Below are 57,671 nucleotides of genomic sequence, written 5' to 3' on the forward strand. Positions count from 1 at the left end.
AATTAAAAGGACTGAGTCCGGTACAATATCGAAAACAATCCTTTAAATAACAGTCTAACTTTTTGGGGTCAGATCAATTTTAACCGCACTTTTACTTTACATTATCTTAGCGCCACGCTTTAAATTGATTAATCAATCCATTGGTTGAGCTATCATGGCTTGAAACATTCTCTTTGTCTGCCAATTCAGGAAGAATTCGGTTCGCTAATTGTTTACCTAATTCCACGCCCCATTGGTCGAAACTGAAGATATTGAAAATCATACCTTGTGTAAAAATTTTGTGTTCATACATCGCAATTAATGCGCCAAGAACAAATGGTGTAATTTTTTGCACTAAAATAGAGTTGGTCGGTTTGTTACCCGTAAAGACTTTGAATGGCACAATGTCTTTTACCTCATCCAACGATTTACCCGCTTTCACAAATTCTGCTTCGACTTCTTCTTTGGTTTTACCAAAAGCAAGTGCCTCAGTTTGCGCAAAGAAGTTTGATAATAATTTGCTGTGGTGATCACCTAATGGATTATGACTTTGTGCTGGCGCGATAAAGTCACAAGGGATTAACATCGTACCTTGGTGAATCAATTGATAGAATGCATGCTGACCGTTTGTACCTGGTTCTCCCCAAATAATTGGGCCGGTTTGATAATCATGGATAACATCGCCATTACGATCGACATATTTACCGTTTGATTCCATATTGCCTTGTTGGAAATAAGCGGCAAAACGGTGTAAATATTGGTCATAAGGTAAAATCGCTTCGGTTTGTGCACCAAGGAAGTTGGTATTCCATAAACCGACTAATGCTAATGTTGCAGGGATATTTTTTTCTAATGGCGCGGTACGGAAATGTTTATCCATTTCATGCGCACCACTTAATAACGCTTCAAAATTATCAAAGCCGATTGAAAGTGCGATAGAAAGACCGATTGCAGACCATAAAGAATAACGGCCACCAACCCAATCCCAGAACTCAAACATATTATTAGTATCAATACCGAATTCTGCTACCGCTTTACCATTGGTAGAAAGTGCGGCGAAGTGTTTTGCCACCGCGCTGTTATCTTTCGCTGCCGCTAATAACCAATCGCGTGCAGAATTCGCATTGGTCATAGTTTCTTGGGTGGTGAAGGTTTTAGAAGCCACTAAGAAAAGTGTCGTTTCAGGATTCACTTTTTTCAACGTTTCAGCGATATGGGTTCCATCCACGTTTGAAACGAAGTGCATATTCAAGTGATTTTTATAAGGACGAAGTGCTTCAGTCACCATGTAAGGACCTAAGTCCGAACCACCGATACCAATATTCACCACATCAGTAATCGCTTTTCCCGTATAACCTTTCCATTCACCTGAAATCACACGAGCACAGAACGCGCTCATTTTCGCTAATACGGCATTCACTTCCGGCATCACATCTTTGCCATCTACATAGACAGGTGTATTTGAACGGTTACGAAGTGCGGTATGTAATACTGCTCGATTTTCTGTACGATTAATTTTCTCGCCTGTAAACATGGCATTGATCGCTTCATCTAATGCAGACTCTTTGGCTAATTGACGAAGTAATTTGAGGGTTTCTTGATTAATTTTATTTTTTGAAAAATCTACTAAGATTTGATTTTCAAAAGTGAAAGAATAATCATTAAAACGATTTTCTTCTTGCTTAAACAAATCAGCAATCGTGGTATGAGCCAGTTGAGATTGGTGAGCCTCAAGCGCTTTCCACGCTTGTGTATTGGTTGGATTGATGTTTTTCATGAATATTTCCTTTTAAAAATTGAATTCTTTACATTTTTGCTTTCTTACAAAAACAATTAATCGACATATTCTGTTATAACACGCGGGGTTAATTTTGTAATCAATTCATAGCTTAAAATACCACTGTATTTAGCTACTGTTTCAATTGGTAATTCCTTACCCCATAAAATCACTTCATCACCTACTTTATCTTGGCTATCTGCGCCTAAGTCTACCGTTAGCATATCCATTGAGACGCGACCGACAATAGGAACAATTCGACCATTTAGATAAACTGGCGTGCCTTCTGGCACATCACGCGGATATCCATCACCGTATCCAATAGCGACAACACCAATTTTGGTATCTTTAGGACTGGTCCAAATGCCACCATAGCCAACAGGTTCACCTTTTTTATGTTCTCGCACCGCAAGTAATGAAGAAGTTAAGTTCATCACGGGGATTAAACCAAATTCAGCCCCAACAGTATCCGTTGGTGAAATGCCATACATAATAATCCCTGGACGAATACAATCTAAATGAGCCTCAGGCCAGAATAAAATCCCGCCAGATGCCGCAATGGTTCTTTCTCCACCTTTATCTTTTGTCGCGTGAAGGAAACGATCAAGCTGAACTTGAGTATAATCAGAATCTAGTTCATCAGCACGGCTAAAATGGCTGACAAAACCTAAGTGCGGTTGAATTTGAGGGAGTTTTTTCAGCTCTTGATAAAAATAATCCACTTCATCAAGTGACACACCTAAACGGTGCATACCGGTATCAATCTTCAACCAGACTTTGATTGGACTTGGTACCACAGCTCGTTTTAATGCTTCAAGCTGTTCACGGTTATGTACCACCGTTTCGATGTTATTTACCGCAATAATGGGTAAATCTTTTTCATCAAAAAAACCTTCTAGCAATAAGATCGGTTTAATAATACCGTTAGAGCGTAACGATAACGCCTCTTCTAAACGTGCCACTGCAAAGCAATCTACCATGCTTTCTAAAGCAGAGGAAACAAATACCACACCATGACCATATGCATTTGCTTTTACTACCGCAATAATTTTGCTATGTGGCGCTTTTTCTTTAATAACTTGTAAATTATGTTTTAAGGCAAGCGAACTGATTTTCGCTGTTGCCGGTTTTACGTTCATTTTTCTAATCCGTTCTATCTTGCCTAATAATCATCTCTGTATTCACGCTGTTCGGCAAGGTTATCAAAGCGTGAGAATTGACCGTTAAATGCTAAACGTACACGACCAATCGGACCGTTACGTTGTTTACCAATAATGATTTCAGCAACACCTTTATCTTCAGAATTATCGTTATACACTTCGTCACGATAAATAAACATAATCAGGTCAGCATCCTGCTCGATAGAGCCTGATTCACGCAAGTCTGAGTTTACTGGACGTTTATCTGCACGTTGTTCTAAAGTACGGTTAAGCTGGGAAAGTGCAATAACAGGGACTTCTAATTCTTTCGCTAATGCTTTTAAAGAACGAGAAATCTCGGCGATCTCTAAGGTACGGTTATCTGAAAATGCGGGCGCGCGCATTAATTGAAGATAATCCACCATAATCATACTCAAGCCACCATTTTCTCGATACACACGACGTGCGCGAGAACGCAATTCTGTTGGAGTTAAACCCGATGAATCATCGATATAAAGATTATTTTTTTGCTTAAACATCCCAAACACGCTGGCAATTTTGCTCCATTCCGCTTCTTCCAAGTTTTGGCCAGTACGAATTTTGGTTTGGTCCACGCGAGCGAGAGAGGCAATCATACGCATCATAATTTGCTCAGCAGGCATCTCTAAACTGAATACCAATACAGGCTTATCACTTGCCATGGCCGCATTTTCACAAAGGTTCATTGCAAACGTGGTTTTACCCATGGAAGGACGTGCAGCCACAATGATGAGATCGGAAGGCTGTAAACCAGCTGTTTTCTTATCTAACTCAACAAAGCCTGTTGTGACCCCTGTCACACCGTTATGATTTTCAAGCTTACCTAAGGTTTCAATTCGAGCAATGGTGCTTTCCAATACGCTAAGCACATTTTGAGGTCCTTCTGTTGAAGAACTTCGTTTTTCAGCGATCGCAAACACTTCTCTTTCGGCTTCATCCAACACCATCTTGATGTCTTTGCCTTTGGGCGAATAACTGTTTTCTGCAATACGATTCCCTACGGCAATAAGCTCACGCAAAATCGCTTTTTCACGTACGATCTCTGCATAAGCCAAAATATTAATGGCATTTGGGGTGTTATTAGAAAGATCCGCTAAATAAGCAAAACCGCCTACGGAATCACTGATACCTTTGGCTTTAAGGGCTTGATCGAGGGTAATCAAATCAATTGGCGTTTGGTTACGCATTAATTCTTCCATAGTTTGGAAGATTGCTTTATGTGCAAAAGTATAAAAATCCTCAGCAATAACTCTTTCCGCAATGCCATCCCAATGCTGATTACTCAACATAATACCGCCTAGAACGGCTTGTTCAGCTTCAGTGGAATGAGGCGGGATACTAACTTGTTCAGTTTTCTGATCGGAAGATTGGATTTGTCGTTGTGATGCCATAAGGATTTCAATTTAAACTAAAAAACTGTGCTTATGATACCGCAAATACGAGGTGGTTTTAAGAAAAAAGTGCGGTCAATATTTTCAATATTTTAGACATAAAAAAACGGTGGAAAAATCCACCGCTCTTTTTCATTCAGGCATGTTGATTATTCAACAGTTAAAGTACGACAAACGTTAGTTGTACCTTCTGATTCATCACCTTGTGTTAATAAAACAAGATCACCTGAAACTAAATAACCTTTTTCTTTTAATAGGTTAATCGCTGCTTTTGCACCTGCAGCGCTACGAGATTCACCATCAAAATGAACTGGTGTTACACCACGGTATAATGCGCAACGGTTTAAGGTTTCTTGAACACGAGAAAGTGCAAAGATTGGTAAACCTGAGCTAATACGTGACATTAATAATGGTGTACGACCAGAGTGGCTTAATGTAATGATTGCTGCAATACCGCTTAAGTGGTTTGCTGCGTACATTGCTGACATCGCTACAGATTCTTCAATATCTCTGAATTCACGATCTAAACGGTGTTTAGAAATATTGATGCTTGGCATTTTTTCTGCACCTAAACATACGCGAGCCATTGTCGCCACAGTTTCAGCTGGATATTGACCTGCAGCAGTTTCTGCTGAAAGCATTACCGCGTCAGTACCATCTAATACCGCATTTGCCACGTCCATCACTTCTGCACGAGTTGGCATTGGGTTGCTGATCATTGACTCCATCATTTGAGTTGCAGTAATAACCGCACGATTTAATTGACGTGAACGACGAATTAATTTTTTCTGTACGCCAACCAATTCTGGGTCACCAATTTCAACACCTAAGTCACCACGCGCAACCATAATTACATCAGAAGCGAGGATGATATCATCCATTGCTGCTTCATCAACGACTGTTTCAGCACGTTCAACTTTAGCAACGATTTTCGCGTCTAAACCTGCTTGTTTTGCTAATTCACGCGCATAGTTTAAATCTGCACTTGAACGAGGGAAAGATACCGCTAAGTAATCTACACCAATACGTGCAGCTGTGATGATATCTGCTTTATCTTTTTCAGTTAATGCGTCTGCAGATAAACCACCACCTAATTTGTTGATCCCTTTATTGTTTGATAACGGACCACCAACTGTCACTTCAGTAAATACTTTTGCACCGTCAGTAGAAAGGACTTTTAATTGAACACGGCCGTCATCTAATAAAAGAATATCGCCAGGTACAACATCTTGTGGAAGTGTTTTATAGTCTAAACCAACGGCTTCTTGATTACCTTCACCTTTTGGTAATTCCGCATCAAGAATAAATTTATCACCAACATTTAAGAAAATTTTGCCGTCTTTAAAAGTAGAAACACGAATTTTAGGACCTTGTAAGTCACCTAAAATTGCCACGGTTTTACCTAATTTTTTCGCGATCGCACGAACACGCTCAGCACGCTCAATATGATCATCTGGTGTACCGTGAGAAAAGTTCATACGTACAACATTAGCGCCTGCTGCGATAATTTTTTCAAGATTGTTATCGCGGTCTGTAGCTGGACCCATTGTACATACAATCTTCGTTCTTCTTAATTTTCTAGACATTATCTAAACTCCACAAATAGTTACAATTTAAAAAAGCTTTTTTAATTTCGGCCCATCCGAGATAAAAACCGTCGCGCATTATACGCTTAAACCAGCGCAAAATCAAAACAAGCACTGAGAGTTTTTGCAACAAATTTTGGTTATTTTTTTAGCAGCTAAATTTAACTTAAAACAAATCCCCTTGTTTTCATCCTTAAAACTGTTTATCATCTGCTACATCTTTTACGCGACTATAGCTCAGTTGGTTAGAGCACCACCTTGACATGGTGGGGGTCACTGGTTCGAGTCCAGCTAGTCGCACCATTTACCCTAAACACAGCCCCGCGAAGTTACTCGCGGGGTTTTGTTTTTCCTAGTGTTTTCAAGGCTTTTCAGCCCTTTTACTTATCGCCACTAATCAGACTTAATTGTCTTTAACCGCATTTTTTAGTAACAAGTTTAGTAACAAGGTGATAAACTTCGAAAAATCTTGTTACTAAAACTAAGGAAAAATGATGCCTCGTGTTACTAAACCGCTCACAAATACAGAAGTAGATAAGGCGAAAACAAAGGATAAAGAATACAATCTAAGTGATGGTAACGGTCTTTTTTTACGCATTAAGCCTACCGGTGCTAAGGCTTGGATTTTCAATTATTATCACCCAGTAACAAATAAACGCACATCTTTTACTATTGGAACTTATCCAGCTATAACACTTGCGCAAGCTCGCCAAAAACGCGAAGAATATCGCGCCCTACTCGCTCAAAGTATCGATCCGCAAGAATACATAAAAGAACAAGAACTAATTAAAAACGGTCAGAACGAAAATACTTTCTATAAAGTCGCTTTACTTTGGAAAGAAAAAAGAAGTAAAGAAATTGAGCCTATGACAATGGAAAAAAATTGGGCAAGATTAGAAAATTATCTATTCCCTACTCTTGGGAATTACCCTATCGATCAGATTACTTCCCCTTTATTGATTAAAACTGTTCGGCCATTAAATGAAAAAGGTTTCAATGATACGCTGCACCGTTTATTAAACCTCGCTAATCAGATTTTAAATTATGCGGTAACAATAGGATTGATTTCGTTTAATTCTTGCTTGAAAGCATCTGATGCTTACCATAAAGAGCCTCAAAAACATCACCCAGCAATCAAACCGGAAGAACTACCGAAACTATTACAAGACTTCAAAAATTCAAACAGGGATTATCTGACAAAGGTTTTATTCCGCTGGCAATTACTTTCTATGGTTCGTCCGGCTGAGGCGGTTTCTATTGAATGGTCTGAAATTGATTTTGATAAAAAGTTATGGACTATCCCAGCAGAAAAAATGAAAAAAACAAGACAAGGGCAATTTCCTCACATTGTTCCTCTCTCGTCTTTAATGATGGATATTTTAGAAGAATTGAAACCTATAACAGGTGATGACAAATTCGTATTTTCTCACTACCACAAACCTAACCAATCAGCTAGTAAAGAACTAATAGCTAACGCATTGAGAAAAATAGGTTACAAAGGGATTCAAGATGCTCACGGATTGAGATCGATAGCTAGAACGTTTTTAGAAGATCAGCAAGTTGATTTCCGTATTGCTGAAAGTTGTCTTGCTCATAGCATTGGGAATAAAACAAGTCAGGCGTATAACCGTTACGATTATGTAGAACTCCGCCGCCCTGTGATGCAATTATGGAGTGATTTTGTGGAGCAATGCGAAAAAGAAAGCGTGTGAATGAGCGGCGTGTAAAAAATATTACAAAAATTGGTTCACCTGTTCACCTTGTCAATTTAACCTTTTATTTCATATAGTTACGGGTGAATAGGTGAACATTATTGTTCACCCTAATTGTTCACCTTTAAGAGAAAAGCATAAAAAAAGGGGCTTTTGCCCCTCTTTCCTAGTTTATGAATCGAACTCACTTTGGAACTCATCATAGTTTTTGAAGTGAACATTGGAGCGATATCCAAATTTTCCTTTAACTTTGAAGAACTCAAATTTATTTTTATGCTGCGCAAATCCTTGCTTTAATGAATTTGAGAAGTTTCTCAAAGTAAGAGTATTTGAGATTCCACTTGCAGCCGTAAATGCTAAGTATGCCGGATAGAGGTGCGTTCTTGCCTTACCACCTAGATTAGCATTTCCTATAGGCATAGATAGGATTTAAAGCAATGGCAACTTCATGGAGTTTCGGTGTGGTGGTGCCATTGCGGGCTTGACCTTCCTCACCATGGGCCACTACTGCACCACCGGCGGAAACAAGTTTTTTGTATTCTTTCGCACCAACCGGCAAGCGGACCACGTTACAAATTTGACGCATCACGCTATCATCGGTTAAGCGTTTCATTACGTCTTTATCCAATTGTGGGATCACGGTATAACCGCCATCTTCTTGACCGGTGGTGGAAAGATTTCGTAATTCACCCGTTTTAATGTAGTGGCGTAGTTCGTCATTGCTAAAGGTTTTACCGCGTGTTTCTACCGGCTTGCCTTTGTCGGTAATGTTACGTTCTTCGTCGGCCACCGTTTCATAACGGGCGATTTCATCACTTAATTGTTTCACTGAATCTTTCAATTTATCAAAGTCAACGTTTTCAGCATCATTTAATGAGCGATTTTCTTGTTCTGCTTTGTCTAACATAGCGCGCATTGCTGTGACTTTTTCCGCTTTTTGTTGGCGTAGTTCTAACAGTTTTTTAAACATAATTAATCCTTATTCTCCGTAGTGAATGGCAAATCGAACAACTGACGCAATCCACGCCGCTTGATCTTCATCATATTCATAACGGTAGTGCTTTAATGAAACGGTAATGAGTGAGTTAAATTCAGCGGTACAAATAGCATTTCGTACTAATTCCGCAATTTCATCCAATTCATCTTCGCCGGAACGGGGTTTTAAGTAGATAGCTACATTAAGCATCGCATCAAATTCACTATCGCAAACGGTAATTTCTTCCGCATCAATATCCTCTAAATAAACCGCAATAGCAGGACATTGTTCAGAAGGATTTAACCCTAACAAGCGCCCGTTATAGAAACGCTTAATATGGTTTGATAGAAGGGGTTTTAATCTTTCTATCGCTTCACTTCTAATTTGTTCATGAATAAGCATTTAAGCTCCTTTTGTTCATCTTAATTAAGACGGCTTATAAAAAGCCCATAGAACAATATATATACAAAAAATATAAAGTAAATGCCTTAAATTTCAATAGTTTATATACGGTTAGATACGATGAGTTAAGATTATTTTATTGATTAAATTTTGAACAACCAGGAATTAAATATTCTGTATTGAGATATCTTTTTTTGATTGGTGAACAAAGGTGAACAATGGTGAACAGTTGGTGAACAATAAAAAAGAATATAACTATATAATAAATAAAGAGTTTTAAGGGTTGGTGAACAAGGTGAACAGTTTTTCTATAAAATTTTTAACACACGGCTTATTAGTGGTATTATGGCATCAGAAACTATTATTGATTTGTGGTGAATTTGAATTTTAGTAACAAGCTTAGTAACAAGATTTTAGACTTTAAAAAATAAACATTAAAAATCAATATACTACAAGTGAATTCGGGTTCAGCTAGTGCACCATCTTGCAATCCCAAGCTTTTTAGCTTGGGATTTTTTCTTTTTATCCCCTACTTAATTTGAATGGATACTTTCTAAATGAATCACTCATACAAATGAAAATAATTTTCATTGATTAACGAAAACGTTTTCGCTATACTTGCGCCTCTTTTATTATCTATCGGGATAGCGATTATGAATTTTAAATTAAGCCTCATTTCAACCGCACTTTTAACCAGTTTTTCAGTTTCAGCATTTGCGGAAACTGAACAACCAGTAAAAGCAAACACTGAAACGCTTGAACAAATTAATGTTCAAGATACAGGTATTAAACAAAATGGTTATCAAACGACAGGGACATCCGTCGTATCAAAAGCTGAAGTGCCTGTATTCGATACGCCAAATACTGTCAATATCCTTTCGACTAAATTATTAGAAGATCGTAAACCTGAATCACTCATTGATGCGCTTTATAACGTCAGTGGTGTAAGCCAAGCCAATACGCTAGGAGGTATGTTTGATGCCATCCAAAAACGTGGTTTTGGTGGAAACCGTGACAACTCAATTATGCGTAACGGTTTACAAGCTGGCCCAGCAAAAAACTTTAGTGCGACAACTGAAACCGTTGAAGTGTTAAAAGGGCCTGCATCTGTACTTTATGGTATTCAAGATCCAGGTGGTGTGGTTAATATCATTACTAAAAAACCACAACAAACACCACGCCATGTTATCGGAGGAACTTTAGGTAATCATAGCCTGTGGGGAACACAATTAGATTTCACTGGCGGTTTAGGAAATGGTTTTGCTTACCGCTTTATCTATGACAAACAAGAAAAAAACTACTGGCGTAATTTTGGCAAATTAAAAAATACGACTTATGCGCCATCACTTTCTTGGGAAAATGATAAAACTAAAGTGCTTCTTTCTTATGAACATAAAGATATTCTTGAGCCATTTGATCGTGGCACAAACCTTTTAACGGCGACGAATGCCTTACCGGACATTCCTGTATCGCGTCGTTTAGATGAGCCGAATAATGAAACAACCGCAAAAACCGATAATATCGATTTCAAAATTGAACACAAATTAAGTGACGGTTGGAAATTAAATGCGGGTTACAGCTATGCTCGTTATAAATATTTCTATAACCAAGCACGTATTACAAATATCAATGTTAAAGATGTTGCGATCCCTGCTATTAAAAATAAAAAGGGCGAGATTACCTCTCCAGAATTAAGCGCTCGTCATGTACGCCGAGCTATTGAGCAACAACAAGGCGATCAACGTGTTCATAGTGGCACATTAAATATCGTCGGTGAATTTGGTATTGGTGATATTGCTAACCGTTTTGTAGCCGGTGTGGATGTTATGCGTAATATCCGCGATATTGGACCTATTTATAACCAAGGTATCATGAGTTCTGATATCAATATCGATCATCCAAATTATACCAATCCGGTTGCTAAACATAAAAACGGTAACGGCAACGCTTACCAATATAACCATCTCAAAACTGTTGGTGTTTATATTCAAGATACCGCTTACTTTACAGATAACTTTATCATGACAGGTGGTTTACGTTATGAGTACTTTGATCAATTTGCGGGACGTCATTGTTTAAATGCTGCAAACTGTAAAAAAGGCCAAAATCTAACAAGAACAGGAAATACTGATCAGCACGATGGTAAATTATTGTATCAATTAGGTGCCGTATATAAATTTACGCCACATATTGCGACATTTGCTAACTACGCTGAGTCTTTCCGTCCACAAATGAGTGTTGCAACACCTGTTAGCGGCGATTTAAAACCAGAACAAGGTAAATCTTTTGAAATTGGTGCAAAATACGAAAACTCTGGCTTCAATGCGACACTTGCATTATTCAATATCACCAAACGTAATGTGGCTGAAGCCGTTGGTTCGGGTTCAAGTGCGCAACTAAATATTGTGGGCAAACAACGTTCTCGCGGTGTAGAATTCGATCTTAATGGTCAAGTTACTGATAACCTAAGTGTAGCGGCTAACTATACATACACTAAAGTAAAATCACTTGAAAATGAGCTTTATCCTGATGCGGTAAATCAACAACTTTCAGGTGTACCAAAACATCAAGCTTCTCTATTCTTAGCTTATAACGTAGGTGAATTTGATTTTGGTAACATCCGTGTTGGTGGTGGTGCTCGTTATTTAGGTTCTTGGCATGCTTATAACAGTGATTACACCAAAGCATACAAATTACCTCATGCCGTGGTATATGATGCCTTTATTGCTTACGATACCAAAATCTCTGGCAAAAAAGTGTCTTTCCAACTTAACGGTAAAAACTTAACAGATAAAACTTACTATCCATCTACCTCTGGTAACGCAACAAACACGTTAATCCCTGTTGCATTAGGTTATGGACGTGAATTTATCTTCAACACGAAAGTTGAGTTTTAATTGAGCGCACAATACGAGGGCGAATCATTTCGCCCTTTTTTCGTTTTTTACTTTATGGATAATCAATGAATTGGCAAACTGAACTTAACTCAAGTTTAAGCTGGATTTTGACTGCACTTTTCTGGGTGGTTTTATGCTTTAGTGTAGTGATGACAGCACTAAAACAAACCACATTTGGTCAAAAGTTTTGGCATATTGCATCCCCTTCGATTAATCGTCGTAACAGCATCAAAATCATCCTTATGCTACTGGTATTGTTTACGATGATTTTGCTAGAAGTGCGCTTCAGCGTGCTCAACTCTTTTTTCTATAATGGGCTTTATAGCTCCATGCAGGAATTAGATGCGGATAAGTTTTGGTTCTTTGCAAAACTAAATGCCCTCTTAGTATTGGTACAAGTTATCCACTCTATCGCCGATTATTTCTTGCAACAAGTATTTGAAATTCGTTGGTTGGAAAGCCTAAATAAAGTCCTGGTTAAACGATGGTTAGAAAATAAAAAATACTATCGTCTTAAATACGAAAAAGAGCTACCCGATAATATTGACCAACGTATTGAACAAGATGCTCGTGAATTCATCAGTAGCACTGTCACTATTGTACGTGGCATGATTAATTCTGTTCTGACCACCATTGAATTTACTATCATCCTTTGGTCTCTCTCAGGCGTATTAAGTCTTTTTGGATTAAATATCGAAAAAGGTGTTGTCTTCTTTATTTACGCCTTTATTATCCTGGCAACATTAATGTCTGTATGGATTGGTCACCCTTTGATCAAGTTGAACTTTAACAAAGAAAAACTCAATGGTGACTACCGTTATTCTTTGATTCGAGTGCGGGATAATGCGGAAAGTATCGCTTTCTATCAAGGCGAACTGCAAGAACAACACTTATTGAAAAACAAATTTGCTCAAATCATTCATAACCGTTGGGCAATTGTATTGAGAATGTTGGGATTAGACGGCTTTAATGGAAGTGTCACGCGCGTTGCAAAACTCTTACCGTTAATGCTGCAAGCACCTCGTTTTTTCACTGGACAAATCAAACTGGGCGATATGCACCAAACTGTGCAAGCATTTAACCGATTAATGACCGCACTTTCTTTCTTCCGTTTGTTCTATGAAGAATTTACGCTCTATCAAGCGCGTTTAAATCGTCTTTATGGTTTTATGACAAAGTTGGATGAATTAGATCATTTAGAGGTTCATCAACCCATGAAATGTTCTAACCGTGTTGCATTATCAAATTTTGGTATTAAAGATGACCAAGGCAGATTGTTGCTTAATAACTTAAATATTGAATTAAAAAATGGGGATGCTTTATTAATTCAAGGTCCATCTGGCACAGGGAAAACATCGCTATTAAAAGCGATGGCGGGAATTTATCCTTTTGAGACTGTTGGTTTGGTGGAACATCCTTGTGTGACCAGTTTATTCTTACCGCAGCGTCCTTATATGCCACAAGGTACGTTACGTGAAGCGATTTGCTATCCGGATATTGATCCTTATCATCCTGAATTGGAAAAAACACTGGCTGACTGTTGTTTGGATAAATATCTTCATAGCTTAGATGTAGATAACGATTGGCAGGCAATTTTGTCGCCAGGTGAATTACAGCGCGTGGCATTTATTCGGATTTTACTGACGAAACCTGAAGTGGTCTTTTTAGATGAAACCACATCAGCACTTGATGAGCCAACCGAGTACCTCCTTTATAAAACAATTAAAGAGCGGTTACCCAATATGATCATTATGAGTGTGGGTCATCGTGGCACATTGCATCAGTTCCATAATAAGCAACTAGATTTGGCAGTCTGCATCGTCTAAATAATAAAAGGCTAAATTTATATTTAGCCTTTTCTTTTTTTTACTAAATACGATTGAACTTAGAAGAAGTCTCTCAAGGCTTGCTACACATCCCAATCCCCCCTATAATTCCCCCAATTTTTCTAATTTCATTCTCACAATGTCAAATAAAACCATTGCCAAAAATACGCTATTTCTTTACATCCGAATGCTCTTCAACATGGGGGCGATGCTGTATATCTCTCGTGTGGTATTGCAGGTATTGGGTGTGGAAGATTTTGGTATCTACAACATTGTGATGGGTGTGGTGGTCTTATTTTCCTTTTTTAATGGCACAATGACGGCCACCACTCAGCGTTTTATTAACGTAGAAAAAGCCTCGAATGACATTCAACGTGTCAATAAAGTCTTTAATATTAGCATCTTAAATCACCTACTCATTATTTTTATCGTATTCGTGTTAGCCGAAACCGTCGGTTTATGGTTTTTAAATCACAAATTGGTGATCCCCGCTGAACGCTTGCAAGCCGCAAATATCGTTTACCAATTAGCATTAATTATTGCTCTTGTTGAAATCATCAAAGTGCCATTCAATGCCATGATTGTTGCCCATGAGAAAATGGGATTCTATGCTTGGTTGGGATTAGGTGAAACCATCTTAAAACTGACTTCTGTCTTTATCTTAAGTCATATCACACATTACGATAAGTTGGTTACTTATAGCTGCTTATTGCTTTCAGTCAGCTTAATTGTGCTCTCTCTTTATGTGTTATTCACTAAATATTATTTCAAAGAGGCTGCTCGTTTCCGCTTATATAAAGATTTAAGCAAAACTAAAGAAATGGTGAGTTTTTCCGGTTGGATGCTCATGGGACAAGTTGCCTATGTGGGTTCGACCCAAGGCTTGAATATGGTGTCTAACTTATTCTTTGGCGTAGCAGTCAATGCAGCTGTCGCTATTGCGACTCAGGTAGAAGGTGCTGTTTATAGCTTTGTGAATAATTTCCAAATGGCAGCTAATCCGCAGTTGGTTCAATCTTATGCGGCAAAAGATTACGATCGCAATCGTCAATTAATTCTTGGCATTTCAAAATATTCACTTTATTTAATGGCAATTCTCTCTGCGCCTGTATTGTATTTCACCCATACCTTACTGACATTTTGGCTAGGCGATCATCTTCCGCAATATACTGAACAACTTGTACAAGCTATTATTGCTTGCTTATTAATCAGTGCAATGGCAGGTGCATTTTGGATGAGTGCATTAGCCATTGGCACATCCACCGTAAAACAATACAATATCATCGTGGCATTAATTGATCTTTGTACGGTACCATTGGCTTATTATTTGTTCACACTAGGTTATAATCCAGTATTTGCCTTTGTGGGTAAATTTAGTACGATGGTCATCTCACAAATCTATCGATTATATTTTATTAATAAAAAAATTAAATTTAACCAAAAAGAATTTGTCTCATATTTAGTGAATGTCGGCGTGGTGTTTGGTCTGCTATTAGGTATCATCTATATATCCGATACCACCCGCAGTTATTCTTTATTGGAATTTATTGGACAATCCATCATCTTAGAAATGGTATTAATCTGTGTCATCTTAATCTTCGGATTAAACACAGCAGAAAAAAATTTCTTGTTTAGCTATTTAAAGAAAATAGTAAAAAAATGAATCAACTCCTTATTGATTTAAAAAACAAACTGAATCCTATTGTTGAACTGATCAAAGATAAAAACGACGTATTTTATTTTGACTACCCGCTTCATTTGAATGTGGGCGATTTATTGATTTATCACGGAACCGAGCAATTTTTTAAAGATCACCACATTAATGTGACCTTAAAACGCTGTGAATACGATTTAGATCTTGAAGAAGTCAAAGCAAAAATCACACCGAACACCACCATCCTTTTACATGGTGGCGGCAACTTTGGCGATCTTTATCCACAGCATCAAAAGATCCGTGAAGAAATGGTAACGCATTTCCCAAATAATCGTATTATTGTGCTTCCACAAACTGCTTATTTTAAGCACGAAGAAAATCTGCAAAAATCAGCCGCACTTTTCCGTAACCACGGTGATTGCCATTTACTGGCGCGTGACGAAAGAACAGCGAATTTATTTGCACAATTTTCTGATCATGTTTATTTATCGCCCGATATGGCGCATCAGCTTTATGGCACGATGGAAACCAAGCAAGGCACAACGGGTGAACAACTTTATTTCTTGCGTAAAGACATTGAAGCAAGTGATGTAGAAAAAAATATCTTAGCGCAACTGCCCGCTAACAGTAATGTAAAAGACTGGGAAGACATTCTTTCAACCGAAGATGATGTTGTTTTAGCATTAAGCTGGCGAATCAGTAAAATAGCGAACAAATTTGGCTTAGGTTGGTTGAAAAATCTTTGCCATCAATTCTGGTATGCCTATACTCAACGCATTGTAAAACGTGTTGCGCAAGTATTCTTAGCAAACGACAAAGTGACCACGACTCGCTTGCATGGCCATATTTTCTCTTGCCTATTAGAAATCCCAAATCGTGTTTGCGATAACTCTTATGGTAAAAATAGCAGCTATGCAAAATTGTGGACCAAAGCGTTGGATTTTGTTGAATTGGATAAATGATGTTTGAATTGAAAAAACTCATTACCGCTATGATTCTTCCCCCATTTAATATTTTAATTTTGTGGGGGCTGTCTCTTATTCTAGCTAAATTCAATTTCAAAAAATTAAGCCGAATTTCGACCGCACTTAGTTTCTCACTACTCTATCTTTTAAGTATCCCTTACACGGCACAAGTACTTAAAGATAGTCTTATCACTGAAGATCATTTAACGCTGCAAGATTACCAACAAGCTCAAGCGATCGTTTTACTTGGCGGTGGCTTGCGTGATAGCAAAGAACTTTATGCGCCATTAGCTTCAACCGCTATTCAACTTGAACGCTTACGCTATGCAGCATTCTTGCAAAAAGAAACGCACTTGCCATTATTGATTACAGGGGCGAGTCCAACTGGCGCCATTGAGGCAAAAATCGCCGCTGAAGAACTTCAAAACTTCTTTAATGTGCCAACCAAATGGATTGAACCTAAAGCACTTACTACTAAAGAAAATGCGCTTTTCACCAAGCAGATATTGGAAAAAGAAGGTATTCATAAAATTATTTTAGTCACTAATGAATGGCATATGCAACGTGCAAAATTATTATTCCAACAACAAGGCTTTGATGTGTTACCTGCAAGTGTAGGTGAAGGCATTACGCCCGACAGTTACGGACTCAATATGATGCATTTTATTCCGCAAGGTGGCGCAATTACGAAAAATATGCAATTACTCAAAGAGTGGATTGGATATTGGAAAGAGCGCTAAAGTGCGGTCAAAAGATTACAAATTAGATAATGTAAAGAGGAAAAAACATAAATCAAATTACACGCGAACAAATGCTTCAAGTATTCGAAAATCGCTGTTCAACACGTTATTACGATCCGAATAAAAAAATTAGCCAAGAAGATTTCGCAGCAATTTTAGAATTTGCTCGTTTATCACCAAGCTCCGTTGGTTCTGAGCCATGGCAATTCTTAGTGATTCAAAATAAAGCATTACGCGATAAGCTCAAACCTTTTAGCTGGGGCATGCAATATCAATTAGATGATTGCAGCCATTTAGTCGTCATTCTTGCGAAGAAAAATGCGCGATATGACACGCCTTTCTTTCGTGATGTTGCGGTGCGGAGAGGTTTACAAGGCGAGCAATTAGAAAAAGCCTTGGAAAAATATAAAGGCTTACAAGAGGTTGAAATGAAAACCGCAGAAAGCGAGCGTGCATTATTTGACTGGACAAGCAAACAAACCTACATTGCATTAGCCAATATGCTAACGGGTGCTGCCGCTATCGGTGTAGATTCTTGCCCTATTGAAGGCTTTAACTATGATAAAATGAATGAAGTTTTAGCCGCTGAAGGTCTCTTTGATCCAAATGAATGGGGTGTATCCGTGGCCGCAACATTTGGTTATCGTGCGAGAGACATTACCAAAAAATCTCGTCGACCAATTGAGGAAATCGTCACTTGGGTTGAATAATCTATTTTCAAAGAAAGGGGGCCGCAAACGCTGCCCTTTTCTTTATCCACCAAATAAGACTGCCCCACCTGTTACAGCCCTCATCGTGCCATATAACAAGCTTAGTGCAAAAAAGATCATCATTACGCCCGCAATACATTTGATCATGGCTTCGCCTTTTTGATTAGAACCCGCTAAACCATACCAATGGCCTAAGCGAGTCGCGACATTTCTCGCATAGCGAACTAACGCTGCAAAAAGCGAAAGCATTAATCCTGTCCCCAAAGACATGGCAAAAGTAGCTAAAATTCCCCACCAATAAAGATCCAGCATATAAGCGAGAAAAAGCACAAAAATGGCGCCACTACACGGTCGCATACCAATAGTTAAAATCACTAAGAGTTGAGATTTTAAATCACCCGATTGCTTAAGCTGTTGATGATTGGGTAGATGTTGATGTCCACAACTACATTGCGCTTGGCTTGCTTTTCCTGGCTCATATCTAAATGGCGAAGCTGCTCCAATCTGTTTCGGTAATGATTGAATCGATGTGATACGAAAAGATTGTTTTTTCTTCAAGCCTTTCAAACCTTGAGCAATCCAATAAAGCCCTAACAACAATAATAAAATCAGAGCGCTACGCTCCAGCCATAGCTGACTAAGTTTAAAATATTTTGAGGAAAGATTAAGTATCACCACCACAATAGAGGTTGCTGCGACTGCGACAAAACCTTGCATGAGAGAGGAAAGTAAACTTAAGCGTACGCTGGTTTTAAGTTGGCTTTCGTGAGTGGAAAGATAACTAGCGATAATAAATTTCCCATGCCCAGGGCCTAATGCATGTAATACACCATAAGAAAAGGCGGCAAAAATTAACCACAATCCTGCAGTAGATGAATGTGCTTGAATTTGGTGCAGATTTTCAGAAATCAGCTGATTAAAGGCTTTTTGCCAATCGGCTACTTGCACAAAAAGCCAAGGTAACAAGGCGAAAATAATCGCCAATAAGCCAATAAAAAGTGCGGTCAGTTTTAACTTCATTTTTTTATTCACATTTAATTTTTACTTTCTGTGCAAACAATACACCAAGAGAGTTATCTTCATTTTTTTGAGATTTATCCAATGATGAAGCGTAGGATTTAATTTTTTCATCCACATTAGCTTCGAGCACTTCCCCTTTGCAGTTTGCAGGAAGTGCTGAAAAATCAACCGCTCTTTTTTCTGTTTCTACATAACGCATTGCCACATAATAGGTTCGGTCATAAGTCATCAGCGTAAATTCATTATTTTGCAAAGGCTGTGGTTGTGCCAAAAGAAAATCAAAATAATATTCCACCTCATTCCCTTTAACACGCATGCCATAATTTTCAGGCTGTTTTTTATATTTAATTTTATGATTTTCTTTGTCAAAGACATAACTAAAGTAATGCTCATTTACAACATTTGCCATTACTTCATCAATGAGTTTTTGTTTAGCTGCTTTATCCCCTTTCGTCTGCATCACATCATACAATACGGCTGAAGAGCTAGCTTCATCCAGTAGCCATTGGGTTGAAAAACCAATAAGTTGATTATCTTTCACTAAGGGTTTGGTTTGCATATCAATAAAGGCGTGAGGATGAGCAAAAACTGAAAAAGGAGAAATTAGTGATAATCCAAAGAGTAATTTTTTAAACATAAATAAGAATAAAGTGGGCTAAATAATTGAATAGACAGATTTTATCACAAGTAGTTCCTAATCAAAATCGAATAAAAATCGTTCTAAACGTAAAAAATTCTGTGATTTTCTTGATTTGCATCAACAAATTATTCATTCGCATTTCCATTATAACTGAAATTTATGTACTATTTGCCTCGTCAAGTGATTGCTTGATATTCATAAAGTTCCTAAATAAAATAATCATAAATATAGCTAAACTACTTTCCTACCACCCTGCATGGGTGGTTTTTTTTACCTTTCAAATAGCTTATTCCCGAAACATCAAGTAAAATAACCGTACTTTTATTCACAACATAGAGAAAATAATGTCAACGCAATTTGTATATACGATGCATCGTGTCGGTAAAGTGGTGCCACCGAAGCGCCATATTTTGAAAGATATTTCTTTAAGCTTCTTCCCTGGTGCAAAAATCGGGGTGCTCGGCTTAAATGGTGCAGGTAAATCAACCCTCTTACGCATTATGGCGGGCGTGGATAAAGAGTTCGAAGGTGAAGCTCGTCCACAACCAGGTATCAAAATTGGTTACCTTCCACAAGAACCGAAACTTGATCCACAACAAACTGTACGTGAAGCGGTAGAAGAAGCCGTTTCTGAAGTAAAAAATGCACTGACCCGTTTAGATGAAGTCTATGCACTTTATGCTGATCCTGATTCAGATTTCGATAAGTTAGCCGCTGAGCAAGCAAACCTTGAAGCGATTATTCAAGCGCATGATGGACATAATTTAGATAACCAACTAGAACGTGCAGCAGATGCATTACGTTTACCGGATTGGGATGCAAAAATTGAGCATTTATCAGGGGGCGAACGTCGTCGTGTCGCACTTTGTCGACTATTGCTTGAAAAACCAGACATGCTCTTATTAGACGAGCCAACCAACCACTTAGATGCAGAATCTGTAGCATGGTTAGAGCGTTTCTTACATGACTACGAAGGTACCGTTGTGGCGATTACCCACGACCGTTACTTCTTAGATAACGTTGCTGGTTGGATCTTAGAGCTTGACCGTGGTGAAGGTATTCCTTGGGAGGGCAATTACTCTTCTTGGTTAGAGCAAAAAGAGAAACGTTTAGAACAAGAACAAGCCACTGAAAACGCACGTCAAAAATCGATTGCAAAAGAATTAGAGTGGGTTCGTCAAAATCCTAAAGGCCGTCAAGCGAAAAGCAAAGCGCGTATGGCGCGTTTTGATGAGTTGAACTCTGGCGAATACCAAAAACGTAACGAGACTAACGAACTCTTTATCCCACCTGGTCCACGTTTAGGTGATAAAGTGATTGAGGTAGAACATCTCACTAAATCCTACGGCGATCGCACTTTAATTGATGATTTATCATTCAGCATTCCAAAAGGTGCTATTGTGGGTATTATTGGGGCGAATGGTGCGGGTAAATCGACCCTATTCCGTATGCTTTCAGGTCAAGAACAACCAGATAGCGGCTCAGTGACAATGGGTGAAACGGTAGTACTTGCCTCTGTCGATCAGTTCCGTGACTCAATGGATGATAAGAAAACCGTATGGGAAGAAGTGTCTAACGGACAAGATATTCTCACGATTGGTAACTTTGAAATTCCAAGCCGTGCGTATGTTGGACGCTTCAACTTCAAAGGCGTAGATCAACAAAAACGTGTGGGCGAATTATCGGGCGGTGAGCGTGGTCGTTTACACTTGGCTAAACTTCTACAGCGTGGTGGTAACGTACTGTTATTGGACGAACCAACCAATGACTTAGACGTTGAAACCTTACGTGCGTTAGAAAATGCGATCTTAGAATTCCCTGGTTGTGCCATGGTGATTTCCCATGACCGTTGGTTCTTAGACCGTATTGCAACGCATATTTTAGATTACGGTGATGAAGGTAAAGTGACCTTCTACGAAGGTAACTTCTCAGACTACGAAGAGTGGAAAAAGAAAACCTTAGGTGAAGCCGCAACACAACCACATCGTATTAAATATAAGCGTATTGCAAAATAAGCAATCAAAGTGCGGTCACTTTTGACCGCACTTTCCTTTTACATCTGGAGTGATTATGTTAGTTTATTTGCACATTGTTTGTGCATTTTTAAGTTTAGGATTATTAATTATCCGTGGGGGAATGCAATTAAGTGGGAAAGATTGGCGAGCGATTAAACTGCTAAAAATTTTACCGCACTTAGTTGATACACTTTTAATTGCCAGTGGCTTAACGATTTTCTTCTTGGTCGGTTATCAGTTACAAAGCTGGCTCATCATGAAAATCATCATGCTTGTGCTTTATATCTTCTTCTCGGCTAAATATTTTAGTCGCAAAGCTACAAATCCAAATAATGCATTTCTGGCATTTGCTGTATTAAGTTTCTTGGGCGCAATTTTCTTTGCTTACCAACCAGACTTCATGGTAAGTTAATCATAAAAAAATCCATCTTCAAGTGAAGATGGATTTTTTGTTTTATCTTAGCTACCCGCTAATTTTACTTTAAACCCTTTTTGTTCTAAAAGTTGTTTAAGTAAATCACGTTTTTCGCCTTGAATCTCAATATTGCCGTCTTTAACTGAACCACCACAACCACAACGCTTTTTAAGTTCAGCAGCTAACTTTTTCAATTCATCATCTGATAAATCTAGCCCAGTAATCACTGAGACGCCTGAGCCTTTTCGACCACTGGTTTGTTTTTGTATGCGAACCACTCCATCACCTTTAGGGCGTTGTACCGGCTGCTTTTGCGCTTTAATTCGACCAACTTCGGTAGAATAAACTAAAGTACTCTCTGTCATATTACAAAAGTGATGAATTAATTGAACGAAGCACTTCTGCTGGATTTTCAGCTTGAGTAATTGGGCGACCAATCACCAAATAATCAGAACCAGAACGAATAGCCGCAGCAGGAGTCATGACGCGACGTTGATCACCAAAATCACTTCCAATTGGACGAATCCCCGGTGTGATTAATTTAAAATCAGGACCACAAGTATTACGTAAAATCTCTACTTCTTGTGGTGAACAAACGACGCCATCTAATCCTGCTCGCTGTGTTAAATGCGCAAGACGTAAAACATGTTCAAGCGGTGAAGAATTAATACCGATTTGTAATAAATCCAAATCTTCCATACTGGTCAATACGGTTACTGCAATTAATAAAGGCGCATCTTTTCCATAAGGCTCGAGAATTTTCTTCGCCTCTTCCATCATTTTTAAACCACCGCTAGCATGGACATCCACCATCCATACGCCTAAATCAGCCGCAGAACGCACGGCTCTTGCCACAGTATTCGGAATATCATGAAATTTTAGGTCGAGGAAAACATCAAATTGACGCTCGTGTAATTGTTTAACGAAACTGGTTCCCAGTGTGGTAAACATCTCTTTACCTACTTTTAAACGGCATAAGCTTGGATCAATTTGATCCACGAGGGATAGCGCTTGTGCTTCCGTTTCGTAATCCAATGCAACGATTACTTTACTATTCATAATTTTACCTCACTGTGTCAATTAATTATGTTCAGGTTTAATGGACTCCCACTCTTTACAAGAAGGACAATTCCACATCAATTTGTGAGTTTGGTAACCGCAATTTGCACAACGATAACCAAAATCTTGTCTAATCCTCTCACCAACCATCTTATGTAGCAAAATTAGGCTTTCTTTGCCTCGACCTTGCTCAGCATCATCAATTTGAAATTGGATAAAACGATGGAAAATAGATATACTTGGGTGCTTTGTTAATTGTTGATAAAGTTTTGATTGTGCTGCACTTTTACCATCTTTCTCTTCAATCACACTTGCTAACATTAAATCGACTTTAGTATTGTTAGCCTGCTGGCTAGCTCGAATCAAGAATAACTCAAAGTTATCTCTCTCCCCTAATTCATCATAACAATATTTGAGCGTTTTCAGCACTTCACCAATATAAATTGGATTTTGATTAAGAATATTCTCTAAAAACTGAATAGCTTGGCGATAGTTTTTATTGGCCATTTCTAAATCAGCAAGTAGCATTGATGTTCTCACACTGGTTGGAGATACATTCAGCGCTTTTTGTAGAATACTGCGTTTTTCGACCGCACTTTCAAGTTCACCGCTTAAGGCATATTCACAATAACATTGTGCTAATTCCACATTATTTTCTGTAGGTGAAATCTTGGCAAGCTTCTCTGCGATATTAACCGCTTTTTTCCATTCTTTTACTTTTTGATAAATCACCAAAAGCTGTTGCAGTGCATTTTCAGCAAACTCTGGTTCATCCACCATAATGATGTAAAGCGCTTCAGCACGGTCATAAAAACCTACCGCCATGAAATCCTTGGCAAGTTGCTGTTTAGCTAATAATTTTTGTTCGAAAGAATAATTAGGACTACGATCGAGGGCTTGATGGATCCGCAAAGCACGATCCACTTCGCCTCGAGAACGGAAAAGATTACCGAGCGTTAGCTCTGCTTCAAACTGTGAGTTGCTTTCAATTTCATTTTCTGTTTCTTGTTTTTGCAGCATATCAAGAAACAAATCAACAGCTTTATCCGTTTGATTAGAAAGCAAAAAATTCACCCCCGTGACATAATCACGGGAGAGTTTATTACTAATATCTTCCTGATCCTTCTTAGCACTCCGATGCCCCATATACCAACCGTAAGCGGCGGCTATTGGCAGAAGCAGAAAGAGTAATTCAAGCATTATACTGCCTTATCGCGAGTAGTCGTTAATTCGTTAATTTGTGATGTTTGACGTTTAACTTGACGCGCTAACGACATATTTTTGAATTTTAATTTTAAGTAGAAGAATCCAGTAATTAACCAACCTAGAATCAATCCAATGCCAAATAAAATTGCAACCAATGTTGAAAGTTGTAATTGACTTTCGGCAACAATATAATTAAAAGTAATGACTTGATCATTATTTGCCCCAATAGTTATCGCAACTAATACGATAGCAAACACAATAATAAGTCCAAGAATATATTTAATCATCACAATCTCCTTATTAAGAATAGTTTCATTATGCCAAAATTTATAATAAAAAACGACACCTAAGTGTCGTTTTATTGATATCAATATGCTTAAGCAAAAACATTTACACGATCTTTTAATTCTTTACCTGCTTTAAAGTGCGGTACGGATTTAGCATCCAATTTTACAGAATCACCCGTTTTAGGATTACGGCCAACTCGCGGTTGACGATGGTGTAAAGAGAAACTACCAAAACCACGTACTTCAATCCGATCACCATCTTCTAAAGATTGTGTAATCAGTTCAAGAATATCCTTCACAATACTTTCTACTTCTTTTGTCGATAAAGTTGGATACTTTGTTGATAGATTTTCAATTAATTCTGATTTAGTCATCGTCAACTCTCCTTTAAATTATATTCAAACCTTTCATTAAAATTTACGAGTAATATATTTGTTCATAACAAATTATCGCTAAATCTTTATTAAATATTGCGAGTAATAATAAGGCTGAGTAATTACTCAGCCTTATTTATGTGAATTAATTATTCACCTTTAGCTGCTCTAAAAGCTTCAGCCATTGCGTTTGGAATAGCAACTTCTTCTTGTTTGTTATTCACACTTGCAACTGCAGCAGCTTCTTCAGCTTGATCTTTCGCTTTTACAGATAAGTGAACGATACGAGCTTTACGATCAACACCTGTATATTTCGCTTCAACTACATCACCTGCTGCAACTTCGTTTGTTAAGTCTGCTGCACGGATATAACCTTCAACGCCACCTGCTAATTCAACTTTAGCACCTTTAGCATCAGCTTCAACAACAGTTGCAGAAATTACAGCACCTTTTTTGTTGATTGCTACGAAGTTGTTGAATGGATCATCTTCAAGTTGCTTGATACCTAAAGAAATACGTTCTTTCACTGCATCTACTGCTAATACTACTGCAGATACTTCATCACCTTTTTTGTAGTTGCGAACTGCTTCTTCACCTGCAACATTCCAAGAAATGTCAGATAAGTGAACTAAACCGTCAATACCACCTTCAAGACCGATGAAGATACCGAAATCAGTGATTGATTTGATCTTACCAGTAACTTTGTCGCCTTTGTTGTGAGTTTCAGCAAATTGAGTCCATGGGTTAGGTTTGCATTGTTTTAAACCTAAAGAAATACGACGACGCTCTTCGTCAACTTCTAATACCATTACTTCAACTGTATCGCCAAGGCTTACAACTTTAGATGGGTGGATGTTTTTGTTAGTCCAATCCATTTCAGAAACGTGAACTAAACCTTCAACACCATCTAAGATTTCAACGAAACAACCGTAGTCAGTTAAGTTAGTTACTTTACCAGTTAATTTGCTGTTTACTGGGTGGTTTTCAGCGATAGCAACCCAAGGATCTTGACCTAATTGTTTTAAGCCTAAAGATACGCGAGTACGATCTTTGTCAAATTTTAATACTTTAACCGTTACTTCGTCGCCTACATTCACGATTTCGCTTGGGTGTTTAACACGTTTCCAAGCCATATCAGTGATGTGTAACAAACCGTCAACGCCACCTAAATCTACGAATGCACCGTAGTCAGTTAAGTTTTTAACGATACCTTTAACTTCTGAACCTTCAGCTAGGTTCTCAAGGATTTGTTCACGTTCTTGGCTGTTTTCAGATTCGATCACTGCACGACGAGAAACAACAACGTTGTTACGTTTTTGATCTAATTTGATTACTTTGAATTCTAATTCTTTACCAAGTAGGTGATCAGCTTCACGTGCTGGACGTGTATCAACTAATGAGCCTGGTAAGAATGCACGAACACCGTTTAACTCAACTGTGAAACCGCCTTTCACTTTGCCGTTGATTAAACCGATAACGGTCGCTTTTTCTTCGTAAGCTTTTTCTAATTCAATCCAAGATTCGTGACGAACAGCTTTCTCACGAGAAAGTTTAGTTTCGCCGTAACCATCTTCAACTGCATCTAAAGCTACGTTTACTGTGTCGCCAACTTTAACTTCAAGTTCACCTTGAGCGTTTTGGAATTCAGCAACAGGAATTGCAGATTCAGATTTTAAGCCTGCATCAACAAGTACAAAGCCTTTTTGAATAGCAACAACAGTACCGCTAACGATTGAACCTTGACGGGTTTCAAGGCCTTTTAATGATTCTTCAAAGAGTTGAGCAAAAGATTCTGACATATAAATAATCTTCTTAATTTAAGTTAATAACATCCACATTAAGATCCATAAAATGCGGGGTTGAGGATAAATGTCTATTCTTCCTTGAATAAACAGTTAAATCGAAATTGACGCTTTTTGTTGAATATAAGCTAACGCTTGAACAATGACTTCATCAATACTCAATGTTGTACTATCTAACAATAAAGCATCATCAGCCGGTTTCAATGGCGCAACCTCACGATTTCTATCGCGAAAATCGCGTTCTTGTATCTCGGCTAAAATCTGTGCAAAGTTACCATTAATTCCCTTATTTTGCAACTGTTTATAGCGCCTTTTTGCACGTTCTTCCGCACTCGCGTCTAAAAACAGTTTAACTTGTGCATTTGGGAAAACTACCGTCCCCATATCTCGCCCATCCGCAATCAGGCCATCATTTTTACCAAAATCCTGCTGAAGTTGCAGTAAAGCTGACCGCACTTTTGGGAAAACCGCCACTTTTGATGCAGCTTCCGCCACTTCTTGCGTACGGATTAAATGGCTTACATCCATCCCACCAAGAAGCACATTGACTTCTCCATTTTTCGGGATGAACTGGATATCTAAATGACGAGCTAACTCCGCTAATCCTTCTTCATCAGTTAAGTCAGCATGACGTTTCAGCGCAGCCAATGCCGTCACGCGATAAATCGCGCCACTATCTAATAAGGTAAAACCTAATTTCTCTGCCAATGCGTAACAAAGTGTTCCTTTCCCTGCCCCACTTGGACCATCAACGGTGATAATTATCCCCATCATCTCTATCCTTTTACTTTTCAAAAATCGATACATTATAGACATAAATACCTTATTTCTCTAAAGATTCTTTTGCTAAATGCTAAAAAATAATTGGCTATTATAATTCTAAATTAATATTAATAATTCATACAAAATTTAAAGAAAACATACAACATCAGATCTTAGCCCCTCCTTATAAGGTAAAGACAAACTCTACCAATAAAAACAAGCATCAATAATCGTTGCAATACTTTCCAGCCAATGAATAAAAGAAATTGAGAATATTCACAATATATAACATGAAAATGATTCTTTAGATATTATATTAATTTCATGATCTCATCCCTTGAATTTCACCCCTTAAAAGAAGATAATACGAATCTTTCTCATAAATATAGGAGGTAATTAATGAAAAAACAAATGAGATTAAACTTAGTTACATTTTGCATAATAAATGCAATGAACATTAATATTGCTGAAGCTCAAACAGAAGAAATACTCGATCAAATAAATGTGGTCGAAAAAAACGTAACTAATGATAAGAAACCATTTACAGAAGCAAAAGCTAAAAGCACAAGAGAACATATATTTAAAGATACACAAACTATCGATCAAGTTATTCGAAGTATCCCAGGTGCTTTTACTCAACAAGATAAAGGCTCTGGCGTAGTTTCTGTTAATATTCGTGGTGAAAATGGATTAGGTCGTGTCAATACAATGGTCGATGGCGTCACACAAACTTTTTACTCTACTGCCATGGACTCAGGTCAATCAGGTGGAAATTCTCAATTCGGTGCATCGCTTGATCCTAACTTCATTGCTGGTATCGATGTCAATAAAAGTAACTTTTCAGGTTCCAATGGCGTAAATACCTTATCTGGTAGTGCTAATTTTAGAACACTAGGTGTTAATGATGTTATTACTGATGACAAACCATTTGGGCTCATCGTAAAAGGAATGACGGGGAGCAATGCAACTAAATCGAATTTTATGACAATGGCTGCAGGCAGAAAATGGCTTGATAATGGCGGTTATATTGGTGTGGTATATGGTTACAGTCAACGTGAGGTTTCACAAGATTATCGTATCGGAGGGGGAGAACGATTGTCTTCTCTTGGACAAGATATTCTTGCTAAAGAAAAAGAAGCCTATTTCCACAATGCAGGTTATGTTTTAAATTCAGCTGGACAGTGGATACCTGATTTAAACAAAAACCATTGGTCTTGCAATGCACCCAATCCAACATTTAATGGAAATACAGACCCAATTACAACAACCGATGAGCTAACTGGAGCGACCGAAACAAGAACACCAGGTTGTATTACTCGGATTGAAAGAAAAGAAGAAAATTATGATTATATTAGTGAAGAAGATACGCCTAACGAACCACGTTACAATACATCTAGCTATCAACTTAATACTTATAAAAATGAAACTAGAAAAAAAATTCTGAGAGAATTAGAAAATGGTGTGCCTCCCAAAGATATCCCCGAATTACAAAATGATGTGGATTCAACAAACAACTCATTTGAACGTAATAAAGATCAATACAGCGTTGCCCCTATTGAGCCTGGCAGCTTGCAATCTCGTTCTCGTAGCCATTTATTAAAATTTGAATATGGTGATGATCGCCATAATTTAGGTGCACAAATTCGTACTCTCGATAATAAAATTGGTTCTCGAAAAATTGAAAATCGTAATTATCAATTAAATTATAATTTTAATAATAATCGCTATCTTGATCTCAATTTGATGGTAGCACACAACTTGGGTAAAACCATTTATCCTAAAGGTGCATTCTTTTCTGGTTGGCAAGTAGAAGATAAATTAATTACGAAGAATGTGGCAAATATTATTGATATTAACAATAGCTATACTTTTTTATTGCCAAAAGAAATCGATTTAAAAACCACATTGGGCTTTAACTACTTTATTAATGAGTATAGTAAAAACCGTTTTCCAGAAGAATTAAGTTTGTTTTATAACAATGAATCACACTCCCAAGGAAACTATAGTTATTTAGGTCGCTTCCAAGGAAGCAAAAGCGGATTACCACAACGTTCAGTGATCTTACAACCTTCTGGTAAACAACAATTTAAAACTGTTTATTTTGATACCGCACTTTCTAAAGGAATTTACCATTTAGACTATAGTGTCAATTTTACGCATTATGCATTTAACGGTGAGTATGTAGGTTATGAAAATACACCAACACAAATTAATGAACCGATTTTGCATAAATCAGGACATAAAACAGCGATAAACCACTCAACAACGCTTAGCGCGGATATCAATGATTATTTTATGCCGTTTTTCACCTATTCGCGCACACATAGAATGCCAAATATTCAAGAAATGTTCTTCTCTCAAGTATCTGATGTTGGCGTAAATACGGCATTAAAACCTGAGCGAGCAGAAACTTATCAACTAGGGTTTAACACCTATAAAAAAGCTGTTTTTACAGAAGAAGATGTTCTAGGTTTAAAACTAGTGGGATATCGTAGTTTCATCAAAAATTATATTCATAATGTATATGGTGTATGGTGGAGAGATGGCGTTGTTCCTGACTGGGCTGCTGATAATGGATTTAGATTTACCATTGCTCATCAAAATTATAAGCCTATTGTGAAAAAGAGCGGCGTCGAGTTAGAAATTAACTATGACATGGGACGTTTCTTTGCAAATCTGTCTTATGCATACCAACGAACAAATCAACCAACCAATTATGCAGATGCAAGTCCACGTCCTAACAACGCATCAAAAGATGACATTCTAAAACAAGGTTATGGTCTATCTCGTATCTCAATGTTACCTAAAGATTATGGAAGATTAGAACTTGGCTCTCGCTGGTTTGATCAAAAATTAACTGTTGGTATCGCAGCTCGTTACTATGGGAAAAGCAAACGAGCAACCATTCAAGAAGAATATATTAACGGCTCTGAATTTGAATTAAATACTAGTCATGAAAGAACTTATTATGCAATTAAGAAAACAGAAGAAATTAATAAACAACCAATTATTTTAGATTTGCATATAAGTTACGAACCTATCAAAGATTTGATTATCAAAGCTGAAGTACAAAACCTACTAGATAAACGTTATGTTGATCCTTTAGATTCTGGCAACGATGCGGCATCTCAACGCTATTATTCAAGCTTAAATGATTCCATTTGTAGCAAAAATGATACTTGCGATAACGGAATAAAAGATAAATCTGTGCTTTACAATTTTGCACGAGGAAGAACTTATATTTTTAGTTTAAACTATAAATTCTAATGGGTTTATATAAAAAGGCATAGTTAATTGACTATGCCTTTTTAAATAATGTTTATGATTCAATTTTAGAATTTATTATCTTATTAAAAGATTATTACTACAGTCTGTCTATCATCCCTAATACTAATGCCGAAGACTGTTTTGCAGCTAACGGTAAGAACTCTTCAAAAGACATACTCGCTTCGCCATCGCCTGCATCCGAAATTGCCCGAACGACCACAAAAGGTACGTTAAAGGCATGACAAACTTGCGCAATCGCCGTGGCTTCCATTTCTACTGCAGTCACATTTGGGAAATCAACTTTAATTTGAGCAATTTTTTCTTCGCTATTAATAAAACTATCACCAGAGCAAATTAAACCGCGTTTTACATTTTGTCCTTGTGATTGGGCAATTTCATCGGCTAAATCTGCTAATTGTTTATCTGAAAGAAAAGCAGCTGGATTTGCAGGTAATTGACCTTTTTCATAGCCAAATGCCGTCACATCTGCATCGTGATAGCGTGTTTCATCCGAAATAACGATATCTCCTACTTTTAAACCTTTTGCAACACCGCCTGCTGAGCCCGTATTTAAAACCACATCCGGTTTTGTCAATTGTAATAAAGCGGTAGTACCAATAGCGGCTGCAACTTTACCAATTCCTGATTGTAATAACGCGATCTCTTTGCCATTAATTTTGCCTTCAAAAATGACCGCACTTGCCACTTTTGTTTCTCTTTTATCTATCATTAACTGAGATAAAATCTCCACTTCTTGTGCCATTGCACCAACAATCCCGATTTTCATTATTGTTTCCTTTCTTGTTCTATTTTATTCACTAAAAAATCTAATACCGCTACACTGTAATCATCATTATATAGTGTGCTTGCTGTAAGCACATATTTTCCATCTACAACCACATAAGGAAAAGTAAAAACACCATATTCTTCAGTTAAATCAATAGCATTATTCACATCCTCTTTCACTCCAATAGAAGATGCTACCTCCTCAAATTCAGACTGATTAATTCCTTGCAAAGCAGCCCATTCACTCATTTTATCTAATGACGATAACTCGGTATAACGAGCTTTTTCTGAGGTTTCAAATAATAACGCATCAGACAACTCGCTCGCATTTAAGCGCTGCAATGTATAAAATATTATTGCTGAAAATTTATCCTCATTCGTTGCAACAGGATATTCCTTGAAAATGAGCTTATTTGGGCGAATTTGACTATAAAGCTGTAAGATATCTTGAGCTGAAGAACAAACTCGGCAGTCATAATCAAAGAAAAATTGGATGGGGATTTTACGATCGTTTCTTTTAGCTTGTACAATTGGTTCTTGATATGAAAAATAATCACGCCCATCTTCAAACTGTATGATATTTGCTGATGGTAAATGTGGTGAATTTTGGACAGAAAAACTCTTTGAATTAACTTCACTAAATGCGATATCTGTCACGCTTAGCAATATCATTGCAAAGGATCCTTTTAATAATTTATTCTGCCAAACTTTTTTCATGAATTAACCAATTGGTTCAATATAATCGACTAATAATTGGAGGTTTCGATTTCCTCGAAACGCATTAATTTCTAACTTATAAGCAAATTTTGCCTGTTTAATAGATAAATCGGGATAATACCGAGTATCAATATTAAACGCAATGGCATCTAATAATGGCCCACCATTTTTAGGTTCTACCAACATTTTTAAATGATTCTTATTTTGCCCAATAGCACGTTGCTCAAAAATTCTAAATTCGCCATCAAACACTGGTTCAGGGAATGCTTGCCCCCAAGGTCCGCCAGATTTGATCTCTTCTGCTGTTTGAATATTAAATTCATTTGTTTGAAGTTCACCATCCGTCCAAATCACGCCTTGTAGTTGTTCTTTATCTAACCAATCTCGTACAGTTTGATTAAAAATCTTTTGAAAATCAGGGAAAAAGCTTTCTTTAATGCTTAATCCTGCAGCCATGGCATGACCACCAAATTTTAAAATCATATCTGGATGTTGAGAATGGATGCGTTCTAATACATCGCGCATATGCAAGCCTTCAATTGAACGTGCAGAACCTTTTAAAATGCCTTCTTGATCTTGTGCAAAAGCAATGACTGGTCGATGGTATTGATCTTTAATACGAGAAGCTACAATGCCTAATACGCCTTGATGCCAATCTGGCTGAAATAAGGCGATTCCCATCGGTAATTCATCGGAAAGTGCGGTGAGATTGCGGCAAATTTCTAAAGCTTCCAACTTCATGCATTGCTCAATTTCTTTTCGAGCTTGATTTAAACTGTCTAAATCTAAGGCTTGGGCTCTTGCCTCTTGCATGCTTTCTGCCAGTAATAACTCCACACCGACAGACATATTATCTAATCGGCCCGCAGCATTTAAACGGGGTGCAATCGCAAAGCCCAAATCAGCTGAACAAAGTTTTTCAACTTCTCGATTAGCCACTTCTGTTAATGCTATTATTCCAGGGCGACAACGTTTCGCACGAATTCGCATCAAACCTTGATGAGCTAAAATACGATTATTTTGATCAAGGGGAACGACATCCGCAATTGTGCCGAGCGCGACTAAATCGAGTAATTCAGTAAAATTAGGCTGTGTTTCAGCCGTAAAAATGCCCAACTTGCGAAATTTGGCTCGTAAAGCGAGCATTAAATAGAATGCTACGCCTACGCCGGCTAAACATTTTGAAGGGAAATCACATTGTTGCAAATTTGGATTAACAATGGCATCAGCATTCGGCAGTATTTCTGGTGGCAAGTGATGATCGGTAATCAATACTTTCACACCCTGCTCTTTTAAATACGCCACACCCTCAAAAGACGATACCCCGTTATCCACCGTCATCAATAACTGCACGCCTTTTTCCATTGCCATCTCAGCAACAGGTACACTCAACCCATAGCCTTGCTCAAAACGATTTGGCACCAGATATTCCACATCAGTAAAGCCCAGCATACGCAAAGCTAATACTGAAAGCGCCGTACTGGTTGCCCCATCTGCATCAAAATCACCGACGATAACAATCTTTTGTTGCTGTTGATAAGCATCAACCAATAAATCTACGGCGTGTTGAATACCGTGTAATTGATTGGGATTCAGCATTGATTGCAAAGTGCGGTCTAATTCTTGGCTATTTTTAATATGGCGAGAACGATAGAGACGATCGAGTAATGCATTATCTGAAACAGAATTTCCGGCAGGAATTTCACGACGTTTGATGAGTTTTTTCACGGTATTTTGTTATTTAAAATTATCATCCAAAGAAATTACAATATGCACTTTGATGATATAAATATTTAATATTTAAAGGGCGTATACAATACGCCCTCACTACTAAAAATTATTGTGCTGATTCCTTCAAGGCAGCTAATAAATCTTTGGGTTTTAAATATCCCCCAATCAATTCACCTGTTGAAGTCACAATACTTGGTGTACCTTGCACACCGAGTTGTACACCTAAATCATAGTGTCTTTTCACAATGTTAGGTGTTTTTAATTCTTTCGGTAAGTTACCTTCTTCTGCTTCGTTCAATGCAAATACAGGATCTTTCGATGTCCAAATTGCTTCCATTTGGCGAGCGGTTTCATTCATTCCAGCACGTGGGAATGCAAGATAACGAACAGTAATACCTAAATCATTATATTCTTTCAGTTGTTGATGAAGAATATGGCAATAATGACAAGTGATATCCATGAATACAGTCACAACATATTTTTCATTTTTTGCAGGATAAATGATCATTTCGCTTTTTAATGCATTCACTTTATCCGCTAAAAACTTACCTGCGACATCAACCGGGCCTTTATTTGTTAATTCATACATTTTGCCTTGCAAAACATATTGACCATTTTCGCTCACGTATAAAATGCCCTGATCAGTCACGGCTGTTTTAAGGCCTTTTACTGGTGAATCTTTCACCTCAATATTTTTCGCACCTAATGCCTGTAACTTCGATTTAATCTCAGCATCACTCGCCATAGCAGTAGCTGAAGCAGAGATTAAAAGTGCGGTTAATAATTTCTTCATTTTTATTCCTAAATATATCTAAACAACGAAGATTAGAATTATAAATGGATCGATAATTTGTGCAAGCCAAACTACCCAAAAAACTGAAAATGACTTATACTTCTGCCGCTTATAGAGGTTTATTTATTATGTTTGAAATTAATCCAATCAAAAACAAAATCGCCGACCTTTCCGAACGCACTTCTGTGCTTCGGGGGTATCTTTGACTTCGACGCAAAAGTTGAGCGTTTAGAAGAAGTTAACGCCGAATTAGAACAACCCGATGTGTGGAACGAACCTGAAAAAGCCCAAGCGCTTGGAAAAGAACGCGTTTCACTTGAACAAGTAGTTGATACCATCAAGAATTTAGAACAAGGTTTAGAGGATGTTGAAGGGCTGCTTGAATTAGCCATTGAAGCGGAAGATGAAGAGACCTTCAATGAAGCCGTTGCTGAATTAGATGAGCTTGAACAACAACTCGCAAAACTCGAATTCCGACGCATGTTTAGCGGTGAGCACGATGCGTGTGATTGTTATGTCGATTTACAAGCAGGTTCTGGTGGTACAGAAGCGCAAGACTGGACGGAAATGTTACTTCGTATGTTCCTTCGTTGGGCTGAAAGCAAAGGCTTTAAAACAGAGTTAATGGAAGTCTCTGATGGCGATGTGGCGGGCTTAAAATCAGCGACGATTCGTGTCAGTGGTGAATACGCTTTCGGTTGGTTACGTACGGAAACCGGTATTCATCGTTTAGTGCGTAAAAGTCCATTCGACTCTAATAATCGACGTCATACATCGTTCGCAGCCGCTTTCGTTTATCCTGAAATTGATGACGACATTGATATTGAAATTAATCCAGCAGATTTACGTATTGATGTTTATCGTGCATCAGGTGCGGGTGGTCAGCACGTCAATAAAACTGAAAGTGCGGTGCGTATTACTCACATGCCAAGTGGGATTGTTGTGCAATGTCAAAACGATCGTTCTCAACACAAAAATAAAGATCAAGCTATGAAGCAGTTAAAAGCGAAATTGTATGAGCTTGAGTTACAAAAGAAAAATGCGGATAAACAAGCGATGGAAGATAATAAATCTGATATCGGTTGGGGCAGCCAAATTCGTTCTTATGTGTTAGATGATGCGCGTATTAAGGACCTCCGCACAGGCGTTGAAAATCGGAATACTCAAGCTGTATTGGATGGCGATCTTGATCGCTTTATTGAAGCCAGTTTGAAAGCTGGGCTTTAATCATAATTTTTTATATAAACTAAGTGAGGTCATTTTTTCTGACCTCCTGAAGACACCACTAAAGTTAAGGGCTAGTGATAATGTCATATCGCACTTAGTCCTTTTAATTTCAGTTAAATTTTGCCATTTTTGTCACACAATTTTGAACGAGGCACTTACCATCAGAGAATATTAAGATGGTTGACTGCAATCGGATCTATCGCTCATCCATAGAGCCTATTTCGTATTTAGTCTGACCTCAATTGTCTATTTATCACTATACTCGCCTAATTTGCCAAAAGGCTTTCTTCCAATAAGGGCTATTCATCGAAGAATAAATCACACCACCTTTGGTTGAAGCATGTAAAAATTTATCTTCTTTTACATAAATCCCAACATGATAGCCATTTGGTCCGCGCCCTGTCTTAAAGAAAATTAAATCGCCAGTTTGGATATCTTCTTTACGAACAAGTTTTCCATAACCCGCTTGATCTTTTGTTGTACGAGGCAGGCGAATGTTAAAACGGTCAATAAAGGTCTTTTGCACAAAACCAGAACAATCAATACCACCACGAGATTGCCCGCCTAAAACATATGGTGTACCCGCCCATTCATATTGTTGTTCACTTAACATGGTAATGGCCATAATCGGATCCCCAATCTGACCTTTATAGTTCATTGCATAATCTTCACGAACACCACTTGAACAAGCAAAAAGTAAAAAACTTCCTGCGACTAAAAAAGCACATTTAATCTTATTCATGTTCAATCCTGACAAAAGTGCGGTCAAAAACGACCGCACTTTTCTTACTATTGTTTTGGCTTGGTATTTTCTACACGAGCTCGTAATTTTTGTCCTGGCTTGAATGCCACTACACGGCGCGCAGAAACAGGAATACTTTCACCTGTTTTCGGATTACGCCCTGGACGGGATGCTTTATTACGAAGTTCAAAATTACCAAAACCGGATAATTTTACTTCTCCACCAGATTCTAACGATAAACGAATTTCCTCAAAAAAGTCTTCCACTAATGCTTTAGCTTCAGCTTTTTGTAATTGATACTTATCTAATAAGTATTCAGTAATATCAATTTTTGTAATCGTTGCCATGTTAGTCTCCTGTTTAGTCTCTAAGCTCCGCATTAAAGCGTTGTTTAACTTCGTTTAATACAGCTGAGATTACCGCATTAATCTCATCATCTTCAAGCGTTTTTTCATTATCTTGAATGGTTAAACTGATTGCTAAGCTCTTATGTCCGCTAGTAACGCCAATACCTTGATATACGTCGAATAAATTGACTTGTGTTAATTTTTCTCCGCCAGCTTGCTTACATGCTTCGATAATATCGCCTGCTGGCACATTATCAGCAACGACTAAAGCTAAGTCACGACGGTTTGCTGGGAATTTTGAAATCTCTTTGGCTTGAACTACTCGACGATTTGCAATGGCATCCCATAAAATTTCAAAAACAACTGCTTTGCCATTTAATCCTAGTTTTTGAGCGATAAGTGGATGAATAGTTCCAATAAAACCAATTTCTTTTCCATCTAATTCAATTGAAGCAGATTGTCCAGGGTGCAATGCACTGTGTGCTTTTGCCACAAATTTAACTCGATTACCTACTTCGGTAAGAGAAAGAATGCTTTCTAAATCACCTTTAAGATCAAAGAAATCTATAGTTTCTGCTTTCCCCGTCCAAGATTCAGATTTAGCGGTACCTGTAATTACACCAGCAAGAACAAACTCTTGGCGAATGCCAAATTCCGCATTTGCATCCGGAACAAAACGTAATCCCGTTTCAAATAAACGTACGCGGTTTTGTTGACGATTTTGGTTGTATAACACTGCACCGAGTAATCCACTTAACAATGAAACGCGCATTGCTGACATTTCAACTGAAATTGGATTTGGTAATACAAGCGCATCAATTTCTGGATGAAGTAAAGTCTGTATTTTGGGATCAACGAAGCTATAAGTAATCGCTTCTTGATAATCTGCATCCACAAGTGCGGTCTTAATTCGGCTTAATTCTAAATCTGCTTCTTTATGCTCACGCATACGAAGATGCGCTAATGGCGCATTATTTGGAATGCTGTTATAACCATAAATACGGGCTACTTCTTCAATGAGATCTTCTTCGATTTCAATATCAAAACGCCAGCTTGCAGAAGTCACTGTCCAGACGTCATTAGCATATTTCACGGCAAAACCTAAACGTTCAAAAATCTCGGTCACGGTTTCAGTTTCGATATGATGACCTAATAAGCTATCTAATTTTTCACGACGTAAAGTCACTTCATTGACTTTTGGTAAATATTGCTCGCTCACGACTTCACAAATTTCACCTGCTTCACCACCGCATATGTCAAGTAACAATGCTGTTGCACGTTCTATTGCGTGACGTTGTAGCGTAAAATCAACACCACGTTCAAAGCGGTGTGAGGAATCTGTGTGTAAACCATATTGTCTTGCACGTCCTGCAATCGCTAATGGTGCGAAGAATGCCGCTTCTAAAATCACATCTTTTGTTGTTTCAGCATCAACACCACTTGCTTGACCACCAAAGATACCCGCCATTGCTAATGGACCTGTTTGGTCTGCAATCACTAAAGTATTCGGTTGTAATTTTGCAGTTGTGCCATCTAATAAAACAAGTTCTTCGCCGTTATTGGCTAAACGTACTTGAACAGGTTGAGCTACTTTTGATGCATCAAAAGCATGCATTGGTTGACCTAATTCAAGTAAAACATAGTTGGTAATATCCACAATCGGATCGATAGAACGAATACCACAACGACGTAATTTTTCTTGTAACCAAATTGGTGACTGCACTTTAACATTCACATTTTTCACCACGCGTAATAAATAACGTGGACATGCTTCTGGTGCGTTTAATTCAATTTGAACTTTATCTGAAATTGTTGCCGGTACAGCATCAAAGTGCGGTTGATTAACAACTTGTTTATTAACCACGCCAACTTCACGTGCAACACCTGCAATGCTTAAACAATCTGCACGGTTTGGCGTTAAACTAATTTCAATAGCTTTATCATCTAAATCTAAATATTCACGTAGATTTGTCCCTACTGGTGCATCTAATGGTAATTCAATGATGCCCTCTGCATCTACATCAATGCCTAATTCAGAGAATGAGCAAAGCATCCCTTCTGAAGGTTGACCACGTAATTTAGTTTTCTTAATTTTAAAATCACCGGGTAATACAGCGCCTTCAGTTGCACATGCTACTTTTAAACCTTGACGGCAATTTGCTGCACCACAAACGATATCTAATAAACGGTCGCCACCAACATTTACTTTAGTGACACGTAATTTGTCTGCATCAGGATGTTGCGCACATTCAACAACTTCACCCACAACAACACCTGTAAAGTCGCCAGCTACTTTTTCAACACCATCAACTTCTAAACCAAGCATCGTGATTTGATCACATAACTGCTCTGTTGAAATTGATGGATTAACCCATTCTCTCACCCAATTTTCGCTAAATTTCATTATCTCTGTATCCTTTATTGATGAACGTGTTACGTTCTGAATTAATCATTATCGTCAATTTAACCCAACGGTTAATTACTTAAATTGTTTTAAAAAACGTAAGTCGTTTTCAAAGAATGAACGCAAATCTGTGACGTTGTAGCGTAACATAGTTAAACGCTCAACCCCCATGCCTACTGCAAAGCCAGAATATTCATTTGGATCAATACCTACGTTACGTAACACATTAGGATGCACCATACCACAACCTAATACTTCTAACCATTTACCATTTTTACCCATTACATCGACTTCTGCAGAAGGTTCAGTAAATGGGAAATAGGAAGGACGGAAACGAACTTGTAAATCTTCTTCAAAAAATGCACGTAAGAAATCGTGTAATAAGCCTTTTAACTCGGTGAAGTTTGCTTTTTTATCTACATAAAGCAATTCAATTTGATGGAACATTGGTGTGTGTGTTTGATCGTAGTCATTACGATATACACGACCTGGCGCCATAATACGAATAGGTGGCTGTATTTTTTCCATGGTACGAATTTGTACACCGGAGGTTTGTGTACGAAGTAATAATTCCGGATTAAACCAGAATGTATCGTGATCAGCTCGTGCTGGGTGATGTTTTGGGATATTTAATGCATCGAAATTGTAATAATCACTTTCAATTTCGGGACCAGTTTCCACAGAAAAACCTAACTCTGAAAAGAATTTTGTTACGCGATTGATAGTAATGGTCACTGGGTGTAAACCACCCGTTTCTGTTTTACGACCAGGAAGACTGACATCAATACGCTCCTTTTCTAATTTCGCATTGAGTTCAGCTTGTTCCCACTCTGCTTTTTTAGTATTTAAAAAATCTAATGCAGCTTGTTTTGCCTCATTGATTTTAGCCCCCATTGCTGGACGCTCTTCTGCTGCAACATTACGCAATTCCTGCATAAGTTGGGTAAAATGACCTTTTTTACCAAAATATTCCACACGAATTTCATCTAATGTGGCCAAACTTTTATTTTCGATTTGTTCAATCGCTGATTTTGCTTTCTCAACAAGATCTTTCAGATGTTGCATGGTTTCCCCTGATTATCTTTTCTAACTAAAAATACGCTTAATGATAATACTAACTTATTAAAAAATCACGTATTTATTGAGGAATTGACATTTCGAATGAAAAAATAACAAAATTTTTTACTATTTTTTGAGATCTATCACAGTAATTTTTAATACTTTAGTTAGAATACTAGACAATCGACCATGTCTAGGAGGTGTAATATGTGGAAATCAATTTCTCAAGTCTTAGCTGATCAATTTGGTGCTTACTATAACATCAAAGAAAAAAACAAAACACCTGGAGGGGAGGTAAATGAAACTTGGCTTATTACGGATGGAATCCAACCAGTCTTTGTTAAAGTAAATGAACGGTCTTATCGTTCAATGTTTCGTGCTGAGGCTGACCAATTAAATCTACTAGGCAAGACGAATACAATCAGACTTCCACAAGTGTATGGCGTAGGCTGTTCTCAAAATCATAGTTTCTTACTGCTAGAATCACTTCCTATTACTAAACAAACTGATGCGACAGCACATTTTGGCGAAGAGTTAGCAAAACTTCATCAAATATCTGGTACTAAAAACTATGGTTTAGATTTTGATACTTGGCTTGGTCCTGAGTATCAACCTAACAAATGGAATGGGAGCTGGGCGAAATTCTTTGCAGAACAACGTATTGGATGGCAATTACAACTTTGCAAAGATAAAGGATTGGATTTTGGCGATCTTGATTTAATAACTGAAAAAGTAAAACAAAAGCTCGCAAAACATAATCCGAAACCCTCTTTGTTACATGGTAATTTATGGGTTGAAAATACGGCTATAGTAGGTAATCAAACCTTTACTTATGATCCTGCTTGCTACTGGGGGGATAGAGAATGTGATTTGGCATTTAGTGAGCTTTTCCAACCGTTCTCAGCTGAATTCTATGAAATTTATGACCGCACTTTACCTCTTGATAAAGACGGCTTTGAAGAAAGAAAACACCTTTACCAGCTCTATTATTTACTAAATTTTAGCCATCGTTTTAATGGGAGTTATATCAATTTAACCACTAAGCTAATTGAAGAGCTTTTACTTGAATAATGTCTAAAATACCTGATAAAAAAGCGTGATTTTATATCACGCTCTTTCATCTTTATAAATTATTTTCGATAAAGGATAGCTGGACCTTGCGTTCCACCATTAATTTGACTACCCTCTTGCGTTTTTAAAGCTGAGCCTGAAGCATAAATTTCTACTCGACGATTAGGCCGCAAACAATCCTTCTCTGCTTTACTAGCATGTTTATAGCCATCGCAAGCTTTAACTTGTGAATTCTTACCATAACCAATAGCAATAATTTCTGATGTCACGCCATTTTGAATCAGCCGAGCTTTAACTCGATCTGCTCGACGTTGAGATAAATCTAAATTATATTCATCAGAACCTAAACGATCGGTATAACCTACGACTTTTACATATTTTGCTCGACTTTCTTTCAGTTTTGCTGCAACATTATCAATAACTTCTTTACCACCTGAAGTTAAAACCCCTTTATCAAAATCAAATAAAAAATCACCGCTTAATGCAAATGATGAGTTTCCATTACAGCCATTTGGATACCAGAAGAAACTTTGAGCATTATGGTTTTTGTCAAATAATACTTTATATTGACAAATTTTGTGAATACCATTCTCGCGATAGTTGAATACATAATCCCATTCTTCAACACCAAATAATCCTTCAGAGAAATGAGGACGTCCAATTAAGCTGTATAATTGATCTTTATTCATGCCTCTTTCAATCATTCGAACATTATCCCAATTTGGCCATGAACCAAATTGACTACCGTCATGATTAAAAGTTGACTTATCAATTTTTGGCCATACCAATTGTGGTACTTTCTGACCATTAACTTCTTTATATTCTGGAGTACCAGCTTCTGTAACTTTGCTTAAGTTACCACAAGCAGCAACTGTCGCTACAGCTACTACAGATAATAAAATACGAGATAATTTCATCATTTAATTCTTTACCTTTAAATTGCCAAGACGTATTTCTTGTAACAAGGCTAACACAATAGCCTTATCTAAATCCTTATTTGAAACCTTAGAAAAGGTTTATGTGTATAGTAGTCATAAATATTTTTATTGTAAACTAGAACAGTAAAAAATATTTTCACATAAAATCATGCAAATCCTAGTTAAATTACTCTGTTAGTGGATGAAGTCTCGGCCAACTCTTGTTAAATTACGTCGAATAATTGCCTCAATACTCTCTTCAGCTTGTTTACCTATTTTTTGTAAAAGTGGCTTTTTCACTTTATATTTCACAGAGATAACAGATTTATCTTTCATTTTTTCAAGAATAATATCATCACTGGTTGCTAACTCATCAACTAGCTGAAGCTCTAGAGCTTGCTGACCAAACCAATGCTCACCAGTCGCGACTTTATCTACATCTAAGTGCGGTCGATTTTGAGCCACAAATTGTTTAAATAATTGATGGGTTTCTTCAAGTTCTGCTTGGAATTTCTGTTTCCCTTTTTCAGTATTTTCACCTAACACCGTGACGGTGCGTTTAAATTCTCCGGCTGTCATCACATCAACATCGACATCATGTTTTTTTAATAAACGATGAATATTAGGGATTTGCGCAACCACACCAATAGAACCGATAATCGCAAAAGGCGCAGAAACAATTTTATCTGCCACACAAGCCATCATGTATCCACCACTTGCTGCAACCTTATCTACAGCAACCGTTAATTTAATGCCTTTTTGTTTTAAGCGGGCTAACTGTGAGGCAGCCAAGCCATAACCATGAACAACACCGCCTGGGCTTTCTAAACGTAGTAAGACTTCATCATCGGTTTTTGCCACATTAATAATTGCCGAAATTTCCTCACGAAGTGCGGTTGTTTCTGATGCAGAAATATCCCCCTTAAAATCGAGCACGTAAACGCAAGGTTTAGGTGCTGCTTTCTCACCATTTTTTAATTTTGCTTTTAAAGCCTTTGCTTCTTGTTTTTTGGTTTTCTTCTCTGTTTTCTCGGCTTGTTTTAGCTCTTCTTCTGAAAGTTGGAAATCACGTAAATGCTTAACTGTTTCCTTAAATTCTTCAGAAAGATCTGTCACAACTAATTCACCATGATGTGCCAGATTACGTTGCTTTGCAGAAATAATCATTGCCACGATAGCGGCGATTACAAGTAAAATCGTTAAAATCTCTAAAATAAAAATGCCATAGCCGGTCAAAATATCAGACCACATAGTTTTTCTCCTAAATAAAGTGAAGGAATTATTTTACTGTGCAAGCCTGATTTACACTAACTTTTTATGGAAAATTTTGCGATTTAAGGTAAACTACCACAGTTTTATTGCCTAATTTATAATGAATTACAGAGGTTTATATGTCTAAAGTTGCATCTATTGTTGATGTGTTACAAGGTAAAATCGCTATAGGCGAAAAAGTTACTGTACGCGGATGGGTCCGTACCCGTCGTGATTCTAAAGCGGGTCTTTCTTTCCTTGCAGTTTATGATGGCTCTTGCTTTGATTCTATTCAAGCGATTGTTAATAATGATATTGAAAATTATGAGAGCGAAGTCTTACGCTTAACAACGGGTTGCTCTGTGATCGTAACCGGTACTATTGTTGAGTCACCTGCTGAAGGTCAAAGTGTTGAACTTCAAGCTGAAAAAGTAGAAGTGACAGGGTTTGTAGAAGATCCTGACACTTATCCAATGGCAGCAAAACGCCACTCAATTGAATACTTACGTGAAGTGGCTCACTTACGTCCTCGTACCAATATTATCGGTGCCGTCGCACGTGTTCGTCACTGCTTAGCTCAAGCTATTCATCGCTTCTTCCATGAACAAGGTTTCTATTGGGTCGCTACCCCATTAATTACTGCATCAGATACTGAAGGTGCGGGTGAAATGTTCCGTGTTTCAACACTTGATTTAGAAAACCTTCCTCGTGGCGAAGATGGTAAAGTTGATTTCAGCCAAGACTTCTTCGGAAAAGAATCATTTTTAACGGTTTCAGGCCAATTAAATGGCGAGACTTATGCTTGTGCATTAAGCAAAATCTATACTTTTGGCCCAACATTCCGTGCTGAAAATTCAAATACAACTCGTCACCTTGCAGAATTCTGGATGGTTGAACCTGAAGTTGCGTTTGCAACACTTGCTGACAATGCTAAATTAGCAGAAGACATGTTGAAATATGTGTTCCGCGCAGTGCTTGCTGAGCGCAAAGATGACTTAAAATTCTTTGAAAAACATGTAGATAAAGATGTTATTACTCGTTTAGAAAACTTTGTAAACTCTGATTTTGCTCAAATCGACTATACTGATGCGATCGATGTATTATTAAAATCAGGTAAAAAATTCGAGTTCCCTGTATCTTGGGGAATTGATTTGTCTTCTGAACATGAACGTTTCTTAGCAGAAGAATATTTCAAATCACCGGTTGTCGTGAAAAACTATCCGAAAGATATCAAAGCCTTCTACATGCGTTTAAATGACGATGGTAAAACCGTTGCGGCAATGGATGTTCTCGCCCCAGGAATTGGTGAAATCATCGGTGGTTCTCAACGTGAAGAACGTTTAGACGTATTAGATAAACGTATGGAAGAAATGGGCTTAAATCCTGAAGATTACTGGTGGTATCGTGATCTTCGTAAATATGGTACCGTACCACATTCAGGCTTTGGTCTTGGTTTTGAACGCTTAATTGTTTATGTAACAGGCGTACAAAATATTCGCGATGTGATTCCATTCCCTCGTGCACCAAGAAATGCAAATTTCTAAAAATATTGATTAAATTGACCGCACTTTATTTAAAGTGCGGTCATTATTTTAGGCGATAATTTATCCCCTATTTCATTTATTGTACTTAAAACAATCTTTCAGTACATCGAATTAAGGAAAGTAAAAATGGACAAAATTAAACAACTCTTTGCCAACAATTACAGTTGGGCGCAAAGAATGAAGGAAGAAAATTCCACTTATTTTAAAGAACTTGCAGACCACCAAACCCCTCACTATCTCTGGATTGGTTGCTCTGATAGCCGCGTTCCAGCCGAAAAATTAACAAATCTTGAACCCGGCGAATTATTTGTTCATCGTAATGTAGCCAATCAAGTTATTCATACCGATTTTAACTGCCTTTCAGTTGTGCAATATGCCGTTGATGTACTCAAAATTGAACATATTATTATTTGCGGCCACACAAATTGTGGTGGTATTAAAGCGGCTATGCAAGATAAAGATCTTGGATTGATCAATAACTGGTTGCTCCATATTCGTGATATTTGGTTCAAGCATGGGCACCTATTGGGTAACCTTTCTGCAGAAAAACGTGCAGACATGCTCACCAAATTAAATGTAGCAGAACAAGTTTATAACCTAGGTCGTACTTCTATCGTAAAAAGTGCTTGGGAACGAGGACAAAAGCTTTCGCTACACGGTTGGGTGTATGACGTAAATGATGGATTCTTAGTGGATCAAGGTGTTATTGCAACCAGTCGAGAAAGCCTTGAAATTTCTTATCGTAATGCCATTGCTCGTTTATCTAGTTTGGCAGAAAATGATATTCTGAAAAAAGAATATTCAGAAAATGAAGAATAAAAACAATGAGGTTAAAATTTAAAAAATTTTAACCTCACTCCACATTTAAAACTGCTATTTAACTAATTCTGTTTGCATGTACATTAAATGATCAATATCCGTTAAATAATGCCCTAACTCCTGAATTTCTGGTTTGTGAATATAAGGAATTTTTCCAAGCAACGGTGCATCAATTTGTGATTCTAGGACACCTATAATTTCTTTATAATGACCTAAGCCTGGATTAATACGATTAGCAACCCAACCTAATAAAGGGACGCCAAGCTGTTTAATCACTCTTGCTGTAAGTAATGCGTGGTTTATACATCCTTCTTTAATTCCAACAACTAATACAACTGGCATTTTATGTGTAACAATCCAATCTGCAAAACTTTTATTTTCAGCCATTGGTGTGAGTAAGCCAAATGAACCTTCAACTACAACAGATTGATATTTTTTGATTAATTTTGTTAACGCCTGATCTATCTTGCTTAATTTAATACGTGATTTATCTTGTGTTAACATAGGTAAAGAATGTAAAAAAGTATAACTATTCACCTCTTGATAAGATACTGGTTCATTTGTTGCATCCATCAAAGCTAACACATCTGAATTATTTTCAGCATCATAATCTGTTTGACTCTCATCAGACTGATTTTCAGTCAGATATATATTTTCCTCACAGCCACAAGCAATCGGCTTATAACCTACAATTCTCACACCTTTTGCTTGTAATGCTTGAATAATGGCACGACAAGCTGTAGTTTTTCCTACATTTGTATCTGTGCCAACCACAAAAAAACTACTCATTTTCACTCTCCTTTTTAAATCGGATTGAATTTTAAAGGCATTTTAAATAAAAAATATTGAGATAGCACAAACTTTAATAATTTTACTAAAAAATAACAATTTTATTTGATCTCACTCAAACTATAAAATAAACCATCATTCTGTTTTGGCATTTGAAGATAAAATCCTTGCTGAGTGATTTTTTCCATTACCTCGCTTTTATCAGCATGAACAAGCAGCTTGCTTCCTTTCAAATTAAATAGCATAAGAAACTGAGGCTTACCAAAACTTTGCATCAATACGTCTGGTACAGCTGAAAAATCATCTCGTTTCGAAATATAGAGATAGCAGCCTGGCTTACGTAAACTTTTATAAATTGCACATAACATTTTATTGCTCCAAAAGAAAAAACCTACCAGATAATCTCTGATAGGTTTTCATTTTACAAAAGTTTAATTATTTAGTCACAGCATCTTTCGTTTCAGCTGCTTTATCTGCTGCTGCATCTTTTGCTTCTACTGCTTTATTTGCCGCTGCATCTTTTACTTTTACAGCTTTATCAGCTACTGCATCTTTTGTTTCAGAAGCTGAATCTTTTGCTGCTTCCATTTTAGCAGACATTGCATCCTTTGCTTCAGCCGTTTTATCTGCTGCCGCATCTTTCATTTTAGAAGCTGAATCTTTTGCCGCTTCCATTTTAGAAGACATCGCATCTTTTGCTTCAGCCATTTTATCTGCTGCTGCATCTTTCATTTTAGAAGCTGAATCTTTTGCCGCTTCCATTTTAGAAGACATCGCATCTTTTGCTTCAGCTGCTTTATCAGCAACCGCATCTTTTACTTCAACAGCTTTATCAGCAACCCCATTTTTTACTTCAACGGCTTTATCTACTACTGCATCTTTAGCTTGTGTTGCCGCATCTTTTGTCGCTTCAACTTTTTGTTGTGCTTCTTCTTTATCGAAACAGCCTGTTACGGCTAAAGATGAACCTAATACTAATGCGGCTAATACTGATTTTTTCATTGTTATTCTCCATTTCATGGTTAAGGATTAATCCAAAGCTACATGCTTTGCGCTGATTAGTCTACACAAAAAAACTCAAAATAGAATATCTTCAAAAAAAATTTACATTTCTAAAGATATAGTTTTTTATAAAAATAACTATAACTCTATGAATTTAAAAAACTTATACACAAGTTCATTATAAAAATTTTATTTTTTGTAAAGATAAAAAATTACTTTTTTGTGTTTTTTTTAAACAGACAGGCTCAGTTAATTTGAATAATCCTTAATCATTGTTTTTACTTTTCAGTTACTTTGTTTACGTCTGCAGATTGATCTTTTGTTTCAGAATCTAGTTTTTACTTCCTCTGCTTTAGAGCATATGGCATCTTTTACTTCAGTCATTTTTCGGCAACATGTTTAACATGCTTAGCTACGACAATGACAGAATCTTAACTTGTACTACCGTGCTTACTATTACATCTTTTACAGCGTAAACTTTAGTAGACACCATATTTTTTGCCTATGAAACCTAATCTTTTACTTTAGCAGCTTTATCTTCTACAGCTTCTTTTACTTCTGATACTTTGTCTTTAGCTTCATCTTTTAGCTCTGTTGCTTTATCAGCCGCGCCATCTTTTGCTTCAAAAACCGCATTCTTTACTTCTGCAACTTTATCTGCAAATGCATCTTTTAATTTAGCGACCTTGTCTAGCACTGTATCTTTTGCTTCAGAAACGTCCTCTTTTGCTTCTGATACTTTGTCTTCAGCTGCATCTTTTAGCTCTGCTACTTTATCTGTCGCTTCATCTTTTGCCTCTGAGACTGCTTTTTTTACTTCTGATGCTCTATCTTCAGCCACATCTTTCACTTCAGTTGCTTTATCTTCAGCCACATCTTTCACTTCAGCAGCTTTATCTTCCACTGCTTCTTTTGCTTCTGATGCTTTGTCTTTAGCTTCATCTTTTAGCTCTGTTGCTTTATCAGCTGCGCCATCTTTTGCTTCAAAAACCGCATTCTTTACTTCTGCAACTTTATCTGCAAATGCATCTTTTAATTTAGCGACCTTGTCTAGCACTGTATCTTTTGCTTCAGAAACGTCCTCTTTTGCTTCTGATACTTTGTCTTCAGCTGCATCTTTTAGCTCTGCTACTTTATCTGTCGCTTCATCCTTTGCCTCTGAAGCTGCTTTTTTTACTTCTGATGCTTTATCTTCAGCCGCATCTTTCACTTCAGCAGCTTTATCTTCCACTGCTTCTTTTGCTTCTGATGCGTTATTTGTCACAGTATCTTTTACATAGTTAGCTGCTGCAACTAATACATCTTTAACTTGTGTCGCAGCATTAACTGTCGTCTCTTTTACTTCAGTTACCGTATCTTCAATTTTATTATTCATAACTACTCTCCTAGCATGATTATAGTGGTTAATATAAAGCTATTCAAATATAGCTCCCCTCCAGTCTATCAAAAAAGAAAAAAGAATACACCCCAAAAACACATCTCTAGTAATTGAATTTTTTGCATTTATTAAAAAGCGAATCAAATAAAACGTATTTACCCTGCTCTCTTTAATCACTTTTAACCATGTTCTTTATAAGAATTGCAGGCTTCAATAATACCTTTTTCACCATTCCAGTCAATTTGAACAATCGTTGAAGGGTAAAAACTGATTGGATTTCGCTTGCCATAAAGCTCCGAAACAATACTGCCCACTAAAGGTAAATGAGAAACAAGCAAAATACTTTTAACACCTTGTTCCTGTAAAACAGATAAATAATCTGCTACTAGCGTCGCATTCCCGTAAGGTGTGATCCCACTCCAAGTTTCAACATCATTAAGAATATTGTCTAACGCTGAATTGACGAGCTCAAAGGTTTCTTGAGTACGAACATAAGGACTGACAATCACTTTCTGAACTGAAAGTGCGGTTGAATTTAGATGTGTTTTAAGCCATTGACCTTGTGATATTGATTGTTTGCGTCCATACTCGGTTAAATGCCGAGCCTCATCTGATGCAGCAATAACTTCAGCTTCCCCATGACGCATAATAAAAATTTTCATGTCTTTACTTTCCTAAAAATAATAAAAGATAAATTTTATAGATCAAAAATGGGGGCAAGCCCCCACTTTATTAATTTGCTTTAACTGCTTCTGCAATTTCTTCTGCACATTGTTTTGCAAGTGTGCCGTCTTCACATTCCACCATTACGCGAATAAGTGGCTCTGTACCTGACTTACGCAGTAAAATTCGACCTTTGCCTTCTAAACGTTTTTCCACATCTGTAGCTACTGCTTTTACCGCTTCACTTTCTAGTGGGTTATCACCACCAGTAAAACGAACATTAATAAGTACTTGAGGGAATAATTTCACCGCACTTGCAAGCTCGTTTAATGATAAACGATGTTGAACCATTGCACTTAAGACTGCTAGAGACGCAATAATACCATCACCTGTCGTATTTTTATCAGCAATAATGATATGGCCTGAGTTTTCTCCACCTAATGTCCAGCCATGCTCTACCATTTTTTCTAATACATAACGGTCACCAACGTTAGCGCGTACGAAAGGCACACCTAACATTTTTAAGGCAATTTCTAGGCTCATATTACTCATTAATGTGCCTACTACTCCACCTTTTAATTGGCCTGAACGTAGTGCTTCGCGAGCAATAATGAAAAGGATTTGGTCGCCATCCACTTTATTACCTAAGTGATCTACCATCATAATACGGTCACCATCACCATCGTAAGCAAGACCGACATCCGCTTTGGTTTCAAGCACTTTTTCCTGTAATGCTTTTACGTCGGTTGCACCGCATTTTTCATTGATATTGATTCCATTTGGATCTGTACCAATTTCAATCACTTCCGCACCCAACTCACGTAATACATTTGGTGCAATGTGATAGGTTGCACCATTTGCGCAATCCACCACGATTTTATAACCATCTAAACCAAGGTGAGCAGGGAAAGTACTTTTACAAAATTCAATATAACGTCCTGCGGCATCACTGATACGGCTTGCTTTACCTAAATCAGCTGACTCCACGCAATCCATTGGCTGATCAAGCATGGCTTCAATTGCTTCTTCAATATCATCTGGTAATTTTGTGCCTTGTGAAGAGAAGAATTTAATCCCGTTATCATAGTAAGGGTTATGAGATGCCGAAATGACAATACCCGCTTCTAAACGGAAAGTACGGGTTAAATACGCCACGGCTGGTGTCGGCATAGGACCAGTAAATGCGGCAGTTAAACCCGCTGCAGCCAAACCTGCCTCAAGTGCAGATTCCAGCATATAACCTGAAATACGAGTATCTTTCCCGATTAATACCGTACGAGAACCTTGGGAAGCTAAAACCTTACCTGCTGCCCAACCTAATTTCAATGCGAAATCAGGTGTGATTGGATATGTACCCACTTTTCCACGGACACCATCAGTACCAAAATATTTACGATTTGCCATATTTATTCCTTAATTAAATTTGAATAATGATGTTACAAAAATCATTTATTCCACAACATATAAAATCTGTTAGTTGCTTACGCTTCTTGTGTAGCTTGCCATACTTTTAAGGCATCAGCTGTTGCAGCCACATCATGCACACGTAAAATAGTCGCACCATTTTGTGCAGCAATTAATGCCCCGGCTACACTTCCTACAACGCGTTCAGTCACGGGCTTATCTAATACAGCACCAATCATCGATTTACGTGAAAGCCCTGCTAAAACAGGATATCCACTTTCACAAAAGTGAGCTAACTGCTGTAAAAGCTTATAATTATGCTGTACAGTCTTACCAAAACCAAAGCCCATATCCCAAATAATATTTTCTTTGGCTATTCCCGCTGCTAAACAAGCTTGAGTTCTATCGTTTAAAAATTGATAAACATCTTGGACTACATCATCATAATGCGGATTAGTCTGCATTGTGCGCGGCTGTCCTTGCATATGCATGATACAAGTCGGTAAATTCAACTGTCCTGCTATTTCGAGTGCGCCAGGTTCACGTAGAGCACGAATATCATTGATTAAATCCATGCCGACCTTAGCTGCTTCTTGCATCACAATTGCTTTAGAGGTATCCACTGAAATCCAACAATCAAAACGTTTTTGCACGGCTTCAACAAGAGGTATCACTCGTTGCAACTCTTCAGTTTCAGGCACTTCTTCTGCCATTGATCGAGTTGATTCCCCGCCAATATCAATAATTGTTGCACCTTCTTTGAGCATTTTTTCAACTTGAAATAATGCTTTGTCTAGACTAAAAAACTGTCCGCTATCTGAAAATGAATCGGGCGTGAAATTCAAAATTCCCATAATTTGAGGGAATGATAAATCTAGACATTTGTTATTAGCGTAAAGTTTCATAAAGTGCGGTCAATTTTTAAATCAAATTTTAAAGGCTAGATTATAACGGAATATAGTGATTAATAGAATGACATTATAAATAAAAAAAGCCTTCCTAATTAGGAAGGCTTTATTCTTACTCTTCAGAATCTTCTGAATGATTAACCGCACTTTCAGTTGCGTCTTCTTGCGGCTTAGCTTTCGGGCTCGTATCTTTGTTATCTTCCCAACCAGATGGTGGTGTAACAGGTTCACGATTCATTAGCTGTTTAATTTGTTCTTCTTCAATGGTTTCATATTTCACTAACGCATCTTTCATGGCGTGAAGAATATCCATATTGTCGATCAGAATCTGTCTTGCTCTCGCATAGTTACGATTTACAATCGCACGAACTTCTTCATCAATCGCATGCGCCGTTTCATCTGACATATGTTTTGCTTTCGCCATTGAGCGACCTAAGAATACTTCGCCTTCATCTTCGGTATAAAGAATCGGACCGAGTTTATCTGAGAAGCCCCATTGGGTCACCATATTACGTGCAATATTGGTTGCCACTTTAATATCGTTAGATGCACCAGTCGAAATATTTTCTTCACCGTAAATCAAATCTTCTGCTAAACGTCCTGCATAAAGTGTTGAAAGTTTACTTTCTAATTGTTTTTGGCTGATACTAATTTGATCACCTTCAGGCAAGAAGAAAGTCACACCTAATGCGCGGCCACGAGGAATAATCGTGACTTTATGTACAGGATCATGCTCAGGTACTAAGTAACCCACAATGGCATGACCTGCTTCATGGTACGCTGTCGATTCTTTTTGTTTATCCGTCATGATCATGGTACGGCGTTCAGGTCCCATATTGATCTTATCTTTTGCTTTTTCAAACTCAAGCATCGATACAGTACGTTTATTGCTACGCGCAGCAAATAATGCCGCTTCATTAACCAAGTTCGCTAAATCCGCACCTGAATAACCTGGTGTACCACGAGCAAGTGTCATCGCATCTACATCATCAGCAACAGGCACTTTACGCATGTGTACTTTTAAAATTTGCTCACGACCTTTCACATCCGGTAAACCCACAACAACTTGACGGTCAAAACGGCCTGGACGAGTTAATGCTGGGTCAAGTACATCTGGACGGTTCGTTGCGGCAATAACGATTACGCCTTCGTTACCACCGAAACCATCCATTTCAACTAACATCTGGTTAAGGGTTTGTTCACGCTCATCGTGTCCACCACCTAAACCAGCACCACGTTGGCGACCTACCGCATCGATTTCATCAATAAAGATTAAGCAGGGTGCATTTTTCTTTGCTTGCTCGAACATATCACGTACACGAGAAGCACCAACCCCCACAAACATCTCCACAAAGTCAGAACCTGAAATCGTAAAGAAAGGTACTTTTGCTTCACCCGCAATAGCCTTAGCTAATAAAGTTTTACCTGTACCAGGAGGGCCAACCATCAATATACCTTTTGGAATTTTACCGCCAAGGTTTTGGAATTTTTTCGGTTCACGCAAGAAATCGACCACTTCACCCACTTCTTCTTTTGCTTCATCACAACCTGCAACATCTGCAAAAGTGACTTTGATTTGGTCTTGGTTCAGCATTTTAGCTCGGCTTTTACCAAAGCTCATGGCTTTGCCGCCACCACCTTGCATTTGGCGCATGAAGAAAATCCATACCCCAACAAGGAATAGCATCGGAAACCACGAAATCAAAATTTGTGATAGTAAACTACGTTTTTCAAAAGGCGTACCTTCAATTTTGACTTTTTTATTTAATAAGTCATCTAAGAGTTTTTTATCTTCCAATGGTGGCATGACGGTCATATATTTAGATCCGTCATTTTTAGTCACAGTAATTTCATTCGCATCAAAACGCGCTTCTTTCACTTGACTGTTACTCACGTCATACACAAAGGTTGTGTAATCTGCTGAGTCACTCACACCATTAGAATTAAAACTTTGGTAAGCCGTCATCATAACAATTGCTACCACAACCCATAGAACTAGATTTTTGACCATATCGTTCAAGGTTTAACCTGCCTTTCTTAAGTTAATTAAAATTAAACGAGATACTATCTCATCCCCGACATAATGAAAAGCTATCAAAGCAATTATCTATTCGCCTTTATAACCACTTGCTACAATATAAACTTCGCGAGAACGCCCACGAGAGGCCTCCGGCTTACGCACTTTTACGACACTAAAGAGTGAACGAATTTCGCGCAGATACTCGTCAAAACCTTCTCCTTGAAATACTTTGACTACAAAACTGCCTTTTTTTGCTAAAACTTGCTTACACATATCCAAAGCCAGTTCTACCAAATACATTGCGCGTGGAATATCAACTGATGGCATACCACTAAAATTCGGTGCCATATCAGACATCACCACATCAACTTTAGCTTCTCCAACACGTTCTAATAATGCATTTAGCACATTTTCATCACGGAAATCGCCTTGCAAGAAATCCACGCCGACAATTGGGTTCATATCCAAAATATCACAAGCAATCACTCGGCCCTTTCCACCGATTTGGCTCACAACATACTGTGACCAACCACCTGGTGCAGCACCGAGATCCACCACGGTCATTCCTGGTTTAAATAATTTGTCCGTTTGTTGAATTTCATCTAACTTAAAATAAGCACGAGAACGTAATTTTTGCTTATGTGCTTTCTGAACAAACGGATCTTTAAAATGTTCGTTTAGCCAACGAGAAGAACTCGCCGAACGTTTTTTCTTTCCCATAATCTCTATCTTTTGTACTATTTTTTGTAGTAGTTTCGTCTATATTTGGGTACAATCTGCCAAATTCAAGACTAGACTTACCAAAAAGTGCTGAAAAACCACGTTTTTTCTGACCGCTCTTTTCGGTCTTTTTATGACTCATATTTATTTAAAGGATTCCCTTATGACAATCTTATCAACAAAACAAAAACAATTTTTAAAAGGGCTCGCTCATCACCTTAGCCCTGTCGTCATGCTTGGCGGTAATGGCTTAACTGAAGGTGTATTGGCCGAAATCGATAATGCGTTAAATCATCACGAATTAATCAAAGTCAAAATTGCTGGTGCAGATCGCGAAACTAAACAGTTAATCATTGATGCAATTGTACGTGAAACACAATCATCTAATGTTCAAACAATCGGGCATATTTTGGTGCTCTATCGACCAAGCGAAGAAGGTAAAATCCAGCTGCCTCGTAAATAATTGTTATCCCCTCAATTTGAGGGGATGTTTTTTAGATGTAATTAACTTCAATAATTTCGAACTCAACCGTTCCACCTGGTGTGGTAATATTTACGGTATCATCCAACTCTTTACCCACCAAGCCTCGAGCAATCGGTGAATTCACAGAAATTAAACCTGATTTAATATCAGCCTCATCATCACCCACAATTTGGTAAGTGACTTCTTCATCAGTATCCGTATTCATTAATACCACTGTCGCACCAAAAATCACTTTACCATTATTAGGCAATTTAGTGACATCAATAACCTGACAATTTGCAAGTTTGCCTTCAATTTCTTGAATGCGTCCCTCACAAAAACCTTGTTGCTCACGTGCTGCATGATATTCTGCATTTTCTTTTAAGTCACCATGCTCACGAGCCTCAGCAATCGCCTTAATAATTTCAGGACGACGCTCATTTTTTAAGAAATCTAATTCTTCGCGTAATAGATCTGCACCACGTACAGTCATTGGAATTTGCTTCATTCTTTTTCCTTGAAATTTGGTCAAAACAAAACCACGACAATGTTTTACAACTTTGCCGCAGTCAATGAAAAATAAAAAATGATTTACTCTATTGAATTCGAGGCTTATTATTATTCTTCTTGAGAAAAATAGCAACCAAAACAGAACTAAAAATGACTAAAAAATCTTCTATTTCGACCGCACTTAAGGCCGCATTTGTCACATTCGGATTTTCTTTTTCTTCTATGGCTAAAGTTGATGTGGCCTCTATCACCCACTATTTACCAGAAGGCGCATCTGCCAGTATTATTGCTAAAAACCTCAATAACGATCAAATTATCGCAGATTACAATGGTTCAGCGTTTATGTTACCTGCTAGCACACAAAAAATCTTTACCGCTGTAGCAGCTAAATTAGTATTGGGCGATGCCTTTCAATTTGAAACATCACTTTTAAGTAACGGAAAGATTCAGAATAATGTTTTAGAAGGCGATCTTGTTGTGCAATTTACTGGCGATCCTGATCTGACCAGTGGACAACTTTATAGCCTATTAGCAAATTTAAAAAACCAAGGCATTCAGAAAATTAATGGTGATCTTATTTTAGATACCTCTGTATTTTCGAGCCATGATCGTGGGTTAGGTTGGATTTGGAACGATCTCACCATGTGCTTTAACTCCCCTCCTGCTGCAGCAAATATCGATAATAACTGTTTTTATGCCGAGTTAGATGCAAATCAACCTGTAGGTGAAACCGTCAAAATTAACGTTCCTGCTCAATTTCCTATTCAAGTTTTCGGACAAGTTTATATTGTGGATCAGCAAGAGGCTGGTTATTGCCAGTTAGACGTCGTTGTTCACGACAATAATCGCTACCAAGTAAAAGGCTGTATTGCACGTCAAGCAAAACCTTTTGGGCTTAGTTTTGCAGTACAAGATCCGGATGCCTACGCCGCTGCCATTATTCAACGTCAATTAAAACGTCTTGGTATTGAATTTACAGGTAAAGTGAAACAGCCTCAAAAACCACAGCAAAGGCAAAAACTTGCACAACATTTATCTAAACCACTGCCTGAGTTATTGAAAAAAATGATGAAAAAATCAGATAACCAGATTGCCGATGCTTTATTTAGAGCGGTAGCCTACAACTACTATAAACGCCCGGCTTCATTCCAATTAGGTACATTGGCGGTGAAATCCGTATTACAAAAACAAGGTATTAAATTTGGTAACAGCATTTTAGCCGATGGTTCGGGGCTTTCTCGTCATAATTTAGTTGCACCAAAAACTATGCTTTCTGTTTTGGAGTACATCGCTAAAAATGAAGATACACTGCATTTAATGGAAACCTTCCCGATTGCAGGTGTAGATGGAACCATCAGTGGACGCGGTGGCTTAATTAGTCCACCATTGGTTAAAAATGTCATTGCGAAAACAGGCTCATTAAAAGGCGTATATAACCTTGCTGGTTTTATGACCAATGCGCGAGGTGAAAAAGTGGCTTTCGTTCAATTTATTAATGGTTACTCCACTGGCGATTTAGAAAGTAAAACGAAACGTGCTCCACTTGTACAATTTGAAAGTACACTTTATAACGATTTTTATAAAGACTAAAACACATTAAAAAATGACCGCACTTCAAATATACCAAGTGCGGTCATTTTTTTCTTCGTTTTAAATTAAAAAGAAAAAGCACCAAACTCTTCATCGAATTTGGCGCTTTATACTTTTAGATTGTTTTATCCTTCATTATGGATTTCGAGATTACTTGCATCTTTTTCCCGTTTTTT

52 protein-coding genes, 1 tRNA gene and 1 pseudogene (1 of these 54 running past the window's edge) are annotated in these 57,671 nt (G+C 37.7%); 17 read left to right on the forward strand and 37 right to left on the reverse strand.

Translation table 11 applies throughout. The annotated features are described in order from the left end of the window. Positions 1 to 106 precede the first annotated feature (106 nt). The 4 genes from pgi to pyk form a co-directional block, all read right to left on the reverse strand. Entirely contained in the window at positions 107 to 1,756 is a 1,650-nt protein-coding gene (gene pgi, locus ACXVWP_RS08940) for a glucose-6-phosphate isomerase (RefSeq protein WP_289902272.1), read from the reverse strand. Between the two features lie 56 nt (positions 1,757 to 1,812). Continuing rightward, positions 1,813 to 2,895, reverse strand: coding sequence for an alanine racemase (alr, locus tag ACXVWP_RS08945; RefSeq protein ID WP_289902273.1), 1,083 nt, complete (start codon positions 2,893 to 2,895; stop codon positions 1,813 to 1,815). Between the two features lie 23 nt (positions 2,896 to 2,918). Next, a complete protein-coding gene (locus tag ACXVWP_RS08950; protein ID WP_005695940.1) occupies positions 2,919 to 4,325 on the reverse strand; it encodes a replicative DNA helicase in 1,407 nt (468 codons plus the stop codon). A 149-nt stretch (positions 4,326 to 4,474) separates the two neighbouring features. After that, on the reverse strand, positions 4,475 to 5,911 hold the full coding sequence (pyk, locus tag ACXVWP_RS08955; RefSeq protein WP_111304126.1) for a pyruvate kinase: 1,437 nt from the start codon (positions 5,909 to 5,911) through the stop codon (positions 4,475 to 4,477). 226 nt (positions 5,912 to 6,137) lie between these two features. Between pyk and ACXVWP_RS08960 the strand changes: the two genes are divergently transcribed. Both ACXVWP_RS08960 and ACXVWP_RS08965 read left to right on the forward strand, forming a co-directional pair. Continuing rightward, positions 6,138 to 6,214: transfer RNA gene (locus ACXVWP_RS08960), tRNA-Val, on the forward strand. Positions 6,215 to 6,405: 191 nt separating this feature from the next. After that, a complete protein-coding gene (locus tag ACXVWP_RS08965; protein ID WP_297569694.1) occupies positions 6,406 to 7,623 on the forward strand; it encodes a tyrosine-type recombinase/integrase in 1,218 nt (405 codons plus the stop codon). Positions 7,624 to 7,794: 171 nt separating this feature from the next. On the opposite strand, the gene ACXVWP_RS08970 is transcribed toward ACXVWP_RS08965, so the two are convergent. From ACXVWP_RS08970 to gpU, 3 genes and pseudogenes are all read right to left on the reverse strand, one after another. Next, a complete protein-coding gene (locus ACXVWP_RS08970; RefSeq protein WP_297569674.1) occupies positions 7,795 to 8,043 on the reverse strand; it encodes a primase-like DNA-binding domain-containing protein in 249 nt (82 codons plus the stop codon). Continuing rightward, a pseudogene (locus tag ACXVWP_RS08975) lies at positions 8,030 to 8,593 on the reverse strand (phage major capsid protein); the annotation flags it as partial. The pseudogene ACXVWP_RS08975 and the gene ACXVWP_RS08970, both read right to left, overlap by 14 nt. Positions 8,594 to 8,602: 9 nt before the next feature. Further along, the gene (gene gpU / locus ACXVWP_RS08980; protein WP_111302486.1) at positions 8,603 to 9,001 is read right to left on the reverse strand and encodes a phage tail terminator protein; all 399 of its coding nucleotides are present in this window, start codon (positions 8,999 to 9,001) and stop codon (positions 8,603 to 8,605) included. Positions 9,002 to 9,654: 653 nt separating this feature from the next. Here gpU and ACXVWP_RS08985 point away from each other — a divergent pair. The 6 genes from ACXVWP_RS08985 (at position 9,655) to ACXVWP_RS09010 (ending at position 17,793) form a co-directional block, all read left to right on the forward strand. Next, positions 9,655 to 11,898: a TonB-dependent siderophore receptor gene (locus ACXVWP_RS08985; protein WP_297569672.1), complete on the forward strand. Its 2,244-nt coding sequence runs from the start codon at positions 9,655 to 9,657 to the stop codon at positions 11,896 to 11,898. A gap of 65 nt (positions 11,899 to 11,963) precedes the next feature. Further along, positions 11,964 to 13,724: an ABC transporter ATP-binding protein/permease gene (locus tag ACXVWP_RS08990; RefSeq protein WP_297569670.1), complete on the forward strand. Its 1,761-nt coding sequence runs from the start codon at positions 11,964 to 11,966 to the stop codon at positions 13,722 to 13,724. Positions 13,725 to 13,863: 139 nt separating this feature from the next. Further along, positions 13,864 to 15,387: a lipopolysaccharide biosynthesis protein gene (locus tag ACXVWP_RS08995; protein ID WP_297569668.1), complete on the forward strand. Its 1,524-nt coding sequence runs from the start codon at positions 13,864 to 13,866 to the stop codon at positions 15,385 to 15,387. Then, positions 15,384 to 16,340 carry a polysaccharide pyruvyl transferase family protein gene (locus tag ACXVWP_RS09000; RefSeq protein WP_297569666.1) on the forward strand — a complete coding sequence of 319 codons (957 nt, stop codon included), beginning with the start codon at positions 15,384 to 15,386 and terminating at the stop codon, positions 16,338 to 16,340. The genes ACXVWP_RS08995 and ACXVWP_RS09000 overlap by 4 nt, the downstream gene beginning before the upstream one ends. Next, positions 16,340 to 17,083, forward strand: coding sequence for a YdcF family protein (locus tag ACXVWP_RS09005; RefSeq protein ID WP_049355771.1), 744 nt, complete (start codon positions 16,340 to 16,342; stop codon positions 17,081 to 17,083). The genes ACXVWP_RS09000 and ACXVWP_RS09005 overlap by 1 nt, the downstream gene beginning before the upstream one ends. Positions 17,084 to 17,130: 47 nt before the next feature. Further along, positions 17,131 to 17,793 carry an NAD(P)H-dependent oxidoreductase gene (locus ACXVWP_RS09010; protein WP_297569689.1) on the forward strand — a complete coding sequence of 221 codons (663 nt, stop codon included), beginning with the start codon at positions 17,131 to 17,133 and terminating at the stop codon, positions 17,791 to 17,793. Between the two features lie 42 nt (positions 17,794 to 17,835). On the opposite strand, the gene zevB is transcribed toward ACXVWP_RS09010, so the two are convergent. Continuing rightward, positions 17,836 to 18,813 carry a zinc transporter permease subunit ZevB gene (gene zevB / locus ACXVWP_RS09015; RefSeq protein ID WP_297569663.1) on the reverse strand — a complete coding sequence of 326 codons (978 nt, stop codon included), beginning with the start codon at positions 18,811 to 18,813 and terminating at the stop codon, positions 17,836 to 17,838. Between the two features lie 4 nt (positions 18,814 to 18,817). After that, positions 18,818 to 19,450 (reverse strand): zinc transporter binding subunit ZevA, encoded by a 633-nt coding sequence (gene zevA, locus ACXVWP_RS09020; protein WP_289902300.1) that lies wholly within the window; start codon positions 19,448 to 19,450, stop codon positions 18,818 to 18,820. Between the two features lie 347 nt (positions 19,451 to 19,797). Between zevA and ettA the strand changes: the two genes are divergently transcribed. Both ettA and ACXVWP_RS09030 read left to right on the forward strand, forming a co-directional pair. Beyond that, a complete protein-coding gene (gene ettA, locus ACXVWP_RS09025) occupies positions 19,798 to 21,468 on the forward strand; it encodes an energy-dependent translational throttle protein EttA (protein ID WP_289902301.1) in 1,671 nt (556 codons plus the stop codon). A 55-nt stretch (positions 21,469 to 21,523) separates the two neighbouring features. Further along, positions 21,524 to 21,880 carry a SirB2 family protein gene (locus ACXVWP_RS09030; RefSeq protein ID WP_289902302.1) on the forward strand — a complete coding sequence of 119 codons (357 nt, stop codon included), beginning with the start codon at positions 21,524 to 21,526 and terminating at the stop codon, positions 21,878 to 21,880. Positions 21,881 to 21,927: 47 nt separating this feature from the next. On the opposite strand, the gene yciH is transcribed toward ACXVWP_RS09030, so the two are convergent. The 7 genes from yciH to cmk all read right to left on the reverse strand — a co-directional run bounded on the left by yciH (position 21,928) and on the right by cmk (position 27,382). Further along, entirely contained in the window at positions 21,928 to 22,248 is a 321-nt protein-coding gene (gene yciH, locus ACXVWP_RS09035) for a stress response translation initiation inhibitor YciH (protein ID WP_289902303.1), read from the reverse strand. Between the two features lies 1 nt (position 22,249). Beyond that, on the reverse strand, positions 22,250 to 22,942 hold the full coding sequence (gene pyrF / locus ACXVWP_RS09040; RefSeq protein ID WP_289902304.1) for an orotidine-5'-phosphate decarboxylase: 693 nt from the start codon (positions 22,940 to 22,942) through the stop codon (positions 22,250 to 22,252). Positions 22,943 to 22,963: 21 nt separating this feature from the next. Further along, complete coding sequence (gene lapB, locus ACXVWP_RS09045; RefSeq protein ID WP_289902305.1) at positions 22,964 to 24,142, reverse strand: lipopolysaccharide assembly protein LapB; 1,179 nt, start codon at positions 24,140 to 24,142, stop codon at positions 22,964 to 22,966. Beyond that, complete coding sequence (locus ACXVWP_RS09050) at positions 24,142 to 24,435, reverse strand: LapA family protein (protein WP_049355779.1); 294 nt, start codon at positions 24,433 to 24,435, stop codon at positions 24,142 to 24,144. The genes lapB and ACXVWP_RS09050 overlap by 1 nt, the downstream gene beginning before the upstream one ends. Before the next feature lie 89 nt (positions 24,436 to 24,524). Next, positions 24,525 to 24,809, reverse strand: coding sequence for an integration host factor subunit beta (locus tag ACXVWP_RS09055; RefSeq protein ID WP_049355780.1), 285 nt, complete (start codon positions 24,807 to 24,809; stop codon positions 24,525 to 24,527). 149 nt (positions 24,810 to 24,958) lie between these two features. Next, complete coding sequence (gene rpsA, locus ACXVWP_RS09060) at positions 24,959 to 26,608, reverse strand: 30S ribosomal protein S1 (protein ID WP_297570231.1); 1,650 nt, start codon at positions 26,606 to 26,608, stop codon at positions 24,959 to 24,961. A 96-nt stretch (positions 26,609 to 26,704) separates the two neighbouring features. Further along, positions 26,705 to 27,382 carry a (d)CMP kinase gene (gene cmk / locus ACXVWP_RS09065; RefSeq protein ID WP_297570244.1) on the reverse strand — a complete coding sequence of 226 codons (678 nt, stop codon included), beginning with the start codon at positions 27,380 to 27,382 and terminating at the stop codon, positions 26,705 to 26,707. Positions 27,383 to 27,772: 390 nt separating this feature from the next. Here cmk and ACXVWP_RS09070 point away from each other — a divergent pair, with 390 nt between their 5' ends. Then, positions 27,773 to 30,640, forward strand: coding sequence for a TonB-dependent receptor domain-containing protein (locus tag ACXVWP_RS09070; protein WP_297570239.1), 2,868 nt, complete (start codon positions 27,773 to 27,775; stop codon positions 30,638 to 30,640). A gap of 97 nt (positions 30,641 to 30,737) precedes the next feature. Here ACXVWP_RS09070 and ACXVWP_RS09075 read toward each other — a convergent pair whose 3' ends face one another. The 4 genes from ACXVWP_RS09075 to dsbC all read right to left on the reverse strand — a co-directional run bounded on the left by ACXVWP_RS09075 (position 30,738) and on the right by dsbC (position 34,667). Next, positions 30,738 to 31,427 carry a 5'-methylthioadenosine/adenosylhomocysteine nucleosidase gene (locus tag ACXVWP_RS09075; protein ID WP_289902310.1) on the reverse strand — a complete coding sequence of 230 codons (690 nt, stop codon included), beginning with the start codon at positions 31,425 to 31,427 and terminating at the stop codon, positions 30,738 to 30,740. Further along, positions 31,427 to 32,143 (reverse strand): thiol:disulfide interchange protein DsbA/DsbL, encoded by a 717-nt coding sequence (locus ACXVWP_RS09080; protein WP_369866787.1) that lies wholly within the window; start codon positions 32,141 to 32,143, stop codon positions 31,427 to 31,429. The genes ACXVWP_RS09075 and ACXVWP_RS09080 overlap by 1 nt, the downstream gene beginning before the upstream one ends. A gap of 3 nt (positions 32,144 to 32,146) precedes the next feature. Next, on the reverse strand, positions 32,147 to 33,871 hold the full coding sequence (gene recJ, locus ACXVWP_RS09085; RefSeq protein ID WP_297570033.1) for a single-stranded-DNA-specific exonuclease RecJ: 1,725 nt from the start codon (positions 33,869 to 33,871) through the stop codon (positions 32,147 to 32,149). A 109-nt stretch (positions 33,872 to 33,980) separates the two neighbouring features. Then, positions 33,981 to 34,667 carry a bifunctional protein-disulfide isomerase/oxidoreductase DsbC gene (gene dsbC / locus ACXVWP_RS09090; RefSeq protein ID WP_289902312.1) on the reverse strand — a complete coding sequence of 229 codons (687 nt, stop codon included), beginning with the start codon at positions 34,665 to 34,667 and terminating at the stop codon, positions 33,981 to 33,983. A gap of 128 nt (positions 34,668 to 34,795) precedes the next feature. Between dsbC and prfB the strand changes: the two genes are divergently transcribed. After that, a protein-coding gene (gene prfB / locus ACXVWP_RS09095) for a peptide chain release factor 2 (RefSeq protein WP_369866788.1) occupies positions 34,796 to 35,894 on the forward strand; the annotation gives its coding sequence in 2 pieces (ribosomal slippage) (positions 34,796 to 34,870 and positions 34,872 to 35,894; 1,098 coding nt in all). A 256-nt stretch (positions 35,895 to 36,150) separates the two neighbouring features. Here the strand turns inward: prfB and ACXVWP_RS09100 are convergent. The 4 genes from ACXVWP_RS09100 to pheS all read right to left on the reverse strand — a co-directional run bounded on the left by ACXVWP_RS09100 (position 36,151) and on the right by pheS (position 40,452). Then, complete coding sequence (locus ACXVWP_RS09100) at positions 36,151 to 36,636, reverse strand: C40 family peptidase (RefSeq protein ID WP_126471216.1); 486 nt, start codon at positions 36,634 to 36,636, stop codon at positions 36,151 to 36,153. A 47-nt stretch (positions 36,637 to 36,683) separates the two neighbouring features. Further along, positions 36,684 to 36,983 carry an integration host factor subunit alpha gene (locus tag ACXVWP_RS09105; protein ID WP_005697518.1) on the reverse strand — a complete coding sequence of 100 codons (300 nt, stop codon included), beginning with the start codon at positions 36,981 to 36,983 and terminating at the stop codon, positions 36,684 to 36,686. A 13-nt stretch (positions 36,984 to 36,996) separates the two neighbouring features. Continuing rightward, a complete protein-coding gene (gene pheT, locus ACXVWP_RS09110; RefSeq protein ID WP_297570040.1) occupies positions 36,997 to 39,387 on the reverse strand; it encodes a phenylalanine--tRNA ligase subunit beta in 2,391 nt (796 codons plus the stop codon). Positions 39,388 to 39,462: 75 nt separating this feature from the next. Beyond that, positions 39,463 to 40,452 (reverse strand): phenylalanine--tRNA ligase subunit alpha, encoded by a 990-nt coding sequence (gene pheS, locus ACXVWP_RS09115; RefSeq protein ID WP_049355791.1) that lies wholly within the window; start codon positions 40,450 to 40,452, stop codon positions 39,463 to 39,465. A gap of 201 nt (positions 40,453 to 40,653) precedes the next feature. Between pheS and ACXVWP_RS09120 the strand changes: the two genes are divergently transcribed. After that, the gene (locus tag ACXVWP_RS09120) at positions 40,654 to 41,517 is read left to right on the forward strand and encodes a fructosamine kinase family protein (protein WP_289902315.1); all 864 of its coding nucleotides are present in this window, start codon (positions 40,654 to 40,656) and stop codon (positions 41,515 to 41,517) included. Positions 41,518 to 41,576: 59 nt separating this feature from the next. On the opposite strand, the gene ACXVWP_RS09125 is transcribed toward ACXVWP_RS09120, so the two are convergent. Both ACXVWP_RS09125 and sohB read right to left on the reverse strand, forming a co-directional pair. After that, positions 41,577 to 42,434, reverse strand: a complete 858-nt coding sequence (locus ACXVWP_RS09125) for an OmpA family protein (protein WP_297570050.1) — start codon at positions 42,432 to 42,434, stop codon at positions 41,577 to 41,579. Positions 42,435 to 42,629: 195 nt separating this feature from the next. Further along, entirely contained in the window at positions 42,630 to 43,685 is a 1,056-nt protein-coding gene (gene sohB, locus ACXVWP_RS09130) for a protease SohB (protein WP_297570044.1), read from the reverse strand. Between the two features lie 140 nt (positions 43,686 to 43,825). Here sohB and asnS point away from each other — a divergent pair, with 140 nt between their 5' ends. Together asnS and can are read left to right on the forward strand one after the other, a co-directional pair. Next, entirely contained in the window at positions 43,826 to 45,229 is a 1,404-nt protein-coding gene (asnS, locus tag ACXVWP_RS09135) for an asparagine--tRNA ligase (RefSeq protein ID WP_289902318.1), read from the forward strand. Positions 45,230 to 45,355: 126 nt separating this feature from the next. After that, on the forward strand, positions 45,356 to 46,048 hold the full coding sequence (can, locus tag ACXVWP_RS09140; protein ID WP_126471206.1) for a carbonate dehydratase: 693 nt from the start codon (positions 45,356 to 45,358) through the stop codon (positions 46,046 to 46,048). A gap of 54 nt (positions 46,049 to 46,102) precedes the next feature. Here the strand turns inward: can and bioD are convergent, their stop codons facing one another. The 9 genes from bioD to rlmE form a co-directional block, all read right to left on the reverse strand. Next, positions 46,103 to 46,837, reverse strand: a complete 735-nt coding sequence (bioD, locus tag ACXVWP_RS09145) for a dethiobiotin synthase (protein WP_049355797.1) — start codon at positions 46,835 to 46,837, stop codon at positions 46,103 to 46,105. A 101-nt stretch (positions 46,838 to 46,938) separates the two neighbouring features. Further along, positions 46,939 to 47,205, reverse strand: a complete 267-nt coding sequence (locus ACXVWP_RS09150) for a YcgL domain-containing protein (RefSeq protein ID WP_126471202.1) — start codon at positions 47,203 to 47,205, stop codon at positions 46,939 to 46,941. 67 nt (positions 47,206 to 47,272) lie between these two features. After that, positions 47,273 to 47,839, reverse strand: coding sequence for a histone (locus tag ACXVWP_RS09155; RefSeq protein ID WP_289902319.1), 567 nt, complete (start codon positions 47,837 to 47,839; stop codon positions 47,273 to 47,275). Positions 47,840 to 48,350: 511 nt separating this feature from the next. Beyond that, complete coding sequence (locus ACXVWP_RS09160) at positions 48,351 to 49,214, reverse strand: hypothetical protein (RefSeq protein WP_369866789.1); 864 nt, start codon at positions 49,212 to 49,214, stop codon at positions 48,351 to 48,353. 182 nt (positions 49,215 to 49,396) lie between these two features. Next, positions 49,397 to 49,879 (reverse strand): phosphohistidine phosphatase SixA, encoded by a 483-nt coding sequence (gene sixA / locus ACXVWP_RS09165; RefSeq protein WP_289902321.1) that lies wholly within the window; start codon positions 49,877 to 49,879, stop codon positions 49,397 to 49,399. A 70-nt stretch (positions 49,880 to 49,949) separates the two neighbouring features. Continuing rightward, positions 49,950 to 51,284, reverse strand: coding sequence for a phosphoglucosamine mutase (glmM, locus tag ACXVWP_RS09170; RefSeq protein ID WP_289902322.1), 1,335 nt, complete (start codon positions 51,282 to 51,284; stop codon positions 49,950 to 49,952). A gap of 77 nt (positions 51,285 to 51,361) precedes the next feature. Then, a complete protein-coding gene (folP, locus tag ACXVWP_RS09175) occupies positions 51,362 to 52,189 on the reverse strand; it encodes a dihydropteroate synthase (RefSeq protein ID WP_289902323.1) in 828 nt (275 codons plus the stop codon). Between the two features lie 115 nt (positions 52,190 to 52,304). Then, the gene (ftsH, locus tag ACXVWP_RS09180) at positions 52,305 to 54,203 is read right to left on the reverse strand and encodes an ATP-dependent zinc metalloprotease FtsH (protein WP_289902324.1); all 1,899 of its coding nucleotides are present in this window, start codon (positions 54,201 to 54,203) and stop codon (positions 52,305 to 52,307) included. Between the two features lie 96 nt (positions 54,204 to 54,299). Then, positions 54,300 to 54,932: a 23S rRNA (uridine(2552)-2'-O)-methyltransferase RlmE gene (rlmE, locus tag ACXVWP_RS09185; RefSeq protein WP_005697532.1), complete on the reverse strand. Its 633-nt coding sequence runs from the start codon at positions 54,930 to 54,932 to the stop codon at positions 54,300 to 54,302. Positions 54,933 to 55,095: 163 nt separating this feature from the next. On the opposite strand from rlmE, the gene yhbY reads away from it, so the two are divergent. Beyond that, positions 55,096 to 55,395, forward strand: coding sequence for a ribosome assembly RNA-binding protein YhbY (gene yhbY, locus ACXVWP_RS09190; RefSeq protein WP_014065444.1), 300 nt, complete (start codon positions 55,096 to 55,098; stop codon positions 55,393 to 55,395). Between the two features lie 31 nt (positions 55,396 to 55,426). On the opposite strand, the gene greA is transcribed toward yhbY, so the two are convergent. After that, a complete protein-coding gene (gene greA / locus ACXVWP_RS09195) occupies positions 55,427 to 55,903 on the reverse strand; it encodes a transcription elongation factor GreA (RefSeq protein WP_049355876.1) in 477 nt (158 codons plus the stop codon). 152 nt (positions 55,904 to 56,055) lie between these two features. Here greA and dacB point away from each other — a divergent pair, with 152 nt between their 5' ends. Next, the gene (gene dacB / locus ACXVWP_RS09200; RefSeq protein ID WP_128787389.1) at positions 56,056 to 57,495 is read left to right on the forward strand and encodes a serine-type D-Ala-D-Ala carboxypeptidase; all 1,440 of its coding nucleotides are present in this window, start codon (positions 56,056 to 56,058) and stop codon (positions 57,493 to 57,495) included. A 125-nt stretch (positions 57,496 to 57,620) separates the two neighbouring features. On the opposite strand, the gene purF is transcribed toward dacB, so the two are convergent. Beyond that, positions 57,621 to 57,671 carry the final stretch of an amidophosphoribosyltransferase gene (purF, locus tag ACXVWP_RS09205; protein WP_297569728.1) on the reverse strand. 1,467 nt of this gene lie beyond the right edge of the window, so the window shows 51 of its 1,518 coding nt (coding positions 1,468-1,518); its start codon lies beyond the right edge, outside the window; the stop codon is at positions 57,621 to 57,623.

The sequence above is a fragment of the Haemophilus sp. SZY H56 genome (assembly GCF_054332415.1).

What these genes read in the sequence shown, in the direction of transcription:
- pheT (WP_297570040.1), bottom strand. Translation starts at nt 39,387, where the DNA reads ATGAAATTTAGCGAAAATTGGGTGAGAGAATGGGTTAATCCATCAATT.
- lapB (WP_289902305.1), bottom strand. Translation starts at nt 24,142, where the DNA reads ATGCTTGAATTACTCTTTCTGCTTCTGCCAATAGCCGCCGCTTACGGT.
- ACXVWP_RS09155 (WP_289902319.1), bottom strand. Translation starts at nt 47,839, where the DNA reads ATGAAAAAATCAGTATTAGCCGCATTAGTATTAGGTTCATCTTTAGCC.
- yciH (WP_289902303.1), bottom strand. Translation starts at nt 22,248, where the DNA reads ATGACAGAGAGTACTTTAGTTTATTCTACCGAAGTTGGTCGAATTAAA.
- pgi (WP_289902272.1), bottom strand. Translation starts at nt 1,756, where the DNA reads ATGAAAAACATCAATCCAACCAATACACAAGCGTGGAAAGCGCTTGAG.
- ACXVWP_RS09120 (WP_289902315.1), top strand. Translation starts at nt 40,654, where the DNA reads ATGTGGAAATCAATTTCTCAAGTCTTAGCTGATCAATTTGGTGCTTAC.
- ACXVWP_RS09075 (WP_289902310.1), bottom strand. Translation starts at nt 31,427, where the DNA reads ATGAAAATCGGGATTGTTGGTGCAATGGCACAAGAAGTGGAGATTTTA.
- ACXVWP_RS09050 (WP_049355779.1), bottom strand. Translation starts at nt 24,435, where the DNA reads ATGATTAAATATATTCTTGGACTTATTATTGTGTTTGCTATCGTATTA.
- pyrF (WP_289902304.1), bottom strand. Translation starts at nt 22,942, where the DNA reads ATGAATAGTAAAGTAATCGTTGCATTGGATTACGAAACGGAAGCACAA.
- ACXVWP_RS09055 (WP_049355780.1), bottom strand. Translation starts at nt 24,809, where the DNA reads ATGACTAAATCAGAATTAATTGAAAATCTATCAACAAAGTATCCAACT.
- asnS (WP_289902318.1), top strand. Translation starts at nt 43,826, where the DNA reads ATGTCTAAAGTTGCATCTATTGTTGATGTGTTACAAGGTAAAATCGCT.
- ACXVWP_RS09150 (WP_126471202.1), bottom strand. Translation starts at nt 47,205, where the DNA reads ATGTTATGTGCAATTTATAAAAGTTTACGTAAGCCAGGCTGCTATCTC.
- zevB (WP_297569663.1), bottom strand. Translation starts at nt 18,813, where the DNA reads ATGAAGTTAAAACTGACCGCACTTTTTATTGGCTTATTGGCGATTATT.
- gpU (WP_111302486.1), bottom strand. Translation starts at nt 9,001, where the DNA reads ATGCTTATTCATGAACAAATTAGAAGTGAAGCGATAGAAAGATTAAAA.
- ettA (WP_289902301.1), top strand. Translation starts at nt 19,798, where the DNA reads ATGTCAACGCAATTTGTATATACGATGCATCGTGTCGGTAAAGTGGTG.
- yhbY (WP_014065444.1), top strand. Translation starts at nt 55,096, where the DNA reads ATGACAATCTTATCAACAAAACAAAAACAATTTTTAAAAGGGCTCGCT.
- pheS (WP_049355791.1), bottom strand. Translation starts at nt 40,452, where the DNA reads ATGCAACATCTGAAAGATCTTGTTGAGAAAGCAAAATCAGCGATTGAA.
- greA (WP_049355876.1), bottom strand. Translation starts at nt 55,903, where the DNA reads ATGAAGCAAATTCCAATGACTGTACGTGGTGCAGATCTATTACGCGAA.
- ACXVWP_RS08990 (WP_297569670.1), top strand. Translation starts at nt 11,964, where the DNA reads ATGAATTGGCAAACTGAACTTAACTCAAGTTTAAGCTGGATTTTGACT.
- folP (WP_289902323.1), bottom strand. Translation starts at nt 52,189, where the DNA reads ATGAAACTTTACGCTAATAACAAATGTCTAGATTTATCATTCCCTCAA.
- cmk (WP_297570244.1), bottom strand. Translation starts at nt 27,382, where the DNA reads ATGGGGATAATTATCACCGTTGATGGTCCAAGTGGGGCAGGGAAAGGA.
- ACXVWP_RS09070 (WP_297570239.1), top strand. Translation starts at nt 27,773, where the DNA reads ATGAAAAAACAAATGAGATTAAACTTAGTTACATTTTGCATAATAAAT.
- alr (WP_289902273.1), bottom strand. Translation starts at nt 2,895, where the DNA reads ATGAACGTAAAACCGGCAACAGCGAAAATCAGTTCGCTTGCCTTAAAA.
- rlmE (WP_005697532.1), bottom strand. Translation starts at nt 54,932, where the DNA reads ATGGGAAAGAAAAAACGTTCGGCGAGTTCTTCTCGTTGGCTAAACGAA.
- ACXVWP_RS08995 (WP_297569668.1), top strand. Translation starts at nt 13,864, where the DNA reads ATGTCAAATAAAACCATTGCCAAAAATACGCTATTTCTTTACATCCGA.
- sixA (WP_289902321.1), bottom strand. Translation starts at nt 49,879, where the DNA reads ATGAAAATTTTTATTATGCGTCATGGGGAAGCTGAAGTTATTGCTGCA.
- ACXVWP_RS08965 (WP_297569694.1), top strand. Translation starts at nt 6,406, where the DNA reads ATGCCTCGTGTTACTAAACCGCTCACAAATACAGAAGTAGATAAGGCG.
- rpsA (WP_297570231.1), bottom strand. Translation starts at nt 26,608, where the DNA reads ATGTCAGAATCTTTTGCTCAACTCTTTGAAGAATCATTAAAAGGCCTT.
- ACXVWP_RS09005 (WP_049355771.1), top strand. Translation starts at nt 16,340, where the DNA reads ATGTTTGAATTGAAAAAACTCATTACCGCTATGATTCTTCCCCCATTT.
- can (WP_126471206.1), top strand. Translation starts at nt 45,356, where the DNA reads ATGGACAAAATTAAACAACTCTTTGCCAACAATTACAGTTGGGCGCAA.
- ACXVWP_RS09160 (WP_369866789.1), bottom strand. Translation starts at nt 49,214, where the DNA reads ATGAATAATAAAATTGAAGATACGGTAACTGAAGTAAAAGAGACGACA.
- ACXVWP_RS08970 (WP_297569674.1), bottom strand. Translation starts at nt 8,043, where the DNA reads ATGCCTATAGGAAATGCTAATCTAGGTGGTAAGGCAAGAACGCACCTC.
- pyk (WP_111304126.1), bottom strand. Translation starts at nt 5,911, where the DNA reads ATGTCTAGAAAATTAAGAAGAACGAAGATTGTATGTACAATGGGTCCA.
- ACXVWP_RS08950 (WP_005695940.1), bottom strand. Translation starts at nt 4,325, where the DNA reads ATGGCATCACAACGACAAATCCAATCTTCCGATCAGAAAACTGAACAA.
- ACXVWP_RS09030 (WP_289902302.1), top strand. Translation starts at nt 21,524, where the DNA reads ATGTTAGTTTATTTGCACATTGTTTGTGCATTTTTAAGTTTAGGATTA.
- ACXVWP_RS09000 (WP_297569666.1), top strand. Translation starts at nt 15,384, where the DNA reads ATGAATCAACTCCTTATTGATTTAAAAAACAAACTGAATCCTATTGTT.
- bioD (WP_049355797.1), bottom strand. Translation starts at nt 46,837, where the DNA reads ATGAGTAGTTTTTTTGTGGTTGGCACAGATACAAATGTAGGAAAAACT.
- ACXVWP_RS09100 (WP_126471216.1), bottom strand. Translation starts at nt 36,636, where the DNA reads ATGAATAAGATTAAATGTGCTTTTTTAGTCGCAGGAAGTTTTTTACTT.
- dacB (WP_128787389.1), top strand. Translation starts at nt 56,056, where the DNA reads ATGACTAAAAAATCTTCTATTTCGACCGCACTTAAGGCCGCATTTGTC.
- dsbC (WP_289902312.1), bottom strand. Translation starts at nt 34,667, where the DNA reads ATGAAGAAATTATTAACCGCACTTTTAATCTCTGCTTCAGCTACTGCT.
- ACXVWP_RS09105 (WP_005697518.1), bottom strand. Translation starts at nt 36,983, where the DNA reads ATGGCAACGATTACAAAAATTGATATTACTGAATACTTATTAGATAAG.
- sohB (WP_297570044.1), bottom strand. Translation starts at nt 43,685, where the DNA reads ATGTGGTCTGATATTTTGACCGGCTATGGCATTTTTATTTTAGAGATT.
- glmM (WP_289902322.1), bottom strand. Translation starts at nt 51,284, where the DNA reads ATGGCAAATCGTAAATATTTTGGTACTGATGGTGTCCGTGGAAAAGTG.
- ACXVWP_RS09080 (WP_369866787.1), bottom strand. Translation starts at nt 32,143, where the DNA reads ATGAAAAAAGTTTGGCAGAATAAATTATTAAAAGGATCCTTTGCAATG.
- ACXVWP_RS08985 (WP_297569672.1), top strand. Translation starts at nt 9,655, where the DNA reads ATGAATTTTAAATTAAGCCTCATTTCAACCGCACTTTTAACCAGTTTT.
- zevA (WP_289902300.1), bottom strand. Translation starts at nt 19,450, where the DNA reads ATGTTTAAAAAATTACTCTTTGGATTATCACTAATTTCTCCTTTTTCA.
- ftsH (WP_289902324.1), bottom strand. Translation starts at nt 54,203, where the DNA reads ATGGTCAAAAATCTAGTTCTATGGGTTGTGGTAGCAATTGTTATGATG.
- ACXVWP_RS09125 (WP_297570050.1), bottom strand. Translation starts at nt 42,434, where the DNA reads ATGAAATTATCTCGTATTTTATTATCTGTAGTAGCTGTAGCGACAGTT.